Below are 55,797 nucleotides of genomic sequence, written 5' to 3'. Positions count from 1 at the left end.
TTGACGCCGAGCTCGACTTCGAGGGCGCGGACCTGCTGACTGACCGCGGCCTGCGTCACGCCTAGCTCGGTGGCTGACTTAGTGAAGCTGAGATGCCGCGCAGCAGATTCGAACATGCGCAGGCGCGACATTCGCGGCAGCCTGCCCACATAACTGTCGGAATTCATATCGTGTCCCCAAAGGATGTGGAGGCGTGCCCCGGTGGCAACAACCGTTCCAAAGGCTGGCGGACCAAGCTGCGATTTGGCAAATGGCCCTTGGAAATCTTTCGTTGAATCGCCGCTCTCCTCGATTATGATTCAGTTCCGGAGAAATTCTTGCGGAACCGAAATAAAATGATCGTCCTGAGCGCGTATTATGCGGGAACCATCAAGCCAGAGGATCAGTCAGTATTTGATGACTACGTCTGCCATGTTCATCTCCCTTTGGTTGCCGGCTGGCCCGGACTCCGGAAATTGAGACTACTCAAGAACAATGGCCAGCCTTATCTCGGCGAAGCCCCGCAATATTATCAGTCTTTCGAACTGACCTATGATAGCGCCGAGGCGCTCGCTCTCTCCCTACAGTCCGAGCAGCGTAACGAAACGAAGACTCGTTCAATAGAGGATCGCCCAAAATTTCGAGGGCTTTTCGAAGGAGTGGTCCGGCACGTCGTCTATGAGCAGACCGAATATACGCCGCCGCTGCCGGCCGGGCCGTCGCCAGCGCTGCTGCGCTGCGCCTACTACAATGGCACTGTCGCACCCGAGAACCGAAACCGCTTTGACACCTACATTCACGACGTGCATCTGCCGGACGTCGCGAACTGGCCGCATCTGCGGCATCTGCGTCGCCTGAAGAACGACGGCAGCTCGTTTCTCGAAGAGAAGCCGCAATATTATCAGGCTTTCGAGCTCGCCTTCGACACTCAGGCCCAGATGGACGAGTGCATGGCCTCGGAGGAGCGCAAGGAAACCCGCCGCATCTCGGCACAGGACCGAGACAGCTTCAAAGGCCTCTTTCTGGGCGAGGTCCATCACGTGAACTACGCGTGCCACGACATTCCCGTGACCGGCGCCTAGTCCGCAGCCTCGCGCCAGGAGATCAGAAGCGTGCTCAAACTCGGATACAAGGCGTCCGCCGAGCAGTTCGGCCCGCGCGAGCTGGTGGATTTCACCGTCGAGGCCGACCGGCTCGGCTTCGATTCCGCCTTCATCAGCGATCATTTCCAGCCCTGGCGCCACACAGGCGGGCACGCCCCCTCGGCGCTCGCCTGGATGGGTGCAGCCGGAGCGGCGACGCAGCGCATCCTGCTCGGTACCAGCGTGCTGACGCCGACCTTCCGCTATCACCCGTCGATCGTCGCGCAGGTCTTCGCGACCTTGGGCGTGCTGTTCCAAGGCCGTATCGCGCTCGGCATCGGCACCGGCGAGGGGTTGAACGAGACGCCCGCGATCGGCGTCGAGTGGCCCGAGGTCAAGGAGCGCTTCGCCCGCTTGCGAGAGGCTGTGACACTGATGCGCAAGCTCTGGACGGAGGATCGGGTCTCATTCACGGGCGAGTTCTATAGGACTGAGAACGCAACGCTCTATGACCGCCCGACAGAACCTGTGCCGATCTACGTCGCCGGCGCCGGTCCGATGATCGCCAAATATGCGGGACGCGCGGCGGACGGCTTCATCTGCACTAGCGGCAAGCCGCGCGAACTCTATCTCGAAACGTTGCTGCCCAACGTCGAGGCCGGACTGGCCGCGCGAACCAAACCTGCGGCCGGCTTTGATCGTATGATCGAGATGAAGGTCTCGTTCGATACCGACAAGGAACGGGCCCTTTCGGATATTCGCTTCTGGTCGGCGCTGGCCCTGTCGGCCGAGGAGAAGATGACGGTCGAGGACCCGCTCGAGATGGAGCGGCTCGCGGATGCCTTACCGATCGAGCGTGTCGCCAAGCGCTGGATCGTCTCGACCGATCCGGACGAACATGTCGAGATGATCAAGCCCTATCTCGCCATGGGCTTCAACCATCTCGTCTTCCACGCGCCTGGCTCTGATCAGGTTCGCTTCCTGCGGCTCTATGCCGAGCAGGTCATGCCCCGCTTGCGGGCTCTGGCCTAAGATCGGATCGCGCGGAGCGCGTGTCTTCCGTATTGCCTGCGCGAAGGACGCCCGATGAGACAAGCCACGCTGACAGCCTTGCCGGATTTCCCGCTCGTCGCGGCCGGAACCGACCTGGCGGAGCTGCTGGCGAATGAGCTGACGCTGAAAGGGCTCGTTCCTCAGGATTGCGACATCCTCGTCCTCGCCCAGAAGATCGTGTCGAAGGCCGAGGGGCGCTTCGTCGATCTCGCCACGGTGACGCCGTCGCCGGAGGCCGTCAAAGTTGCTGGCGAGGCTGGCAAGGATCCACGGCTGGTCGAGGCGATCCTCAGCGAATCCCACCGTGTCGTGCGGGTGCGAAAGGACCTGATCATTGTCGAGCACAAACTCGGCTTCGTGATGGCCAATGCCGGCGTCGACCAGTCGAATGTCGGAACTCGACACGACATCGCCCTGCTCCTGCCGGAAGATCCCGATGCGAGCGCCGATGCCCTGCGCCGAGCGCTCGGCAAGCGATTTGACGTTCAGCTCGGAGTGATCATCAACGACAGTTTCGGTCGGGCGTGGCGGAAAGGCGTCTGCGGTGTCGCGATCGGCGCGGCCGGCCTGCCCTGCCTCATCGACAAGCGTGGCGATTTCGACCTGTTCGGGCGCGAACTGAAGGTCACCATGATCGGCTTTGCCGACGAGGTCGCCGCCGCCGCCTCGCTGGTCATGGGCCAGGCGGATGAGGGCTGCCCGGTCGTGCTGGTGCGCGGCCTGTCTTGGCAACCGCAAGAGGGGCGCGCGACCGACCTTGTGCGCGCGGCGGGGGAGGATCTTTTCCGATGACGGGCAAGGTGGTGGCGCTGTCCGGTGGCGTCGGCGGCGCCAAGCTGGCGCTGGGGCTGGCACGCCTGGTCGCACCGGGCGACCTCCTGATCGTCGCCAACACCGGTGACGATTTCGAGCATCTGGGCCTCAGCATCTCGCCCGATATCGATACGCTGACCTATGTCCTGTCCGCCCTCGACGACACTGGACGCGGCTGGGGCCGCCGGGACGAGAGCTGGAACTTCATGGCCAGCCTAAAGGAGGTCGGGGGCGAGACCTGGTTCCTGCTCGGGGACCGGGACCTCGCTCTGCATGTCGAGCGCACGCGGCGGCTGCGGCGAGGCGAGAGGCTCTCGGCGGTCACCAATGCGATCACGCGCCAGCTCGGCATCGGCCCGACCGTAATCCCAATGAGTGACGACCCCGTGCGGACCAAGCTCAGGACTGACCAGGGCTGGCTCGACTTCCAGCATTATTTCGTGCGCCTGCAGTGCGAGCCCAAGATCGAGAAGATCGTCTTCGAAGGAGCGGCCGACGCGGCTCCTCACCCTGCGCTGATGGCCGCCCTCGCCGAGCCGGACCTGCGGGCGATCGTGATCTGCCCGTCGAACCCGCTCATCAGCATAGAGCCCATTCTCGCCGTTCCCGGCGTCCGCGCTGCCATCGCGCGCTCCGCCGCACCTGTAATCGCCGTCTCACCGATTGTTGCGGGTCAGGCGCTTAAAGGGCCGACAGCCAAGATGCTGGCTGAACTCGGCACACCGCCGAGCGCCGAAGCGATCTTCCAGCGCTACGCCGATCTTCTCGACGCCTTCCTCGTCGAGGACGGCGAGGAGCTATTGTCCGCGGAAAGCCGCGCGCGGGCGCTGCCTGCTGCCACCATCATGCGTAGTCTGGACGACCGCATCGCTCTCGCACGGCGCGTGCTTGAAGCAGCCGCTTCGTTGGAGGCTCGGGATTTCGCCGCAATGCGCCGCGCGCGCTCGGCCTGACAGCAGGCGCCAAGTCACGCGATCAGCGCATCGGACACCGGTCAGCCCCTGGATTTCGCCATCGGGTCGAGGATTTGTCGCAATCCCTCACCTAGCATGATGAAGCCGAGCACGGCGAGGAAGATCGCTGTCGCCGGCGCCAACGCAAAGCCCGGCTGCAGCTCAAGATACTGGAAACCGACCTGCACCATCGAGCCCCAGGTCGACTGCGGCGGCTGTGCGCCAAGACCTATGAAGCTCAGGCTCGACTCGGTGATGACCGAGAAGCCTATCGCGAGCGAGGCCTGCACGATCACAGGGTTGATGGCGTTGGGCAGAATGTGCCGAAATAGGATCACCCGGACCGGAGCCCCCATCGAATAGGCCGCCATAACGTAGTCATGGTGCTTCAGCGACAATACCTGGCCGCGCACGAGACGCGCGAAGGCTGGCGCCGAGACCAACGCGATCGCGATCGTGGTATTCACCAGCCCCGTCCCGAGTACGGCCGCGATCGTCAGCGCCAGAACAAGCGGCGGCAGCGCGATGATGCTGTCGAGGATCCGCATGAAGACTTCGTCGAGGACACCGCCGGTATAGCCGGCGACGAGCCCGAGCGGCACGCCGACCATTGCAGCCAAGGCGACCGAGGCCACACCAACAGATAGCGAGAGCTGGGCGCCCGCTACGAGGCGGCTCAGGATGTCACGCCCGAGCTCGTCCGTTCCGAATGGGTGCTTGAAACTCGGCCCGGCAAGCACGGACGTGTAGTCCATGTCGTTCGGACCGTGCGGCAGCAGCATCGGCGCCACAAGCGCAATCAGGATCTGCGTGACGACGAGTATAGTTCCCACCGCCGCCAGCGGATTGCGAAACAGCTCGCGCAGGCCATGCATGACACGGTCGAAACGAAGCCTGCGGTCCTCGGCTCGCATATTGCTGACTTCGTTCATCTAGCTCTGCCTGGTTCTTGGGTCGAGCAGCCCGTAGGCGACATCGACTAGCAGGTTCGCGAAGACCACCGCCATGGTGATGAACAGGACCACGGCCTGGACGACCGCATAGTCGCGGCTGAGAATAGCGTTGACTAGAAGGCGGCCCATGCCCGGGATGGCGAAGACGGTTTCGGTGACGACAGCGCCACTGAACATCGTGCCGAGTTGCAGGCCGAGGATGGTCGCGATTGGCAGCATGGCATTGCGGAAAGCATGTTTGACGACCACACCGCGTTCGCTAAGCCCCTTCGCTCTTGCGGTGCGGATATAGGGATAGTTCAAAACCTCAGCGAAACTCGACCTCGACTGGCGCGTCAGTACCGCTGTCAGGGCGAAGGTCAGCGTGAGGGCCGGCAAGATGGTGGTGCGCAGGCTCTCGACGGGATCGACGAAGGGCGAGACGTAGCCCGAGGCCGGCAATAGGCCCCAGCGCAGGGCGACTAGGTAGATCAGTAGGCCTCCGGCAAGGAAGTAGGGCGTCGCCGCGCCGATCATCGAGAAGACCGTGCCGACCCAGTCGGTCCAGGAATTCAGCCGCACGGCCGAGTAGGCACCAAGCGGCACCGAGATCACCACCGCCAGGACCCAGGCCATCAGCCCAATCTGCAGCGTGGGCAGGATGCGCGGTAGCACGACGTCGAGGACTGGCTGCCGATTATAGACCGAATAGCCGAAATCGCCGGACAGCGCTCGTTCGACCCAGGCGACGTACTGGATATAGAGCGGGCGATCGAGCCCGTATTGCTGGCGCAGCTGCTCGATGATCTCGGGCGAGGTGTCGCTCTGCGCCTCACCGGCGATCATCATGATTGGGTCGCCGGGCAGGAGCCGCATCAGCAGGAAGATGATCACCGAGGTCATGGTAATGACCGGGACCGCCGCCAGGACGCGCTTCAGGATGAACAGCACCGCTCGGCCTCCCTGTCACGGAGCCGGGCAGGGCGAGCCCGCATCACGACTCCATGGCACATGATCACTTCGCCTCGCCAGCCTCCTCGAAGATGAGGGATAGCGCACGCGGGACGACCTCGTTGGCGAACGCCTCGATGACGTCTCCGATCTTCTGTCCCGGCGCCGCATGCGGCCTCAGCGTAATCTGGGTGACGCGCGGCGTCAGGGCACGCGCCAGCTGCTCGGCGACGCGGTCGGGGCTGCCGACCAGCACCATGGCCTCGACCGCCTCGCGCGGCAGAAGCGCGGCGGCCTTCGCCGCGGCTTCGGAGCTGCGCTCCTGAGCCAATGCCGCGAACTCGTCCGGCAGGGTCACGTTCAGCTCGGCGAGATACTCCCAACGCGGATACTGGGACAGGATGCGGCTCGCCACGCGCTTGCGCATCACCGTGAAGGCGGCATCGTCATCGTCGTTGATGCATGCCTCGACGCGCAGCCCGACATCGACGGTGGCGGCGTGGCGTCCGGCCTTGGCGATGCCCTCGTCGAGCTTGCCCGTGTAGAAATCGAAGGCGCTCGGCTGCAGCACGTTGGCGATCAGCACGCCATCAGCGATCTGACCGGCCAGACGCGTCATCTGTTCGCCATGGGTCGCGAAATAGACCGGGATCTTGCTTCTCACGGGCTGGAAGGAGAGCTTCCCGCCATCGACCGCGAAGACCTTGCCCTGCGCTGTGATCTTCTCGCCGGCGATCAGGCCGTTGATCATCTCGACGGCCTCGCGCATCGCGGCGATCGGCAGGGTCTTCTCAATGCCGAGCTCCTTGAAGCCGGCGCCGCCGATGCCGATGCCAAGAACCGCCCGGCCGCCGCTGAGCTCGTCGAGTGTCGCGATGGCGGCGGCAGTGATCGCCGGATGGCGCGAATAGGGATCGGTGACGCCGGTGCCGATCCTGATCGTCTTGGTGCCGAGCACCACGGCGGCGAGCGCGATATAGCACTCGCGCGCGAAGCGCACATCGGTATACCAGAAGTACTGGTAGCCGAGTTCCTCGCTCAGCTGCGCCAGGCTGACGAGTTCGGCAACGTCATAGTCGGAGAACAGCAGCAGGCCGAGCGACGGGGACATGGGTTTACCCGAGACGTCCACCGGTTATTCCTTCTGTTCCGCAGGCGGATTCGAATATTCGGGCGCACCGCCGATGATGAAGTCCTCGCGCGCCACATTGTCGAAGATCACGTTGACCGCATGTCGCTTCGAGCCGCCAATACGCACCAGCGCTTCGGTGATCGCCTCGGCGATTTCCCGCTTCTTCTCGGGGGAGCGGCCTTCATGAAAGAAAACGCGAACGACAGGCATGGTTTTTCCCTGGCTTGATGGACGTCTTTGCGAGGTGGTCAGCCGAGATGGATCGTCTCGAACGCCGTGATGCCGCTGGCGGTGTGGGCGAAGCCCTTCACGCTCGGGTGCAGGCCCTTGAAGTCGGAGCTGTAGTGCCAGGGCACGTAGACCGCGTCCTCGTTCATCAGCTCGGAGATCTTGCGGAAGATCGCCTTGCGCTCGGCTTCCGACTGCGCCTCACGCTGCGCGCTGATGAGCTTGTCCATCTCGGGATTGGCGTAGCCGTGGAACTTGGCGTAGGAGCCGCCCGAATGCAGCAGGATCGCCAAATACTGGTCGGGATCGGGCCGGTAGCCCCACCAGCCCTGAAGGTCCATCGGCATTTGGCCGGATTGCAGCAAGGTTCGGTAGCCGGCTGAATCGACCTGCTCGATCTCGACCTTGACGCCGATCTCGGCGGCATTGGCCTGGAAGATCTGGGCGGCGCGCTGCTTCACCGGGTCGGGCTGCAGCGGTCCCTTGATCACGATCGGGGTCGAGATGCCGGATTCGCCGATCAGCCGCTTCGCCCTCTCAACGTCCCGCTTGAACGGCTTATAGTTGGCATCGAAGAACGGCGAGCCGGGCAGGATGCCGTCGAAGCCAATCGAGCCCGTGCCGAAATAGGCGATCTTGTGCAGGGCCTCGCGGTCGATGCCCCATTGGAAGGCCTGGCGGAACGCCTTGGACCGGCCGGGATGCTCCTCGCGCAGGTTGAAGCCGAAATACTCCCAGCGGAAGCCGGGCTGCTCTGAGACGACCAGATTCTGGGTCTGCCGCAAGCGCGCGATGTCCTGCAAGGGCAGCGATTCCGCCATCTGCACGCCGCCCGAACGCAGCTCGGCGAGGCGCGTGCTGTCAGTCGGGATCGGTCGCAAGATGACCCGGTCAAGATAGGGGCGGCCGGACTGCCAGTAATCCGGGTTCTTCTCGAGGACGGTACGCGTGTCCTTCTGGTACTCGGCCAGCTTGAATGGGCCAGTGCCGACGGGATGCAGCCCGTAGTCCTTGCCCCATTTCTCTATCGCGGTCGGCGAGCCGATTGCTCCCGCGACATCGGTCAGCGGAAAGGCGAAGGCGGCGAAGGGGTATTTCAGGACGAAACGGAGAGTTGTCGTGTCGACGACCTCGAGCTGGTCCATGGCCCTGAGCTCACCCTCGCGGATCGAGCCCGTCTTGGGATCGCGGATGCGGTCGATATTGTATTTGACCGCAGCTGCGTCGAAAGTCGTGCCGTCATGGAACTTGATGCCGGAGCGCAGCTTGACGGTGAGAACCTTGCCGCCGTCCGAGAATTCCCAGGACTCGGCCAAGTGTGGCGCGAGGCGGCCCTTGTCATCGACGGTGAAAAGCGTGTCGTGAATGGCCTGCGAGGCGGTGCGGCCTTGGACGTTGCCGGTCAGGTGCGGATCGAAGGTGATCGGATCGGCGAAGATCGCGACCGTCAGCGTACCGCCGCGCTTGATAGTTGCGGGAGCTTGGGCCCGCAGCGGCGAAGCGGCCAACCCGATGACCGGGCCCGCAGCCATGAAGCGAAGCAAGTTGCGCCTGTCTATCATGTCGCCGAACACCCCTCGTCGTCTCGTTGAATGAGATCAATTCAGGTCAGGTTATCGGCGCTCGAAAGGTGGTCAACGAAAGAGTTTGTCTTGGAGCTTGCCCTAGTTTCGCTTCTATGGCTGCCGCAGATGATCTCGGCTTCCACCTCTGTGGTGGCCGGCGGCGAAAGCTGGACTTGGGCAAATTCACCCGAAAAGTCTATGGTTGCGCGCCTTCGCGCGGCGAATACCTTCCGACGGCGAGAGCCGGCCTGTGCCAATCCCTTTGCGCTCGCCTCTCGCTGGAGCGGGACCATGACTTTGACGCGCGACATCTGGGCCGTATTGCCCATCAAAGACCTGACGCAGGCCAAGCAGCGGCTGTCCTCTGCCGTGTCGCCCACCCTCCGGCGCGGCCTCGCCGCAGCGATGGCGGAGGATGTCCTCGCCGCCCTGGCCGCGACGCCCGAGCTGGCCGGCATCCTCGTCATGACTGACGACCCCCGGGCGACGCTCCTCGCGCGGAGATACGGCTGCGCGATCTCGACCGAGAATGCGCGCTCCGGCCACACCGCCGTCGTTGCCGCCGCGGCGCGCAGGCTGCAGCAGGAGGGTCGCGGCGGCATGCTGGTCGTGCCGGGCGACATCCCGCGGGTCACCCCGGCGGAAATTTCCGCGCTGATCGCCGCCCATGCCGGAAGCGGCGGTTTCAGCATCTCGCCCGCCCACGACGAATGCGGTTCCAACGCGATCATCTGCTCGCCGCCGACGCTCATGCCGTTGACCTACGGGAACGACAGCTATTGGCCGCATCTCGCGACAGCCCGGGCTCTGGGGCTCGAGCCGGTTATCTGCCCGCAGCCCGGCATCGGCCTGGACATCGACCATCCCGAAGATCTCGCGCTGTTCCTGGAGAACCCCTCGCCGACGCGGGCCTGGGCGTTCCTCAACGCGCAGGGGCAGACCGACACCCACTCCCCGACGCTGCCGGCGCGCGCCTTCCCACAAGGTGCCGGACCGGCGCTCGCAGCCCCTCCCCAGGGCGCCGAACGGTGGTGATGGATCGAGGCCGGCCTCGCCGCTCCGGCGAAGTGCACGAAGCATTCCAAGGCTCGAACGACGACGCCGCGGCGCGCCGGCTGGAGACGGTGCCGCTCGCTGCGCTCCTCGCCGCCGCCGCCCGCGTTCGCAACGACGGCCATGGCGATCTCGTCAGCTATTCGCGCAAGGTCTTCATTCCGCTGACTCAGCTCTGTCGCGACGTCTGCCACTACTGCACCTTCGCCCACCCTCCCCGGCACGGGCAGCGCTCGTTCATGACGCCGGAGGAGGTCCTCGCAGTCGCGCACGCAGGCGCGAGGGCCGGCTGCAAGGAGGCGCTGTTCACGCTCGGCGACAAGCCGGAGCGGCGCTACCGCGCCGCGCGCGAGGAGCTCGCCGCCCTCGGATACGAGACGACGCTGTCCTACCTCCTCGCGATGGCCGGTCTCGTGCGCGAGGAGACCGGGCTGCTGCCGCACATCAACGCCGGACTGATGGATCGGGCCGAGATCGAGCGGTTCAAGGCCGTCAGCGTCTCGCAGGGCATCATGCTGGAGACGATCTCCGACCGGTTGTCGCAGCGCGGCGGGCCGCATTTCGGCTCGCCCGACAAGATTCCGGCTCGCCGGCTGGCCATGATAGAGGCGGCCGGGCAGGCGCAGGTGCCGTTCACCACCGGCCTGCTGATCGGCATCGGCGAGACGCGCGCCGAGCGGATCGAGGCGCTGCTGGCGGTGCGCGCGCTGCACGAACGCCATGGTCACGTCCAGGAAATCATCGTCCAGAACTTCCGCGCCAAGCCCGGCACCCGCATGGCGCAGGCGCCGGAGCCGTCGCTCGACGAGCAGCTCTGGACCGTCGCGGTGGCGCGATTGATCTTCGGCCCGGCGATGAATATCCAGTCGCCGCCGAATCTCAGGCCCGAGGCGCTCGCCGCCATCATCGGCGCGGGCGCCAACGACTGGGGCGGCATTTCCCCGGTGACGCCCGACCACGTCAATCCCGAGGCGCCGTGGCCCGAGGTCGAGCGCCTTGCCGTGCAGACCGAGGCCGCCGGCAAGCTGTTGGTCGAGCGGCTCGCGATCTATCCCTCGCATCTTCTGCATGGCAGCAACTGGCTTGCGCAGCCGATGCTGAAGGCCGCGCTGATCCATACCGATTCCGAGGGTTTCGCCCGCGCCGATTCCTGGGTGGCGGGCGCCGATATCGCCCCGCCGCGGCTCGCAGCCCCTGCCATCCAGCGCCCCGCCTCGCGGGAGCTGGCGGCTGTCCTCGGGAAGAGCGCGAGCGGCGAGGAATTGACCGAGGCGGAGATCGTCAGCCTGTTCGCGGCACGCGGAACCGCCTTCGACGCTGTTTGCCGGGCAGCGGACGAGATCCGAGCCGAGGCCTGCGGAGACGCCGTCTCCTATGTCGTGACGCGCAACATCAACTACACCAACATCTGCTACTTCAAATGCAAGTTCTGCGCGTTCTCGAAGGGCAAGATGAGCGAGAACCTGCGCGGGCGGCCCTATGATCTCGAACTGTCCGAGATCGGCCGCAGGGCGGCAGAGGCGTGGGAGCGCGGCGGCACCGAAGTGTGCCTACAGGGCGGCATTCATCCCGACTATACGGGCCGGACCTATCTCGACATCTGCCGTACAATCAGGGCCGTCGCGCCCGACATCCATATCCATGCCTTTTCGCCGCTGGAGATCAAGCAGGGTGCTGCGACGCTCAAGCTCTCGGTCCGGGAATTCCTGTTGGCGCTCAAGGAGGCGGGATTGTCTTCCCTGCCCGGCACCGCGGCCGAGATCCTCGACGACGAGGTCCGCGCGGTGATCTGCCCGGACAAGATCAGGACCGATGAATGGCTGTCCGTGGTCGAGACCGCCCATGAGGTCGGCTTGCGCAGCACGGCGACAATCATGTTCGGTCATGTCGAGCGGTACGAGCACTGGGCCCGCCATCTCCTGCGGATCAGGCGGCTGCAGGCCCGCGCCGGCGGCTTCACCGAGTTCGTCCCGCTGCCCTTCGTGCCGATGGAGACGCCGATCTTCCTGCGCGCCGCCTCGCGCAAAGGGCCGACCTATCGCGAAGCGGTGCTGATGCATGCCGTCAGCCGGATCACGCTCAACCCGCTCATCGGCAATATCCAGGTCTCCTGGGTGAAGATGGGAGCGGCCGGCATGCGCGACTGCCTGCGCGCCGGCGTCAACGATCTCGGCGGCACGCTGATGGAGGAGACGATCACGCGCTCGGCCGGCGCCCTCCACGGGCAGGAAATGGCGCCGTCCAAGTTCCTGGCGCTGATCGCCGAGAGCGGCCGGCGCGCCCGACCCCGCACGACGCTTTACGGCGATGTCGCTCCGACCCGCGTCACCGCCGCTCTCGCTGCCAAACCGCTCCTACCCTCACATAGTACGGCACCCCGGCCGCGCGAGCATTCGGCGACAGTAAGACATCACAAGCCCCTGTTATCGCACCGAACCGCCTGGCGACCGCTCTAACTCCAGTTTTGGCTGAAGGTCTTGCCCTTGTGAGCGCCGCGTTTGCCTCTAGAAGGATGGCGGGGTGATCACCCACATGACGACGGCGGGCAGATTACCGAGAACCTTCATTCTGTGAGGGTGGTGGCTGTCGAAATAGATCGAGTCACCGGCCTGCAGCTGGTGCACCTCGTTGCCGACAGTCACCTCATATTGGCCGGAGAGGACATATCCGAATTCCTCGCCGTCGTGCTGATACGGCTCGTATTGCAATTCATCCCCTGGCCAGTCGCTCAACGAATGGGTCAAAGATGGAGTTGCCTCTCCTTTGTGGAGAGCGTTTTTCGTTTTACGCGGCTTGGCCTTCGAACTGAAGCGGGCTGATGAAGTCGAGCGCCGAATGGCGCCGGACGGGATTGCAGAAGCCGTCGATGTATCGCGCGATCGCGGTGGTCGCCTCGGCCCGGCCGTGGAAGACGGTGCGCCAGACGAGTTCGGTCTTCGGCGTCTTGAAGAATGTCTCGACCATGGCGTTATCAAAGCAGTTTCCCTTGCCCGACACAGCCAGCCCTCTCGCGTCCAGACGCAGGAGATGTCGGCGCCCCACTTCTGGTTCGGCCCGCCCGCCGTGAAGTCCTGGTCGAGCAGGTTCGGCGCGACCGGGAAGGCGTGGAGGCTGTCGGTCGCGCGCCTGAACCGCCGCTTCTGCCGAGCCTTCATCCCGTTCTCGCGCATCAGACGGGCAATACGCCGGCGGCCGATCGACAGGCCGTTGTCACGCAACTCGTGCACCATGCGTGGGCTCCCAAGGGCGCGGCCGATATTGTCGTCGGTCGGGATTGCCCCGATTTCGGCGAGGACGCGCCCCACCGAGAAGCGCATATGCTCGGCTTGGCTCGGCGAGGTGTACCACTTCAGGAGTTCGCCGATCGATTCGATTGTGGCCTCGGAGAGACCCGCGTCATGCATGGCGACCCGATCCTCAGGACGCAAGGCGGCGATCAAGCCCTACTTCTCGATCAGGCGATAGGCCCAGCCCTCGGCCTGACCGTTCAAGCCATGTTCGTCATACTGGCCGTGATGCGCCTCGCGATAGCCGGCATGGGCGCGCCGGATCAGCTCCTGGTGAATCCGGAACGACTGGCGGAAGAAGGCCTGGAGCTGATCGCGCGAGACCCAGTGGTCGGAACCGGTCAACGTCATTCGTTCAAGGATCGCATCGAGTTGCGCTCCCATATATCGCGCACAGATAGGTTCGCGGGTCCTTAAGCTGATGACGAGAACCGCAGTCCCAGCCGCTGAGCGATCGCGTGCGGGAGACGGCGTCGCCAATAATAGAAGGCGCCGCGACGTTCGAAGTGGGATGCAACCGACACGTGCCAGCCCCTGTGCCAGACAGATGTGTCACACCTACGTGTCAGACTGGGCGAAATAGACTCCCAGCCAGATACCCAGATTCAGCAATTTCAGGGATTTAGATACCAAAGCCACGTGAGTGGCTGGGGGACTAGGATTCGAACCTAGACAACCAGAGTCAGAGTCTGGGGTCCTACCGTTAGACGATCCCCCAATGGCGCGAGATGCGCTCGCATTGGTGAGCCGGGGGTCTAATCAATGCCGGCGCGTATGGCAAGCGCAGAATGAAGCCCGGCATGGCGGCAATGTCCGTCGTTCACGCCCCGCTCAGCGTGCGCCTGACGCTGTCGCGCCAGCCCGCGACCTTGCGGTCGCGTTCGCCGGCGGCCATGCCCGGCATGAAGCGGCGCTCCAGCCGCCAGAGATCGGCGAAGCGTTCCGGCTCGGGCAGGAGGCCGGCGTCCAGGCCGGCGAGATAGGCCGCGCCCAGCGCGGTCGTCTCCGGCACGGTCGGGCGGTCGACCGGCAGATCGAGGATGTCGGCGAGGCGCTGCATCGTCCAGTCGGATGCGACCATGCCGCCATCGACGCGCAGCACGGCCTCGCCCTGACCCGCGCCCGGCCAGTCGGCCCGCATCGCCTCGATCAGGTCATGCGTCTGGTAGCAGACGCTCTCCAGCGCGGCGCGGGCGAATTCGCGCGGCCCCGAGCCCCGCGTCAGGCCGAAGATCGCGCCGCGCGCGGCCGCGTCCCAATGCGGCGCGCCGAGGCCGACGAAGGCCGGCACCAGATAGACGTCCTGCGCCGGATCGGCGGCCTCGGCCAGCGGGCCGGTCTCGGCCGCGCTCTCGATGATGCCGAGGCCGTCGCGCAGCCATTGCACGGCCGCGCCGGCGATGAAGATCGAGCCTTCCAGCGCATAGGTCCTTTCTCCCCCGAACTGATAGGCGATGGTCGAGAGCAGGCGGTGTTTCGAGGCGACCGGCTCGGCGCCGGTGATGAGCAGCGCGAAGCAGCCGGTGCCATAGGTCGACTTGACCATGCCGGGCGAAAAGCAGGCCTGCCCGATCGTCGCAGCCTGCTGGTCGCCGGCGATGCCGCGCACGGAGATGGCGGCGCCGAAATGCTCGGGCAGGCTCCGCCCGAAATCGGCGGCGCAATCGCGCACCTCCGGCAGCAGCGCGGCCGGCACCCGAAACAGCGTCAGCAGCTCCTCGTCCCAGACGCCGCGGCGGATGTCGAACAGCAGGGTGCGCGCCGCGTTGGTGGCGTCGGTCGCATGCGTCCTGCCGCCCGTCAGCCGCCAGAGCAGGAAGGAATCGACCGTCCCGAAGGCGAGTTCGCCGGCCTCGGCCCGGCGGCGCGCGCCCGGCACGTTGTCGAGCATCCAGCCGATCTTGGTGGCGGAGAAATAGGGATCGAGCCTGAGGCCCGTGCGCCCGGCGACCAGCGCCTCATGGCCGGCCGCCGCGAGCTCCTGGCAGGTCCGCGCGGTGCGCCGGTCCTGCCAAACGATGGCGCGGTGGATGGCGCGGCCGGTCTTGCGATCCCAGACCAGAGTCGTCTCGCGCTGGTTGGTGATGCCGATCGCGGCTATGTCGCCGGCCTCGAGCCGCGCCTTGGCGAGCGCCGCGCGGCAGGTCGCCAGCACCGTGTCCCAGAGGTCCTCCGCCTCGTGCTCGACCCAGCCAGAGGCCGGGAAGTGCTGGGCGAACTCCTGCTGCGCGCTGGCGACGACATGGAGGTTCGCATCGAAAACGATGGCGCGCGAGGAAGTCGTGCCCTGGTCGATGGCGAGGATGTGGCGTGCGGCGGCCATGGCGTTTCCCGACGTGGTCGGCCGGCTTGAGCTGCGGCCCTGCCGGCAGATGTGCCGGAAGCCGCGGCCTCGGGCAAGACGGCCGTGCGCGAGCGAAGGTTCCGCTTGGCACCGGCGCATCGCTGGCGCTACGCTCGGCCCCGAAGCAAGCAGCCTGGCCTCTCGCCTGGCTCCCGCCGCGAAGCCTTGGCGTTCAAGCCCTGGCGCTTTCGGCCGGTCAAGGGATGGAAACGTGGCGGTCGAAGACCGGCAGGAGCAGGACGTCGCGGTCGCGGCGTCGGCGCGGGTCAACGGCGTCGACGCGCTTGGCGTCGGCTTGCTCTTCCACGCCCCGCGCCCGCATCCCGTCACCTATGCCGCGCTCGATCTCGGCACCAACAACTGCCGGCTCCTGATCGCCCGGCCGGCGCAGCACGGCTTTCGCGTCGTCGACGCGTTTTCGCGGATCGTGCGCCTCGGCGAGGGGCTGGCCGCCAGCGGCCGGCTCGCGGACGCCGCCATGGACCGCGCCGTCGAGGCGCTGAAGATCTGCCGCTCCAAGATGGCCAATCGCGGCGTAAGCCGGGCCCGGCTGATCACCACGGAGGCCTGCCGGGCCGCGACCAACGGACTCGATTTCGTGCGCCGCGTCACCGAGGAGGCCGAGCTCACCCTCGAGATCGTCGACCAGCGCACCGAGGCCTCGCTCGCGGTCTCGGGCTGCGCGGCGCTCGCCGATCCCGCCGCCGAGGGCGTGATCATCTTCGACATCGGCGGCGGCTCGACCGAGATCATCTGGATGGGCGGCCGCACCGAAGCGCGCGACCCCGCCGCCCGCATCCGCGAATGGGCCTCGCTGCCGATCGGCGTCGTCACCGTCGCCGAGCGCTATGGCGGCATCGATGTCGGGCGCGCGCTGTTCGAGCGCATGGTGGAAGACTGCACGGCCGCGCTCGCGCCCTTCGCGATCAAGGCCGCCAGGGCGCGCGACGCCAGGAACTTCCATCTGCTCGGCACCTCCGGCACGGTCACCACCGTCGCCGGCATCCATCTCGGACTGCCGCGCTACGACCGCCGCGCCGTCGACGGGTTGTGGATGCGGCAAGACGACATCCTCGGCGTCATCGAGCGGCTCGTCGCGATGGACTATGCCGAGCGGGCGGCGAACGCCTGCATCGGCCGCGAGCGCGCCGATCTCGTTCTCGCCGGCTGCGCCATCTTCGAGGCGATCCGGCGGACCTTTCCGAGCGAGCGGGTGCGCATCGCCGATCGCGGCCTGCGCGAGGGCATTCTCCTTCGCATGATGCATGAGGACCGCGCCTGGCAGCGGCGGAAACACGTATGAGCACCGGCAAGTCTGGAGGCAAGGTTTTGGCGGGCGGCAAATCCGGCGTCGCCGGAGCGCGCGACCTGCGCGTCAAGGTCAAGAAGGCCGGCAAGCTGAAGCATTCCTCGCAGCTCTGGCTCGAGCGCCAGCTCAACGACCCCTATGTGAAGCGGGCGCGCGAGCTCGGCCATCGCTCGCGCGCCGCCTTCAAGATCGAGGAGATGGACGAGCGCTACAAATTCCTGAAGCCGGGCCAGAAGCTGATCGACCTCGGCTGCGCGCCTGGCGGCTGGTGCCAGATCGCGGCGAAGAAGATCGGGCTGGAGCAGGGCAAGGGCCGCATCGTCGGCATCGACCTGCTGCATGTCGATCCGATCCCCGGCGTCGATCTGATCCAGATGGACTTCATGGCCGACGAGGCCCCTGCCCTGTTGACCGAGCGCCTCGGCGGCCGGGTTGACGGCGTGATGTCCGACATGGCGGCCAACACCACCGGCCACAAGAAGACCGACCATCTCAAGATCATCGCGCTGGCGGAAGCGGCGCTGGAGTTCGCCAACGGCATCCTCGCGCCGGGCGGCTTCTTCCTCGCAAAGCTGTTCCAGGGCGGCGAGAGCGCCGAGCTTCTGGCCCGGCTCAAGCGCGACTTCACCACGGTCCGCAACGTCAAGCCGGCCGCGAGCCGGCCGGATTCCTCGGAACTCTATGTGCTGGCGACGGGGTTTCGGCGGAAGGAAGGGGCTGAAGCGCAGGCCTGACCAGGTTTCGGTATTTCGCCCAGAAACACCGCTCATCCCGGACAAGCGGCGCAGCCGCGCAGATCCGGGATGACGGCGCTGTGAATGGACGGAAATCGCCCGTCACTTCTCCAGAAAGGCCCGGATCGCGCCTTCGGCCTGCTTCATCGAGATGACGCCGTCGAGATGGCCGCGCGTGCCCTGCAGCAGGACGTGGGTGACGTCGACGCCGCCCTTCTTCAGCGTCTCGGCCGTGCGCTCGACGCCGTCGGCGGTGAAGACGAGATCCTTGGGCTGGGTGATCAGCAGCAGCGGCGCCTTGATCTTCGTCGCCGCGTCCGCGAGCGAGACGCCGCCGGCGGCGAAGAGCTGGTTGGCCTTCACCAGATAGAGGAAATGATTGGCGTCCGAGACTTTCGCGCGGGCCTCGCCGGCATTGTCGAGAATGCTCTGGACCTGGAACTTGTTGTCCAAAGCCTTGGCCGGAGCCTCCCCCTCCTTGGCCGCCCTGCGGCCGAAGGCGCCGTTGGTCCAGTCGCCATGATTGGCCTGCAGCGTCACCACGGCGAGCGCCTTGGCGAGGCCGGCATTGGGCGGCGTCCTGCCGTAGTAGTCGCCCTTGTTCCAGTTCGGATCGACCAGGATCGGGGCGGCCCAGACGTCGAGCCAGGCTATGAGCTGAGCTTCGGCCTCGGCCGTGCCGATCACCGGCATCGCCTTCGCCACCATGCCGGGATGGCTCGCCGCCCATTCATAGGTCTGGAGCGCGCCCATCGAGGGGCCGGCGACCAGAGCCAGCCTGGTGATGCCGAGACTTTCGACCAATGCCTTCTGGACGTTGACGAAATCGCCGATGGTCACGACAGGGAAATCGAGGGCGTAGGGCTTGCCCGTGTCGGGATCGGTCGAGGCCGGGCCGGTGGTCGTCGTCTTCGGGTCGCCGGTGTTGAGGTTGACCAGCGTATCGGAGGACAGAACGAAATACTTGTTGGTGTCGATCGCCTTGCCCGGCCCGATGATCGCGTCCCAGTAGCCTGGCGCCGCGTCAGCCGCCGCGTATTTGCCGGCCGCATGCGAATTGCCCGAGAAGAAATGGCAGATCAGGATCGCGTTCGACTTGTCGGCGTTGAGCGTGCCGTAGCTTTCCCAGCCGACCCTGACGTTCTTCAGCGTGCGCCCGCCTTGCGTGGTGAAGCTCGGCAGCTCGAAGATCTTCTTCTCGACGATCAGTTCCTGCGCGCCCGCGCTTCCCGTCATCGTCATGCCAGCCGTCACCATGCAGGCGGCGCCCATGGCTGCCGCGATCAAAGCCTTCATGCCTCGCATCCTTCCCGGCGCGCCGTCGCGCGGCCTTGAGGCGGATCAGAGCGGATTTTCACGACGACCGGAAGAGAGGCCGGAGGGGTTCGCTCACAGCGTCTCCAGCAACCCCTTCATCAGGGCCCGGCGCGGCGCGATCGAGGAGATCAGCGCGTATTCCTGCAAGGTATGGGCGCCCTCGCCGTCGATGCCGAGCCCGTCCAGAGTCGGCACGCCGAGCGCGGCGGTGAAATTGCCGTCGGAGCCGCCGCCCGTCATGGCGCAGTCCCGCAGATCGAAGCCGATGCCGGCGGCGAGCGTCCGCGCGTGCTCGAACAGTTCGGCCACGGCGGGCGATTTCTCGTAGGGCGGCCGGTTCATGCCCCCGGAAACCCGAACCGCGACGTCGCGGTCATGCGCTGCGAGCGCGAGGATGCGGCGCTCCATCTCGACGCCGTCCGCTACCGTCGCGACGCGCATGTCGACGCTGAACCAGGCGTGCTGCGGAATGACGTTGGCCGCCGTGCCGCCGCCGACCAGCGCGACCGCGGTGGTGATGCCGCGCGCATAATCCGTCATCGCCTCGACATCGAGGATCTGGCGCGCGGCCTCGCGGATGGCGCTGCGGCCGTCGGCATGGCGAGAGCCGGAATGGGCCGGCCGGCCCTCCAGCCTGACATCGAAACGGCCGACTCCTTTCCGCGACGTGACGATCCTGCCGCCCTCGCGCGCCGGCTCGGTCACCAGCACGGCGGCGCAGCCGCGGCTGATCTCCTCGATCACGCCGCGCGTCGTCGGCGAGCCGATCTCCTCGTCCGGCGTGAACAGGAAGAGCAGCGGCCGCCTGGCCGTGCCGGCGGCCGCGACCTCCTTGAAGGCCTGCAAGGCGAGCCAGGCGCCGCCCTTCATGTCGTAGACGCCGGGCCCATAGAGCCGGTCGTCCTCGACGCGCACCGGCAGATCGGTCGCGGCCGTTCCGAGCGGGTGGACGGTGTCGAGATGCGACATCACAGCGAGCGCCGGCTGGCCGCTGTGCGGCCCCGCGCGCAGGATCAGGCTGTCGCCGAGGCCGTCGCGGCCCGGCAGGCGCTCGAGCGAGATCGGCAGCCCGGCGACATCGGCCGCGACGAGGTCCATCATCACGTTGACGCCGGGCGCATGCGTGGTCGGGCTCTCGCAGGCGAGCCAAGCGGAGAGGACGGAGATGTCTGTGTCGGAATGAATCATGATGGCGTGAGTCTTGGCGGCAAAGGTGGCGCGAGCAAGGACCTTCCCGTCTCGGCGAGCAACCAGCTTCCGTCATTCGGGGCTTCGCGCCAGCGAAGAACCCGGAACCCACGACCGAGTAGACCTTTCCGTCATTGCGAGCGGAGCGAAGCAATCCAGAGCCGCGTGTTCCACGCCCGCTTGATAGCTTCGTCGCCGACGCTCCCCGCAATGACGACGAGCAGCGGTTCACCCGGTCGTGGGTTCCGGGTTCGGCGCCGTGCGCCGCCCCGGAATGACAGGGCGGCCGACTAGAAGGGAATATCGTCGTCGAGATGGGTCGAGGTCGAGCGCCCGCCGCCGCCCGCCATCGCCGGCTGGCGCGCCCCGCCGCCGCCCATCGGCGAGGAGCGCCCGAAGGAGCCGCCGCCCGAGGAGCGATCCTCCATCGCACCGCCGCCCTCGCCATATTCGTCCGAGCCGCCCTGGCCGCGCGAGTCGAGCAGGGTGAGCTCGCCGCGATAGCGCTGCAGCACGATCTCGGTCGTATATTTCTCGACGCCCGACTGGTCCTGCCATTTGCGGGTCTGGAGCTGGCCCTCGATGTACACTTTCGAGCCCTTCCTGAGGTACTGCTCGGCGACCTTGGCGAGGTTCTCGTTGAAGATCACCACCTGGTGCCACTCGGTCTTCTCCTTGCGCTCGCCCGACTGCTTGTCGCGCCAGTTCTCGGAGGTCGCGATGCGCAGCGAGACGACCGGCTCGCCGGAATTCAGACGCCGCACCTCCGGGTCCTTGCCCAGATTGCCGACCAGAATGACCTTGTTGACGCTACCAGCCATGAGAGGCTCCATTTCCTGCGCACATCCGAAAACCGGCCGACGACCGGAGCCGGACCCTACCCGCCCGTGCCCGCACTATCAACGATGTTCCTGTTTTGTTCAAGGGGAAAGCCCGGGTTGTCCCCGGTTTTCGGCGAGGCGGCAATCCCTCCGGCGCATGCGGCCCGGAGTCATCTCCGACGCTCACATTCTCGTGTTCGACAGCGCGCGGATTTGATCCGCGGCCCTTTCCGGCGGATGCTGCGCCTTGACCGCCTCACTGAATGCGCAGCCGTTTCGGGGGAAAACGCCATGCCGCAACCTCAGACCATCCTGATGCTGTCTGCCCTCTGCCTCCTTCTCGCAGGCTGCAATGCCGATTTCCGCTCGACCGCGCAGAGCGACAGGGGGCCGCCGCAGCCGTCAGGCCGCCAGGGCACGCACGGCAACCCGGGCGCTCCGAGCGATTTCCGCGGCACGGCGCAGGCCGGACAAGGCGCTCCCGCCAATTTCCGCCAGACCAGCTCGCGACAGGGCCCGCGCTACAGCGGCAATCCAAGCGCCCCCTCCGACTTCCGGGGCACCGGCCAGGCGCAGCGCCAGAGGCAGGCGCAGCAGCAGAACCAGCAACGGCAGATCGACACCGATCGCGCCGGCGGCGGCGGTGGCCGCTGAAGCAGCGCCTGTCGCTCGCCGGGCCGACCGCCACGGCGCTCAGCGCTCGCGCCAGATCGCGGCCTCGCTGAAGCCGAGCGCCGCGAATTCGCCGGCCCGCAGCGGCGCCTCGTCTTCCGAGAAGAACTCGTCGAGTTGCGGCGGCGCGACAGAGGCGCCGCTCAGCATCGCATGGGCCTGGCCGCGGTGATGGGTCTGGTGCTGGAAGAGATGCAGCAGGAGTCGGTCCATCCGCTCGCGCTGTATCCGCACCCTGCGATGGACCTCGACGATGCGGCCGAGGCCATCGGCGTCGAGACCTTCGACCACGGCGATCAACCGCCGGTCGACCTCCTCCTGCGCCTTCCGCAGGGCCGCGACATCGGCGCATGGCTCGGGATCGTCCCAGGCGTTCGGGCCGAGCGCGCCGCCCTCCATCGCGTCGACATAGAAGCGGTCGATCACCAGGATATGGTTGAGCGTCGCCCTGAGGCTCGGGAAGAATCCGGTGCGCGGCGCGGCAAACTCCTCCGGCGAGAGCCGGGCACAGGCATTCAGCAGGCGGTGGTTCGCCCAGGCATTGTTGTGGGCCATCGCGCGATAGGCCCGTCCGGCGTCCATGAGCGCCCTCCCCGTGCGGCCACCGAAGCGCAATTCCATCACCGGGACAAGAGGATGTGACCACAAAGAGAGGTTTCACCTTTCCTGTTTCCTGTTCTAAGCCGGCGTCGTATCGGCGCGGCTCGCGGCCATCAGAGATCGAGGACTTCCACAGATGAGCGTCGCCAACGGCCGGGCCTTCCTGGCGACTCCGGGACCGACCAACATTCCCGACCGCGTGCTGCAGGCGATGATGCGTCCAGCCGAGGAGCTGAGCTCGACGTCGATCGTCGAACTGACCGAATCCGTGCTGGCCGACCTGAAGACGATCTTCCGCACCGCCGGCGAAACCTTCGTCTACAGCGCCAACGGCCATGGCGGCTGGGAGGCGGCGCTGACCAACGTGCTCTCGCGCGGCGACAAGGTGCTGGTGCTGGCGAGCGGGCGGTTCGCCGTCGGCTGGGGCGAGATGGCGAAATTCATGGGCGCCGATGTCGAGGTGCTGCCGGGGACGTGGCGCGCCGCGATCGATCCCGACGCCGTCGCCGAGCGCCTGCGCGCCGACCGGGAGCACGCCATCAAGGCCGTGCTGATGGTGCAGATCGACACCGCGTCCGGCGTCGTCAACGACGTGCCGGCGGTGCGCGCCGCGATCGACGCCGCCGGCCATCCGGCCTTGTTCATGGTCGACGGCGTCGCCTCGGTCGGCTGCATGCGCTTCGAGATGGACGAATGGGGCGTCGACGTCGCGATGTCGGCCTCGCAGAAGGGACTGATGACCTCGCCCGGCCTCGCCTTCGTCGCCGCCAACGAGAAGGCGCTCGCGGCCCACAACAGCGCGACGATGAAGACGCTCTACTGGGACTGGTCCTCCCGGATGAACACGCTGGCCTATATGAAGCATTGCGGCACCGCGCCGGAGCATCTGCTCTTCGGGCTGCGCGCCGCGCTCGACATGATCCTCGAGGAGGGGCTCGAGGCGGTCTGGAAACGGCACGCCCTGCTCGCGGGCGCGACCCATGCGGCGGTTCAGAAATGGTCGGAGGGCCAGGCGCTCTCCTTCAACATCCCGGAGCCCTCTCAGCGCGCGCCCTCGGTCACGCCGATCCTGGTGCAGGGCGTCGCGACGACCGCGATCACCGACTTCGCGCGCGACGTCTGCGGCGTGACGCTCGGCCTCGGCATCGGCGAACTGACCGGCCAGGCCTTCCGCATCGCCCATATGGGCCATGTCAACGCGCCGATGGCGCTCGGCGCGCTCGGGGCGGTCGAGATGGCGCTGCAGGCCAGGGCGATCCCGCATGGCACTGGGGGCGTCTCGGCGGCGGTCGACCATCTCGGCGCGGCTTGCGGGTCCTGAGGCTCGGCCCCGCCGGCGCGCCTACCGCTGACGGGAGGGCAGTTCCGTCGCGTCAGATCGCCGGCGTCTCCCGTTCGGCCTCGATGCGCATCAGCGCGTGTCCGGCGGCCTCGTCGGGCGAGAGGCCTTTCGCACGGTTCTCGACCATGTAACGCAGCAGCCGGCGGTCCTCCTCCGGCAGCGCCTGCATGAAGCGTTGCAGGCAGGCGAATTCGCGGCTGTCCCGACAGCCGCGGCCGCGGCGGCAGGCGGCGTTGCCGCAAAAGCGCCAGACGCCGAGCCCGTCTGCGAAATTGCGCAGCGCGACGGGGCGCAGCGCCTGGATGCGGTTGAACTGGGCGATGTGCTCTGGGGAGAAGGACGATGTCTCGCGCCTGGGCATGGCGGGCTCCGTGGGTTTGGGGTGAGGCAGGCACCACCGCCTCTTTCCTTCTCCCGGATGGGAGAAGGTGGCCCGGAGGGCCGGATGAGGGCCTGCCGGTGGTGGTTTGAGGCGCAACGGCTCCGTTTCGTTTCAACGACCAGCGGCGGTCCCTCACCCCTGCCCCTCTCCCATCCGGGAGAGGGGTTCTTCCAGCGCCTCATCCTGATTAGGCGAGCGCCATCCGCCGCCCGCCTTTCGGCGTCGGTGATGCAGGGCTGGCGGAGCGCCGCGAGGCGCTGGGTGTATAATCCGCATCCGTTGAGCCAGGACGCGGCGCGGCGGGATCGAGCTACCCGTCGCACGCCCCGTGGCGCTCCGCCTCCGGCGATTTTTCACTCCGGGCCGCGCTTATCGGGCCTGTGGCCAGCCTTCGCCGCGAGCCCTTTCGACGCCAGTGCCCCTCATCGGGTTGTCGCGTCTAGTCGGGCATGGGACGAAGGCGTGATGCCATCGGCCGTTCCAGCGAGCTCCTCGCACAGGGGTCGTAATGCCCCCAGGGCGGTGCCCCGAAGCCTCCCGGGACTGGCTCGTGAGACCAGCCGCAGGCGCCGACCCGTCACCCGACCAATGGCACACCTCCGGATGGCCGCCCCGCTTGGGTGATGGGCGCGGAGAGTATGGCACGGGTTCGTGGGGGTGGGGATTGAGGCTGCTGACGGCGGGTGACAGGAGCCCCTTCCTTCTCCCCTCGGGGGAGAAGGTGGCCCGGCGCAGCCGGGTCGGATGAGGGCCGCCGACGCTCTTCCGTCGGCGGATCGCCGAACGTGTCCTGTCCGACCCGGCTGCGCCGGGTCGGCCCTCATCCGTCAGCGCTTCGCGCTGCCACCTTCTCCCCCGAGGGGAGAAGGACGCGCGCCTCGCGGGGAACATCTCCGCCCGTGCCCCGTCATTCAGGGCAGCGCCCGGCTCGCCGGGCCGCAGGCCACTCTGGGATGGAGGCAAGGATGAAGCTGCGAAAGCTCGCGCTCGCCGACGCGACGATGGAACGCTCGCCGGGGCAGGACGACGAGATTTTTACCGGCAATCTGGTCGATGAGCGCGATAGTGGGCCGGTCACCATCGGCTATGGCCGCTGGGGCGCGGGCTCGCGTCTGGATCAGACCATGGCCGTCGACGACGTCATGATCGTCCTGACGGGACGGCTTTCGGTCGACACCGAGGCCGGGACGGTGACCGCCGGCCCCGGCGAGATCGTCTACATGCCCAAGGGCGAGAGAGTGACCATCCGCGCGCATGAGCAGGAGGCCGTGACGGCCTATGTCACTTATCCGCATTGGCGCGAGGCGGAGGGGTGAGGAAAGCGCGATGCCACTTCCCTTCTCCCTCGGGGGAAAATGGGGCTCGAAGGGCAGTACGACGCAACCTCAGCAACAGAGGAAGCTGTTGAGATTTTCACCGCCGCCTTGCCTCTTCGCATCCCATAGGATCAGATAGAGAAAATTGCAGGGGAGCAATCATGGCACTTGAAGTTGAAACGCTTAGCATGCGTTCGCGAATGCCGTGGAACGTCGGACAAAAGATACTAGCCTTCTTGGAACTGCCGCGTGGAAAAGGCTGGGATAAAACACTAGAAAAATTATCTGCCGATCATGGCCTAGCGCTTGAAGAGTTTGAAGAACCTCTACAGAATTATTTGGTACAGCATTATCGATGCGGTGAAAAACAAGTTCGTTTCTATCAAGTCGAGCAGGCGGTCGGGTCGAGGATAGCGGAAGCGCTTCTCGAAGCAAAAATTCCAGAGTCGATCTTCCGTGAGAGCTACCCCGCTCTGGTTCCTGATGAATTTCTGGGCGGGCTCACGGCATCTCCAGTGATGGTTGATGTTTCGTCAGACGACAGTGGCACGATAGCGACGTTTGGGTCGGTGCGAGTGCTGTCGGTTCGCGAAGAGTTAGGTCGCGAAGATTTGCCTGACGAGGCTGCGGATGCTCTTGCCGGCTTCGACGAATTCATAGGCATCCGCCATGTGCGCTGGCAAGCTATGGATGTCATTCGGGTCTCTCCCGATAGGACTATGGTTGATATTCGCGTCGACTACCCAGTAGGCATGCCTGCGACCGTTGGCGACTTTGCGCACGGCAGGCTGCGTGATGAGTTAAGAGATATCGTTGGCGAAGATGAACTTCCACAGCCATTAAATTTATTTCCATTGATTAATCGGATTTATGGCTCTGAAAATGAGGGAATAGTAGTCGAGCTAGCGTTCGGTACTACAACTGCATCATTAAAACATGAAAAAATGCGGAGACAAAGAACGTGCCTACGACAAGAGGCTTATCATCGAGGAGGAAAGCAGGCCTTAGCGTCACCAATTGACATTCATCGAATTAGCATCGTTTGGCCATTGGCCCTAGGAAGCGGATTTTCTAGGCCAGAACTTACACTCAGCACGTCATCTCGATCATCTGGAGCACTAGTGCCTACACTTTTTAACGCAATAATTCGTAACTGCACGGATGAGCGCGACTTCGACCACGTTTACGACCGCATGATGAGCTTTCTCAACACTTGATAAAGGTTGAACAAAGTGAGAACATAGCGCATGATGGCGGAGGACATCAAGCAGCGATTGCGGCGGTGGGGCGACAAAAGCCCCGTAGCACAATTGTGCCTTCATCTCATAGACTTCGTTTCCAATCTACCCCACGATCAGCGCAAGATGCTAACTTACCGGACTTTTATACATGCATGCCACAAAATAGAAATGGATAACGATCTGCTAGCTGCGATAAATATACTTTCAACTACGGAATTGAAAGTGCTTAATATTCATGCATTGTTTGTTGATGATAACGAAAACGAATTTGAAATACCTATAAAAGAGGTAGCAGAAGCCAAGGATAGTGGTGAATTTATCCATCCGCTTACCGGAAGAGCGGTTCCAAATTTTGAATCTAAGATAATTCCATTTTTCTCTCCTACTGCGGAATTCGGTTCTTTAAAATGAGCGGCGATGTAACGCTTCACGACCTACAGCTGTTGGCAAGAAATAACACGCCTCACACGGTTATGATTGGGATGCTGTTAAACCCAAACTTCGAAAAGAGGCTTGAGCTTGTCGAAACGGCAGTAGATTTCTCTGTTCGTGAAATGATCAAAACGCCCCAGCACTACCAAGATTTTTCCGAGGACGAATTAACGAATAGCCTAATGAATATCTTACTAGGTATGGGACTTCATCCTACCCACGACCAGCAGATCGGCGGGCATTGTGACATAGTTATTCAGTCTGACGATGGCTTTCTTTGGATAGGCGAGGCAAAGAAGCACAGCAGTTATGATTGGCTCGTCAAGGGTTTTAGCCAGCTTGACACACGTTATTCGACAGGAATGCCCGGACAAGACAGTGGAGATCTAATAATATTCATTTATCAAGAGCGTATCGATCAAGTAATGACTCGCTGGATTGAATCTTTGACTGCCGAGCGTCCAGATGTTTCGGTACACGTTTGTGAGAAAAATGATACATATCGTATAAGCACTCATACACATAAAAAAACGGGTCGCCCTTTCAAGACTCGCCATATTCCGGTGCCATTAATGTTTTCACCGCAGGATACAGCTTCTCAGCGATCAAAGTAATCACTCCGCCGCCTGCCGCGCGCCCACCCCCTTCGCCCCCTTGATCGGCCTTCTCGCCAGCACCTCGCGCAGGAACCGCGCCGTGTGCCCTTTGCCGACCCGCACGATCTCCTCCGGCGTGCCCTCCGCCACGACCTCGCCGCCGCCGTCGCCGCCTTCCGGGCCCATGTCGATCACCCAGTCGGCGGTCTTCACCACTTCGAGGTTGTGCTCGATCACCACGACCGAATTGCCCTGGTCGACCAGCTCGTGCAGCACCTCCATCAGCTTGGCGACGTCGTGGAAATGCAGGCCGGTGGTCGGCTCGTCGAGGATGTAGAGGGTGCGGCCGGTGGCGCGCTTGCTGAGCTCCTTGGAGAGTTTCACGCGCTGGGCCTCGCCGCCCGAGAGCGTCGTCGCCTGCTGGCCGACCTTGACGTAGTCGAGGCCGACGCGGGCCAGCGTCTCCATCTTCTCGCGGATCGAGGGCACGGCCTTGAACAGCGCCTTGCCCTCCTCGACCGACATGTCGAGCACGTCGGCGATCGACTTGTCGCGGTATTTCACCTCCAGCGTCTCGCGGTCGTAGCGCTTGCCCTTGCAGACGTCGCAGGTGACGTAGACGTCGGGCAGGAAGTGCATCTCGATCTTGATGACGCCGTCGCCCTGGCAGGCCTCGCAGCGGCCGCCCTTGACGTTGAAGGAGAAGCGGCCGGGCTGGTAGCCGCGCGCCTTGGCCTCGGGCAGGCCCGCGAACCATTCGCGGATCGGCGTGAAGGCGCCGGTATAGGTCGCCGGGTTGGAGCGCGGCGTGCGGCCGATCGGCGACTGGTCGATGTCGATGACCTTGTCGAGATGCTCGATGCCCTCGATGCGCCCGTGCGGCGCCGGATGGTCGATCGCGCCGTTGAGCTTGCGCGCCACCGCCTTGTAGAGCGTGTCGATCACCAGCGTCGACTTGCCGCCGCCGGAGACGCCGGTGATGCAGGTGAACAGGCCGAGCGGGATCTCGACGCTGACGTCCTTGAGGTTGTTGCCGCGCGCGCCGACGATCTTCAGGCTGCGGCCCTTCTGGGCCTTGCGGCGCTTGTGGGGGACGGCGACGGAGAGCTCGCCGGTGAGGTATTTGCCGGTCAGCGAGTTCGGATCGTCGAGGATGTCCTGCGGCGTGCCCCTGGCGACGATCCGGCCGCCATGGATGCCGGCGCCGGGGCCGACATCGACCACGTAGTCGGCGGTCAGGATCGCGTCCTCGTCGTGCTCGACGACGATGACGGTGTTGCCGAGGTCGCGCAGCCGCCGCAAGGTGCCGAGCAGGCGCTCGTTGTCGCGCTGGTGCAGGCCGATCGAGGGCTCGTCCAGCACATAGAGCACGCCGGTGAGGCCGGAGCCGATCTGTGACGCAAGCCGGATACGCTGGCTCTCGCCGCCGGACAGCGTGCCGGAGGCGCGGGCCAGCGTCAGGTATTCAAGTCCGACATCGAGCAGGAAGGTCAGCCGGTCGCGGATCTCCTTGAGGATGCGCGGGGCGATCTCGTTCTGCTTCTGGCTGAGCCGCGAGGGCAGCGCGGCGACCCAGGCGAGCGCGTCCTTGACCGAGAGCCTGGAGACCTCGCCGATATGGCGGTGGTCGATCTTGACCGCCAGCGCCTCGGGCTTGAGGCGAAAGCCGTCGCAGGCCTTGCACGGCGTCTCCGACATGAAGCGGCCGATCTCCTCGCGGGCCCAGTCGCTGTCGGTCTCCTTCCAGCGCCGCTCCATGTTCGTGATCACGCCCTCGAAGGGCTTTCTCACCTCATAGGCGCGCAGGCCGTCGTTGTAGGCGAGGCGCACGGCCTCCGAGCCGGTGCCGAACAGGATCGCGTTTTTCGCGTTGTCCGGCAGCTCGGACCAGGGCCTGGTCATCGAGAAGCCGAAATGCCGGGCGAGCCCCTCCAGCGTCTGGCCGTAATAGGGCGAGGTCGACTTGGCCCAGGGCGCGATCGCGCCCTTCTTCAGCGAGAGCGCGGAATCCGGCACGATCATGTCCGGATCGATCCGCATCTCGTGGCCGAGGCCGTCGCAGGCCGGGCAGGCGCCGAACGGGTTGTTGAACGAGAACAGCCGCGGCTCGATCTCGGCGATGGTGAAGCCCGAGACCGGGCAGGCGAACTTGGACGAGAACACGACGCGGCGGGCCGAGCCGTCCTCCTCGGTCTCGTCGGCGTATTCGAAGACGGCGATGCCGTCCGCCAGCTCCAGCGCCTGCTCCAGCGAATCGGCGAGCCTCGCGCCGAGATCGGGCCGGATCACGATCCGGTCGACCACCACGTCGATGTCGTGCTTGAACTTCTTGTCGAGCGCCGGCGCGTCGGGGATCTCGACGAACGCGCCATTGACCTTGACGCGCTGGAAGCCGCGCTTGAGCCACTCCGCCATCTCCTTGCGGAACTCGCCCTTGCGGCCGCGCACCACGGGCGCGAGCAGATAGCCGCGCGTCTTCTCCGGCAGCTCGGTCAGCCGGTCGACCATCTGGCTGACGGTCTGGCTCTCGATCGGCAGGCCGGTCGCGGGCGAATAGGGAATGCCGGCCCGGGCCCAGAGCAGGCGCATGTAGTCGTGGATCTCGGTGACGGTGCCGACCGTCGAGCGCGGGTTCTTCGAGGTCGTCTTCTGCTCGATCGAGATCGCCGGCGAGAGCCCGTCGATCTGGTCGACGTCGGGCTTCTGCATCATCTCGAGAAACTGGCGGGCATAGGCCGAGAGCGATTCGACATAGCGGCGCTGGCCCTCGGCGTAGATCGTGTCGAAGGCGAGCGAGGACTTGCCCGAGCCCGACAGCCCGGTGAAGACGACGAGCTTGTCGCGCGGGATGGCGAGGTCGACGTTCTTGAGGTTGTGCTCGCGGGCGCCGCGCACCGAGATGACGCGGGAATCGGTCCCGCGGGCCTCGTCGAACAGGCGTTCCAGCGACGCGGCCTGGCCGTCGAGGCTGTTCTTGCCGGCGAAAGAGGTCTTGCCGGCGGAAGAGGTCTTGCCGGCGGAGGAAGGCTTGCCGACGGAAGACGGTTTGCGGGCCATGGTCGCGTCCGTTTGGGCTGAAGCGGTAGAGATAGGGCAAAAGCCGGGCCATGCCAGCCCGGCTCGCGGGCGGCCGGACTGCTTATCACGCGGGGCAAGGAGCCGCGCGGCGGGCGGCAGCGGTTGCTGACAGGAAATGGCAGGAGCGCTCCGCCCGGCCGCGCCGCGTCAGCCGGCCACCCTGGCCGCGCGCCAGATCGCCCATTGCCGGCGCCAGGGCGGCAGGGTGACGATGGTGCGGTAGGGATCGTATCCCGGCTGCTCCATCCGGCGCAGATAGGGTTCGACCAGCGCGACGGGCAGGAAGGCGGGCGCTACGGCCGCCGGTATCGTCTCGCGCAGGGAGCGCAGCTTCTTGAGATGGGCGCGGGCGATCTCGCGCAGTTCCTTCAGCGAATAATGCAGGCCGGGCCCGCCGCGCCCGCGCACGATGTCGTCGCGGGTGACGCCGTTGCGGCCGAGGATGTCGGCCGGGATGTAGACCTGGCCCGCCGCCGAGTGCCAGGGGAAGGCGCGCATCAGCCCGGCCAGCGCATAGGCGACGCCGGCATGGCCGCAGGCCGCCGCGCCGCCCGGATCGCGGCCATTGGCGAGGATCAGGCAGGCGAGCCGGATCGGCGCGCTCGCGGTTTCGCCGGCATAGCCTTCGAGGTCCGACAGGCGCGGCATCGGGTCGTCGTAGAGATCGAAGACGCGGGCCTCGATCAGCGCGGTCAGCGGCGCGATCGGCAGGCGATAGCGCGCGATCGCGTCGAGCAGGGCGGCGGCGACGGGATGGGCCTGCGCCCGCCCCCTCTCCTGCTCCTGCTTATCCTGCCCCTCCAGCAGGTCGCGCCACCACTGCATCCGGACCTCGCCCGGCAGCGGCTCGCTGACCAGCGCGCGGATGCGGGCGATCTCGTGGCTGAAGGCATAGAGCGCGAACAGCGCCGGTCGCTTCGATTCGGGCGCATAGAGCGTCGCGACGTAGCGGTCGTGGTCGTGCTCGCGGATCAGCGTCGCGCAATGGCCATAGGCCTCGGGCAGCGCGAGCGGCTCGGCTACATGGCGGTCATCGGTCTCGGTCGTCTGCGGCATCGTCGCGCCTTCGGCGATAACAGCGGTTCTGCCCCGTCCCGACGCTCAGTCTAGGCCAGACCGGGCGGCGCTGGCTATGCCCGATCGCGATGGCGGGCGTGCTTTCAGTCGACCGCGACCAGCGCCGCGGCGACGCGCCGGTCCTCGCCGACGAGAACGTTGTAGGTCCGCGCCGCGGCGCCCGTCGCCATGCCCTCGATGGCGATGCCGGCCTCGCGGAAGCGCTCGCGCAGCGGGGCCGGGATGAAGGCGATGTCGGTCCCGGTCCCGATCAGCAGGAAGTCGATGGCGTCGGCCTCGTCGAGAACCGGCTGGAGGCTGGCGGCGGTGATGCCGGCGAGCGCCGTCACCGGCCAGATCCGGATGCCGGCCGGCGTCGCCAGGATCGAGCCGCGATGGCTCATTCCCGCGAAGCGGAAGCCCCCCGCCCCGAATGCGTCGAGCTGGTGGCGGCCGGGGACGTAGCCGTCGAAGAGGGGCATGGCGCGCCTGGCCGTGTCGGGCGCGCGTCAGACCCGCGCCTTGGCCGCCGGGGCGAGCTTGTCCTCGGCCTGGTCGAGACGGCCGGCGCGCACGTCGAGATAGAGCAGGACCGGGGTCGAGATGAACATGGCGGAATAGGTGCAGACCACGACGCCGAACAGCATCACCAGCGCGAAACCCTCGATCGCCGAGCCGCCGAAGATGACCAGCGCGATCAGCGCCAGAACGGTCGTGGTCGAGGTGATCGCGGTGCGCGACAGGGTCGAGTTGACCGAGAGGTCGAGCAGGTCCGGGATCGGCATGGTCTTGTAGCGGCGCAGCAATTCGCGCGTGCGGTCGAAGACGACGACGGTCTCGTTCAGCGAATAGCCGACGATGGTCAGGATCGCCGCGATCGAGGTCAGGTTGAACTCGAGCTGCGTGATCAGGAAGAAGCCGATCGTCAGCACGATGTCGTGCAGCGTGCCGAGGATCGCGCCGATAGCGAGCTGCATCTCGAAGCGGAACCAGAGATAGACCAGCACGCCGATGATCGCGAGCACGACGCCGAGCGTGCCGGCCTGGACGAGCTCGCCCGACACGCGCGGCCCGACCGTCTCGACGCGGCGGAAATCATAGGCCTGGGCGAAGGCCTCGCGCGCCTTGACCACGACCTGCTGCTGCGCCGGCTCGCCGCCGGGCTGCAGCGCGAAGCGCATCGAGACCTCGCCGGCCGAGCCGAACTCCTGCACCTCGGCCTCGCCGAAGCCGAGCCCGTTGGCGTCGGCGCGGATCTGGGCGATCTCGGGCTTGCCGGACTTGGCCTGCATCTCGATCAGCGTGCCGCCGCGGAAGTCGATGCCGAAATTCAGCCCGACCGTGAGGAAGAGCGCGATGACGAGGATCGAATAGGCGGCCGAGAACGGATAGCTGAAGCGCCGGAAACGGACGATCTTGAACTTGGTGTTGTCGGGAACGATGCGAAGCAGACGCATGCGCTTGTCTCCTGAAAGATGGCAGCGTCAGAAAGGGAGCGCCTTGGGCCTGGCCCAGCGATACCAGAGCGCGATCAGCATCCGCGTCAGCGTGACCGCCGTGATGACCGTGGTCAGGATCCCGAGGATGAAGACGACCGCGAAGCCGCGCACCGGGCCGGAGCCGAGCGTGAACAGCGCCACCGCCGCGATCAGCATCGTGACGTTGGAGTCGATGATGGTGGCGAAGGCGCGCTGGAAGCCGGCCTCCAGCGCCGAGACCAGGCTGCGGCCCTGATGCGATTCCTCGCGCATGCGCTCGTAGATCAGCACGTTGGAGTCCACCGCCGTGCCGATGGTGAGCACGATGCCGGCGATGCCGGGCAGCGTCATGGTCGCGCCCAGCAGCGACATCAGCCCGAAGATCAGGCAGACATGGACCAGAAGCGCGATCGAGGCGATCAGGCCGAAGGAACCATAGGTCCCGATCATGTAGAGGATCACCAGCACGGTCGCGATGACGGTCGCCATCTTGCCGGCCTGGATCGAGTCGGCGCCGAGGCCGGGGCCGACGGTGCGCTCCTCGACGATCGTCATCTTGGCCGGCAGCGCGCCGGCGCGCAGCAGGATGGCGAGGTTGTTGACCGATTCGACGGTGAAATTACCCGATATCTGGCCGGAGCCGCCGGTGATCGGCGACTGGATCACGGGCGAGGAGATCACCTTGTTGTCGAGCACGATGGCGAGCGGGCGACCGAGATTTTCCGTCGTCGCCTGGCCGAAGCGCTGCGCGCCGCGGATGTTGAAGCGGAAATTGACGATCGGCTGCGAGGTGCGGGAATCGAAGGCGGGCTGGGCGTCGGTCAGGTCCGCGCCCTCGACGATGACGCGGCGCTCGACCGGCACGGGCTGGCCGCCGGCATCCTGCGAGGGCAGCATGTCGACATCGCCGCCCTGGTTGTCGGCGACCATGCGGAACTGCAGCTTCGCGGTCTGGCCGAGAATGTCCTTCAGGCGCTGGGGATCCTGCAGGCCCGGCACCTGGACGAGGATGCGGTCGAGACCCTGTCGCTGGATGTTGGGCTCGGTGGTGCCGAGCGCGTCGACGCGGCGGCGCAGCACCTCCATCGCCTGCTCGACGGCGCGGCGGACGCGCTCGTTGGCGCCGGCCTCGGTGAGGTTCATCTGGATCAGCCCGTCGGGCTGCTCCAAAACCTCGATCGTCATGTTGCCGGACGGGCCGAAGGCGCCGAGCGTGCCGACCGGCTGGGCGAGCTCGCGCAGCTTCGGCAGCAACCTCGCCCGGTCGGCGGCGTCGGGCACGCGCACCTGCACGCCGCGCGCGGTGACGCCGATGCCGCCCTGGAAGTTGATGCGCTCGTCGCGCAGCCTCGCGCGCAGATCGTCGCGAAGCTGGATCACCTGGCTGCGCACGAGATCGGCGCGGTCGATCTCGAGCAGCACATGCGAGCCCCCCTGCAGATCGAGGCCGAGGACCACGGCCCTGGTCGGCAGCAGGAATCTCGGAATCCAGGACGGCGCGCCCTGCTCGATCGCGCTGCGCGTCTCGGGCGAGAACAGGTTCGGCAGAGCGAGCCCGCAGCCGAAGAGCAGCACGAGCAGGACGAGGATGACCTTGCGGGCCTGGAAACGAAGCATTGGCGAAAACAGCCCTGTTGTAGCGCCGGCCCGTCTCCGGGCCGGGACGGCCTTCAGCTCTTGACGGGCTCGCCCTTGGCGCGGACGTCCGTGATCATGCCCTTGACGAGCTTGACCCTGACGCCCTCGGCGATCTCGGCCTCGAGCTCGGCGTCGTCGGTCACCTTGGTCACCTTGGCGACGATGCCGCCGGCCGTGACCACCGTGTCGCCGCGCCGGACGTTCTTGATCATCTCCTGATGCACCTTCACGCGCTTCTGCTGCGGGCGGATGATCAGGAACCACATGATCACGAAGATCAGGACGAAGGGCACCAGCGACATCAGCACGTCGGTGGAGCCCCCGCCGGCTCCTTGGGCAAAAGCAGGGGTGATCACGCAAAAGGCTCCTTGGTGTCGATGGCGCAGAGGGCCAACGGCCGCGATGGCGGCAAATGTGTCGTCAAGCCTTGCGTTTCGGCAGGCCTCGAAAAGCGCGCGGACTATAGCCAGCGACGCCGGTAAATCAATCTCGGCAAGCCCTCGGTCAACCGATGGACCGCCGCCGCCGCATCACCTATGAGCTTGGCGGCATTCGCGCAATGGCATTCACGATGACGACCGCACCGACCGACGATTTGACCCTGCAAACGCTGCTGCGGATCGCCTCGGCGCTGGAGCGGCTCGCGCCGCCGGCGCGGAAGGCCGCCGACCTCACCGTCGCCGACGCCTTCGTCTGGCATCCTACGGGTGCGGAGCTCGCGCCCGTCGCGAAGGTCAACCGCGTCGCGCTCTCGCTGCTGCGCGGCGTCGACCGGGTCCGCGACACGCTGGCCGAGAACACCGAGCGCTTCGCACGCGGGCTGCCAGCCAACAACGTGCTGCTATGGGGCGCGCGCGGCATGGGCAAGTCCTCGCTGGTCAAGGCGGTCCATGCCGACACGAACACGCGGCTCGCCGGTCGGAACTCGGGTTCAGGGATTCGGCCGCTGAAGCTGATCGAGATCCACCGCGAGGACATCGAGGGGCTGCCTGCCCTGATGGGGCTGCTGCGACCCGACCCGCACCGCGCCATCGTGTTCTGCGACGACCTCTCCTTCGACGGGCAGGACACCTCCTACAAGTCGCTGAAGGCGGCTCTCGACGGCGGCGTCGAGGGCCGGCCCGACAATGTCGTGTTCTACGCGACCTCGAACCGCCGCCATCTCCTGCCGCGCGAGATGATGGAGAACGAGCGCTCGACCGCGATCAATCCGGGCGAGGCGGTCGAGGAAAAAGTCTCGCTATCGGACCGTTTCGGACTCTGGCTCGGCTTCCACAAATGCAGCCAGGACGAATATCTCGCGATGATCGACGGCTATGTCGGCCATTTCGGGTTAGGCGTCGCGCCGGACGAATTGCGGCGCGAGGCGCTGGAATGGGCGACGACGCGCGGCTCGCGCTCGGGCCGCACGGCGTGGCAGTACATCCAGGATCTGGCCGGGCGACTGGGCGCGCGACTGGAGGGGTGAATCCGGCCGTTCCTTCCAGCGCCGTCCCTGGCGCGGCGAAGCGAAGAGCCAGGACCCATTCCGGACCGGTTCAGGAATGGATACCGGATCGGCGCGGCTTCGCCGCCTGTCCGGGACGACACAGAGGGTTGCAGGCAGACGGGCGCTCACGCCGCCGCCAGCGCCTGCTCCGCCAGTATGCAGCGCACCACCCTGCCCTCGCCGCGTTCGACGACCGGCGGAAGCGCGGCGCGGCAGCGCTCCCGGACATGCTTGCAGCGCGGCGCGAAGGAGCAGGAATCGGGGACGGAGTCGAGCGCCGGCGGCGCGCCTGGGATCGCCTCCAGCCGCTCGCCCTTCTTCGCCCCATGCAGGTTCGCGGCGAGCAGACCGCGCGTATAGGGGTGCCGCGGGTCGCGCAGCAGTTCGCGCACCGTGCCGGTCTCGACGATCTGGCCGGCATACATCACCGCGAGCCGGTCCGAGACCTCGACGGCGACGCCGATGTCGTGGGTGACGAAGAGCATGCCCATGCCCATGTCGCGCTGGAGCTGGCGCAGCAGCAGCAGGATCTGGATCTGCACGGTGGCGTCGAGCGCCGTCGTCGGCTCGTCGGCGAGCAGGAGCTTCGGCCCGGCGGCGAGCGCGAGCGCGATCATGGCGCGCTGGCGCATGCCGCCCGACATCTCGTGCGGATAGGCCTTCAGCCGCCGCTCCGGAGAGGGGATGCGCACGAGTTCGAGCAGCTCGAGCGCGCGCGCCATCGCCGCCTTGCGCCCGACCTTGGCGTGGCGGGTGATCGCCTCGGCGATCTGCTCGCCGACCGTATAGACCGGGTCGAGCGCCAGCGCCGGGTCCTGGAAGATCATCGAGGTCACGCCGCCGCGATAATCGGCGAGCTCGCGCGGGCTCAGCGCCAGCACGTCGCGGCCGTCGACCCGGACGCTGCCGCCGATATCGGTGCGGCTTTCCGGCAGCAGCCGCAGCAGCGTCTTCAGCGTCACGCTCTTGCCGGAACCGGATTCGCCGAGGATGCCGAGCACCTTGCCGGCCTCCAGCGTCAGCGAGACGCCGTTGACCGCATGGACAGTCTGGGCGCCGCGAAAGCGCACGGTGACGTTCTCCATCCTGACGAGCGGGGCGGTCACGCGGCTTCCTCCAGCTTGGGCGCGCGGCTGTGGCCGGAGCCGGCGACCTGCATGTGGCAGGCGGCCAGCCGCATGCCCGTCCCCGTCGACACCAGCGCCGGTTTGACCCTGGCGCAGACGGTCTGGGCGTGGGAGCAGCGCGGATGGAAGCGGCAGCCGTCCGGCGGGTTGATCGGGTTGGGCGGATCGCCGGCGAGCGGGGCCTCCATCGTCCGGTTGTCGGGGTCCATCGACGGCATCGCCGAGAGCAGCGCGCAGGTGTAGGGGTGGCGCGGGTCGTCGTAGAGCTCGTCGACCGGGCCGATCTCGACCACCTCGCCGAGATACATCACCATGACGCGGTCGCTGATGAAGCGGACGACATTGAGGTCGTGCGAGATGAAGATGTAGGTCAGACCGAACTCCTCGCGCAGATCGGCGAGGAGGTTCAGCACCTGCGCCTCGACCGACTTGTCGAGCGCCGAGACCGCCTCGTCGAGGATGACGAGGCGGGGCCCGAGCGCGAGCGCGCGCGCGATGTTGACGCGCTGGCGCTGGCCGCCGGAGAGCTCGTGCGGATAGCGCGCGGCGAAGCGGGCCGGATCGAGCCCGACCTTGGTCAGGAGCTCGCGCGCCTTCAGGATCGCGGCCCGCTTCGAGACGCCGTGCACGGTCGGCCCGAACGCGATCGAATCCTCGATCGTCAGGCGCGGGTTGAGCGAGGCGTAGGAGTCCTGGAAGACCATCTGCGCCTGGCGACGATACTGCTTCAGGGTCAGCGCCGAGCCGCCGACGATCTCGCCGTCGAACAGCAACTCGCCCTTGTCCTGCGGGATCAGCTGCATGACGACGCGGGCCGTGGTCGACTTGCCGCAGCCGGATTCGCCGACGACGCCGAGCGTCTCGCCTTTCAGAACGGCGAAATCGACGCCGTCGACCGCGCGCACCACGGCGCCGCCGCCGAGCGGGAAATGCTTCGTCAAGGTCCGGGCTTCGAGCAGGGGCGTGCCCGCGCCGCCGCGATCGGGGTTCAAGTCGAGCGCCATCGTCAGCCCTTCACATCCATCGCCGAGCGCAGGCCGTCGGAAAGCAGGTTGAACGAGATCGAGGTGATGAAGATCGCCGCGCCCGGCAGCGCCGCGACCCAGGGCTGGACATAGATCGCCGTGCGCAGCGTGTTCAGCATCAGGCCCCATTCCGGCGTCGGCGGCTTGGTGCCGAGGCCGAGGAACGACAGGCCCGAGGCCAGGATCATCGAGACCGAGATCAGGCTCGTCGCATAGACGAAGATCGGGCCGAGCACGTTGCCCAGCACATGGACCCGGATGATGGTCAGCGCATTCGCCCCGCTGGCGCGGGCCGCCTCGACATAGTCCATGTTGCGGACCTGCGTGGTGACGCTCTCGGCGATGCGCGCGATCGGCGGGATGAAGACGATCGTCAGCGAGAGCAGCGAGTTGGTGATGCCGGCTCCCAGCGCGCCCGAAAGCGCGATCGCCAGCAGCACCGAGGGAAAGGCGTAGAACACGTCGACCGTGCGCATGGCGATGGTGTTGAAGGCGCCGCCGAAGAAGCCGGCGGAGACGCCGATCAGCGAGCCGAGGGCGAAGGCGACGAAGACCGGCGCCACGCCCATGAAGAGCGAGAGCCGCGCCCCGTGGATCAGCCGCGAGAGCATGTCGCGGCCGAGCTCGTCGGCGCCGAGCGGATAGCCCGGCGTACCGATGGGCCTGAGCCGCCGCAACATGGAGGAGCGGGTCGGGTCGGCCGGGGCGATGTAGTCGGCGAAGACCGCCATCAGGATGATCGCCAGCACGACGAGGCCGGCAGCGACCGCGACCTTGTCGTATTTGAAGCGCCGCCAGACGCCGGCCCAGTAGCCGGGCGACTTCGCCAGCGGCGGAACGGCGGCGGTGATGGCGGCGTTGCCGGAGATCGCGCTCATCTCAGCGCCTCCTGACGCGCGGGTCGAGCAGGCCCTGGACGATGTCGACCAGCACGTTCAGCGTAACGAAGAACAGCGCCAGCACCAGGATCGTGCCCTGCAGCAGGGGCAGGTCGCGCTGGAAGATGGCGTTGCCGAGCAGGAAGCCGGTGCCCGGCCAGGAGAACACCGTCTCGATCAGGATCGAGCCGCCGAGCAGATAGCCGAGCTGCAGGCCCATCACGGCGAGCGCGGTCGGGGCCGCGTTCTTGACGACATGCCTGAACACGCCGAAATCCATCAGGCCCTTGGCCCTGAGCGCCGGGACGAATTCCTGGTTGAGGATGTCGGCGACGAGCGCGCGCACGGTGCGCGCGACGATGCCCATCGGGATCACCGACATCGTGATGGCGGGCAGGATCATGTAGCTGACATGCTCCCAGTCCCATTTCCAGGCGGCCGAGCCGCCCGGCCCCGCCCCGCCCGGCGGCAGCCAGCCGAGCTGCACCGAGAAGACGATGACCATCACCATGCCGAGCCAGTAATGCGGCACCGAGACGCCGAGCACCGCCAGCATCGAGGCGAACTTGTCGAGGAAGGAGCCGCGGAAATAGCCGGCGACGAAGCCGAAGAAGGAGCCGAGCAGGAAGCCGATGACGGTGGCGAGCGTGGCGATCAGCAGCGTGTTGCCGACCGCGCGCCAGACCTCGGCCGCGACCGGGCGGCCGGTGGCGATCGAGACGCCGAGGTCGCCCTGCAGCGCCTTCATCAGCCAGAGGCCGAACTGCACCGGCAGCGGCCGGTCGAAGCCGTAGATCCGGCGCAGCTCGTCCTGCATCGCCTGCGAGGCGTCGGGCGGCAGCACCGAGGTCAGCGGATCGCCCGGCGCGATGTGGACCAGCAGGAAGCAGAACAGGCTGACGCCGAGCGCCACCGGCAGGACGTAGAGGATGCGCTTGGCGAGATAGGTCAGCATGGGTTCGCTGCTCCGGTCTGCCGGGCAGCGACCTGTTCCCTTCCCCACCGCAAGCGGGGGGAAGGAGTTCGGACGGCGTCTCGCGGCACGGTTCGGGCCAGCATTCCGATCATTCTCTCACTTCGCCATCGTGATCGGCGAGAAGTCCTGGAACCAGTTCTGCGCCTGGACGAAGCCCTTCACCTTGGCGCTCATCGCGCGCGGGTTGACGTCATGGGTGACCATCAGGAACAGCGCCTCGTCGACATATTTCTCATGGACCTTCTGCAGCACCTTGGTCTGCTCGGCCGAATCGAAGGTCGTCCGAATCTGGTCGAACAGCTTGTCCATCTCCGGGTCGCAATACAGCCCCCAATTCGTCCCCGCCGGCGGCTTCAGATCGCATTGCAGATGCCGGATGAAGCCGGTGAAGGGGTCCTGGATGAAGTAGGTGTAGTTCATCCCCGTCGCCTTGCGCGATGATTCATGGTTCGCGCCGGCGCGCCAGATGTTGATCAGCGTGTTCCACTCGACGACCTCGAAATCGATCTTGATCCCGACCTCGGCGAGGTTCTGCTGGACGAACTCGTTCATCGGCAAGGGCTGCATCTGGCCGGAGCCCGACGGCGCGATCAGGATTTTGGCCGTGACGGGCCTGGCGGGCGAATAGCCGGCCTCGGCGAGGAGCCTCCTGGCCTCGGCCCGGTCGAGCCCGAGCTTGAACTTCGGGTTGCCGAACCACTGGTGGCCGGGGGGATAGAACCCCTGCGCGGGAATCATCAGGCCGCCGAGCAGCTCCTTCAGCCCCTCGCGGTCGACGGCGAGATTGGCGGCCTTGCGCACCCTGATGTCGTTCCAGGGCGAGCCCTCGGCGCGCGAGAGATGCCAGGTCCAGTTATGCGGATAGGCGTTGGTGACGACCTGGAAGCCGGCGCTCTTCAGCGAAGGGATGAGGTCGGGCGACGGCGCCTCGATCCAGTCGACCTGACCGGCGCGCAGCGCGGCGGCGCGCGCGTTCGGCTCGGGCAGCGGCAGCAGCACGAGCTTGTCGAGCTTGGGCACGCGGGCCTTGTCCCAGTAGTCGGCGTTGGGCGAAAGCTCGGCGCGCTCGCGCGGCTGGAAGGCGGTGAGCTTCCACGGGCCGGTGCCCGACGGCGTCCTGGCGACGGCCTCCCAGCTCCTGCCGAGCTTCTCCCAGTTCGCCGGCGAGGACATCAGGATCCAGGCGAGCTGATAGGGCAGCGTCGCGTCGGGCGTCTTCGTCGTGATCTCGACCTTGTACCTGTCGATGACCTTGTAGGAGCCGACCGCCGGGATGCGCGAGCGCCCCTGCGCCGCCTGGCGCTGGTCGAACTGGGGGCTGTCGGTTTTCAGGAGCTTGTCGAGGTTCCAGACGACGGCCTCGGCGGTGAATTCCGAGCCGTCATGGAATTTCACGCCCTCGCGCAGGGTGAACGTCCATTTCGTCTTGTCCGCGGCGTCGACCGCCCAGGCGGCGGCGAGGCCTGGAACCAGTTCCGACGGCTTGTCCGCCTTCGACAAGTCCCAATTGATCAGCGCGTCGTAGACCGTGTAGCCCATGAAGCGCTGGCCCTCGCCGCCCTGGTCGGTCTGGCCGGTGGTCAGCGGGATATCGCTCGCGGTCATCCCGATGCGCAGCGTGCCCTGGGCCTGCGCCGGCGCGGCGAGAAGCGACACGCCGGCCGCGAGAGTAATGGCAAGGACGCTGCGGATCATCGGCGGTCTCCGGGCTGGACGGGTTCCAGCCTGCGCAGCAAGGGACGTGCCAGTCGGGCCGCCGCCAACCGCACCTCCTCCGTCATGGTCGGCCTCGTGCCGGCCGTCCACGTCTTCGCGCTTCGAGCCCTACGCCAAAGACGTGGATTCCCGCCACAAGGGCGAGCATGACGGTCGTGGTTCAGGCGTTAACGCCTCGGGCGTCTCATTCCATCGACATCGGCGCGAGGTCGATGAACCAGCTCTTCGGCTGGACCACGCCCTTGACCCGGGCGCTCATCGCGCGCGGGCCGACGTCATGGGCGACCCAGACGAACGGCGCCTCCTCGACGATGCGGGCATGGAGCTTGGCCAGCGCCGCGTCGCGGGCCGGGCCCTCGAAGGAGGTGCGCGCGTCGGCGATCAGCCTGTCGAACTCCTCATTGCCGAAATAGCCCCAGTTGTTCGACACCGGGGGGAACGTCTTGGTCGAGGCGAACCGCACCATGGCGAAGAACGGGTCCATCGCCGCGAAGGTGACGTTGGTGGCGTTGGCGCCCCGCGCGTTCGGGCTCTTGGCGCCCTCGCGCCAGTTGGTGAAGACGGCGTTCCATTCGCCGACCTCGAGCGCGACGTCGAAGAAGCACTCCTTCAGCGCCTGCTGCATGAACTCGTTCATCGGCAAAGGCTGCATCTGGCCCGAGCCCGAGGCCGAGGTCAGCACCTTGACCTTCGCCGGCCTGGAGGCCGAGAAGCCGGCCTCCGTCATCAGCTTCCTGGCGGCGGCGAGGTCGTATCTGATGTCGAAGGACGGGTTTCCCCACCAGGGATGGCCCGGAGGCACGGTGCCCTTCGGGATCTCCATCAGCCCGCCGAGCAGGGTCTTCAGCTCCTCGCGATTGACGCAGAGATTGGCGGCATGCCGGACCTTCCTGTCGAGCCAGACCGAGCCCTCGGCGAAGGAGAGCTGCCAGGGCCAGACATGTGGCTGGGCGTTGGTGTAGACGGTGAAGCCGCGCTGCCTGATCTGCGGCACGGCGTCCGGCGAGGGCGACTCGATCCAGTCGACCTGGCCCGAGAGCAGCGCCGCTGTGCGGGCGTTGGCCTCGGGAAGCGGCAGCAGCACGACGCGGTCGATTTTCGGCACGCGCGCCGGGTCCCAATAGGCCTTGTTGGCGACCATCTCGAAGCGCTCGCGCGGCACGAGGCGCACGCCTTTGAACGGGCCGGTGCCGGAGGGATCGCCCGAGAAGGCGGTCCAGGCCTGCCTGGCGCGCTCGGCCGGATCGGTCACCGAGGCCGGCACGGCCGCGAGCTTGGCCGCCCAATGCGCCGGCGAGGCCATGAACAGATTGGTCAGGTTGATCGGCAGAAAGGCGTCGGGCTCCGAGGTCGTGAGCTCGACCGTCAGCGGATCGACCGCCCTGGCCGATTTCAGCGTCGGCATGCGCGAGACGGTGACGCCGATCTGGTCGGGGGCGAACTGCGCCGCCTCCTTGTTCAGCACCTTGTCGACGTTCCAGACCACGGCCGCCGCATCGAAGGCCGAACCGTCCTGGAATTTCACGCCCGGACGCAGTTTGAAGGTCCATTTCGTCTTGTCGGTCGCGTCGACCGCCCATTCGGTGGCGAGGCCGGGAATGACGACGCTCGCCTTTTCGGCCGAGGACAGGTCCCAGTGGGTGAGCGCGTCATACATCGGGATTCCGGTGAAGCGGTTGCCCTCGAAGCCCTGGTCGGGCTGGCCGTGGGTGCGCGGGATGTCGGCGGCCGTCATGCCGATGCGCAGCACCTTTTCCTGGGCGGCGGCGCCTGTCGCCAACGCGGTCGAGAGGCCGAGCGCCAGGATGGCTGAGCGCAGAATGGTCGATGATGGCACGGTCGTTCTCCCCTGGGTTGACCCGGCGCGGGCGTATCGGGCTTAGCAACCCGTATGCCAGCGGATCCGACCACGCCGGACGCGGCGGCACGGCCGCCGAGCGGCGTCTGCGCCGGACGGGAGTTGACGGCAGGTGATCGCCGTTGCCGAAGAAACAGGCAATTGCGGCGAACTCGCCCAATCCGGCGTCGCGGATGTGGCTGCCTCGGCTCGCGGGAGCGCGGCTGGGCGAGCTCGCGACGGCGGCCGGAGGCTACCGCGACGCGCTGGCGAAATTCTCGTCGAAGGAATAGCCCGCGCCGCGCACGGTGCGCAGCGGGTCCCTGGCGTTGTCGGGCGTGATCGCCTTGCGCAGGCGCCCGACATGGACGTCGACGGTGCGCTCGTCGATATAGACGTCGCGGCCCCAGACGGCGTCGAGAAGCTGCGCGCGCGAATAGACCCGGCCCGGCGCCTGCATCAGGAATTCGAGCAGGCGGAATTCGGTGGGACCGAGATGCAGCTCCGCCCCGGAGCGGCGCACGCGCCGCGTCGTGCGGTCGAGCTCGAGGTCGCCGGCCGCGAGCAGGCCCGCGACATGGCCGGGCTTGGCGCGGCGCAGCAGCGCCTGGATGCGGGCGATCAGCTCCGGCAGCGAGAACGGCTTGACGACGTAGTCGTCGGCCCCTGTGGCGAGCCCCCTCACCCGCTCGGTCTCCTCGCCGCGCGCGGTCAGCATGATGATCGGCACGCGCTCGGTGTCGCGCCGGGCGCGCAGGCGGCGGCAGAGCTCGATGCCAGACAGGCCGGGCAGCATCCAGTCGAGCAGGACGAGATCGGGCGTGTTGTCGCGCAGATGGAGCTCGGCGTCGTCGCCGCGCGCGACGCTGTCGACCTCGAAGCCCTCGGCCTCGAGGTTGTAGCGCAGGAGCAGCGTCAGCGGCTCCTCGTCCTCGACGATCAGGATGCGTGCGGGCATGTCTCGTTCGTTCCCTGCGAAGCCGGCGCGTTCAGGAGCGCGCCACCGCCTCGACGCTGATGTCGGTCGTGTCGAGCTTGGGCCGGTTGATGTCGAGCGTGCCGCCGGTGACGAGGTAGTGGATCGTCTCGGCGATGTTGGTGGTGTGGTCGCCGATGCGCTCGACGTTCTTGGCGCAGAACAGCAGATGCGTGCAGAAGGTGATGTTGCGCGGATCTTCCATCATGTAAGTCAGCAATTCGCGGAAGAGCGAGGTGTATAGCGCGTCGATCTCGCCGTCGCGGCGCCAGACCTCCATCGCCTTGTTCTCGTTGCCGGACGCGTAGGCGTCGAGCACGTCCTTGAGCTGGGCCTGGACGAGCCGGCTCATATGTTCGAGCCCGACCACGGCGCGGTGCGGCGGCTGGAACTGGCCCGAGATCGCGACCGCGCGCTTGGCGATGTTCTTGGCGAGGTCGCCGACGCGCTCGATGTCGGACGCGATGCGGATCGCCGAGATCAGCTCGCGCAGGTCGTTGGCGAGCGGCTGCCGGCGCGCGATCGTCAGCACGGCGCGCTCCTCGACGTCGCGCTGCAGATTGTCGAGGCGCTGGTCGGCCGAGATCACCTTCTGGGCGAGCGCGGTGTCGCGGCGCACCAGGGCCACGGTCGAGTCGCCGAGCATGCGCTCGGACATGCCGCCCATCTCGGCGAGGCTGCGGCGCAGCGCCTCAAGTTCGGCGTCGTAGGAGCGGACGATGTGGTCGGTCATCGCGGCGGTGTCCTTTGGAGCGGATGCGGCGTCACGGCGTTTGAGCAGGGCTGGGAATTTCAGCCGAAGCGGCCGGTGACGTAGTCCTGCGTCTGCTTCTTGTGCGGGTTCATGAAGATCGTGTTGGTCGGGGCGAACTCGATCACCTCGCCGAGATACATGAAGGCGGTGTACTGCGAGATGCGCGCCGCCTGCTGCATGTTGTGCGTCACGATGACGATGGTGAAGTCGGTCTTGAGCTGTTCCAGCAGGTCTTCGATCTTGCCGGTCGAGATCGGGTCCAGCGCCGAGGTCGGCTCGTCGAACAGGATGACCTCGGGCTTCTGCGCGATGGTGCGCGCGATGCACAGCCGCTGCTGCTGACCGCCCGACAGGCCCATGCCGGAGGATTTCAGCTTGTCCCCGACCTCGTCCCACAGCGCGGCGCGGCGCAGCGCGCCCTCGACGCGGTCGTCGAGCTCGGATTTCGGCGGCTTCTCGTAGAGGCGGATGCCGAAGGCGACGTTGTCGTAGATCGACATCGGGAACGGCGTCGGCTTCTGGAAGACCATGCCGATGCGCGAGCGCAGTTCGTTGACGTCGATGTCGTCGGAGATGACGTTGCGGCCGTCGAGCATTACCTCGCCGGTGGCGCGCTGCTCGGGATAGAGCGAATAGATCCGGTTGAAGATGCGCAGCAGGGTCGACTTGCCGCAGCCCGACGGGCCAATCAGCGCCGTGACGTGGCGGTCGCGGAAGTCGAGATCCACCGCCTTGAGCGCGCGGTGCTCGCCATAATAGAAGTCGAGGTTCTTGACCGCGATCCGGACGGGGGCGTCCGCATCGAGCGAGCGAGGGCTGAGTTCCAGGGTCGAAAGCATCGACGGGTTCCTTCGGGAAACGGACGCGACGGTTATGGCCTGCGGACGGTCGCTTGTCCGTCACTTGCCGCCGCGCACGATGCGGCGGGCGATCAGCGACAGGATCAGGATCGACATGGTGATGATCAGCGAACCGGCCCAGGCGAGTTGCTGCCAGTTCTCGTAAGGGGCGGAGGCGAACTGGTAGATCGTCACCGGCAGGTTGGAGACGCCGCCCCTGAGCGTCGGCGAGAACCAGAAATTGTTGTTCAGCGCGGTGAAGATCAGCGGCGCGGTCTCGCCGGCGATGCGGGCCAGCGCCAGCAGGATGCCGGTGACCATGCCGGACTTGGCCGCCCGCCAGGTGATGGAAGTAATGACGACCGAGGGCGGCGCGCCGAGCGCGGAGCCGGCCTCGCGCAGCGGGCCCGGCACCAGGCGCAGCATGTCCTCGGTGGTGCGCACGATCACCGGGATCGCGATGATGCCGAGCGCGACGCCGCCGGCCCAGCCGGAATAGCCGCCGAGCGGCTCGACCATGATGACGTAGACGAACAGGCCGATCAGGATCGACGGGGCCGAGAGCAGGATGTCGTTGATGAAGCGGATCAGGTCGGCGAGCTTCGAGCCCTTGCCGTATTCGGCGAGCCAGGTGCCGGCGAGCACGCCGATCGGCGTCGCCACGACGATTCCGAGGAAGGTCAGCACGATCGAGCCGACGATTGCGTTGGCGAGGCCGCCGCCCTCCGAGCCTGGGCCCGGCGTGATCTGGGTGAAGGTGGCAGTGGAGAGCCCGCCGATCCCTTTCACGACCAGCATGCCGAGTATCCAGAACAGCACGAAGACCGCGATCACCGTGAAGGCGGTCGCGGTCACCCGCATCGCCTTGTCGGCGGTGCGGCGCGACTGGCGCACGCGGCCCCACTCCGCGTGAGGGAGCGTGCGGACGGTGGGGGGCGTCGTCGTGCTCATGGCGGGCTCGCTCAGTAGGCCTTGACGCGCGACACCAGCATGCGCGCGACGACGAGGACGACGAAGGTGACGAAGAACAGGATGCAGCCCAGCGCGATCAACGCGTTGAGCTGCAGCCCCAGAGCCTCGTTGAACTCGTTGGCGATGCGCGAGGCGATGGTCGAGCCCGGGTCCATGACCGAGGCCGACAGCCGGTTGGCGTTGCCGACGACGAAGGTCACCGCCATGGTCTCGCCGAGCGCGCGGCCGAGCCCCAGCATGATCGCGCCGATGATCGAGACGCCGGCCTGCGGCACCAGCACGTGGCGCACCACCTCCCAGGTCGTCGCCCCGATGCCATAGGCGCTCTCGCGCAGCACGGAGGGGATCTGGTCGAGCATGTCGCGCGTGATCGAGGCGATGAAGGGGATGATCATGAAGGCGAGGATGATGCCGGCCGTCAGGATGCCGAGCCCCGAGGGCGAGCGCGAGTAGAGCACCGTGCCGACGATCGGCATGCCCTCGACGATGGTGGAAAGCGGAATCTGCACATAGGCCGCAAAGAGCGGCACGAAGACGAACAGGCCCCACATGCCGTAGATGATCGAGGGCACGGCCGCCAGAAGCTCGATCGCGGTCGAGACAGGCTGCTTCAGCCAGGCCGGCGCGAGCTGCGTCAGGTAGACCGCGATGCCGAGCGAGAGCGGCATGCCGATCAGCAGCGCGATCAGCGCGGTCGAGAGCGTGCCGACGATGGCGGGCCACGCGCCGTACTGGTCGTTCTGGGTGTCCCAGACGCTCGAGGTCAGGAAGCCGACGCCCATCTCGCGGAAGGCCGGCCAGCCGCCGACCACCATCGACAGCATGATGCCGGCGAGCAGGACGAGCACGAACAGGGCCGAAAGGAAGCTGGCGTTGCGGAAGACCAGGTCGAAGCCGCCCTTGGGCGTCCGCCGACGGGGCGCCGCGCCGGGGATGGTCATCTGGTCGGTCACGGCGGTCATCCGCGGAGCTCCGGCAGGCTCCTCTCCCCTTGAGGGTGAGGGTTGGGGTGATGTTCTGCGCCGAGCCAATCACGTCATGCTCGGGCTTGTCCCGAGCATGACGCCTTGACCACGACGATCGACCAGCGAAGACGTGGATGGTCGGCACAAGGCCGACCATGACGGCGGGAGGCGAAACCGCGCCCCACGAACCTCCGATCAGAAGATCGGCTTGCCGGCCGGGTCGGTGACGCCCTTCCAGGCGTTGCGGACCTGATCCTTGACGCCCGCCGGAAGCGGCACGTAGTCGAGCTCGAGCGCCAGCTTGTCGCCGTTCCTGAAGGCCCAGTCGACGAACTTCAGCGCGGCCTGCACCTCTTCCGGCTTCTCCGGCTTGGCGTGGATCAGCAGGAAGGTCGCGGCCGTGATCGGCCAAGCCTGCGCCCCCTTCTGGTTGTTCAGCGAGATGCCGAAGCCGGGCGCCTCGTTCCAGTTGGCGTTGGCGGCGGCGGCCTGGAAGGACTTGTCGTCCGGGGCCGGGTAGTTGCCGTCGGCGTTCTGGATCAGGGCGAAGTTGAGCTTGTTCTGCTTGGCATAGGCGTATTCGACATAGCCGATCGAGTTGGCGACCTGCTTGACCGAGGCCGAGACGCCCTCATTGCCCTTGCCGCCGATGCCGACCGCCCACTGGACCGAGGTGTTGGCGCCGACCTTGGACTTCCAGTCGGCCGAGACCTTCGAGAGATAGTCGGTGAAGACAAAGGTCGTGCCCGATCCGTCCGAGCGATAGACCGGGTTGATGTTGGCGTCGGGCAGGGTCACGCCGGCGTTGAGCGCGGCGATCTTGGGATCGTTCCACTTCTTGACCGTGCCGAGATAGATCTCGGCGATGACCGGGCCGGTGAGCTTGAGCTTGCCGGCCTCGACGCCAGCGACGTTGATCGCGGGCACGACGCCGCCCATCACGGTCGGGAACTGGATCAGGCCGTCCTTGGTCAGGTCCTCGCCCTTGAGCGGGGCATCCGTCGCCCCGAAGGCGACGGTCTTGGCCTTGATCTGGCGGATGCCGCCGCCCGAGCCGATCGACTGGTAGTTGAGACCGACATTGGTCTCCTTCTTGTAGGCCTCGGCCCATTTCGAGTAGATCGGGAAGGGGAAGGTCGCGCCGGCGCCGGTGATGTCGGCGGCCTGGGCCACGCCCGAAAGACCGATGGACGCGGCCGCGAGAATGAGAAGTTTGCGCATGAGGTGTCCTCTCTGGGTCGCAGGTGCTTCAGCGCGTCCTCCAAATACCCTCTGTGTGACAGCGACATGACATATTCGGCGAATTCGAGCGCATGACAAGGCCGTCGCTTGCAGGATCATGGGATAAGCCAGTGAAACCAACGTCTTGATCAGGCGGTCGCGCAAGCGTGCGAGGACGGCTCACCGACCGATATGTCACATTCGGCCAGCCGGGCCCCCTCATGCGCTCTCAGCCGGACGGCATGGACGCGACAGGATCGTCACAAAGCCTCGCGAAGGCGCCGGCTTGACGAGTTGACGGGTTGCCGGTCCCTGACATAGCCACATCCGCATGTCTATATCGGTATCCTGCGGTCTCCGCCCTCTTCTCCGCGACGATTCGCATAACCTCGCCCGGCCGGTCGCGACGCCGGGCGGGCCCTGCTCGATCTGGACCTAGCCGAAAGACGCCGCATGATACGCCCGACCGCCGCCGCCCTGCTGCTGGCAGCCCTCCTGCTGGCAGCCCTGGCCGCCGACCCGACGCAAGCCCAGGACATCGCCGCGGGCGAGCGCTCCTGGAACAAGTGCCGCGCCTGCCACCAGCTCGGCGAATCGGCCAGGAACACGGTCGGCCCGCAGCTCAACGGGCTGTTCGGCCGCGTCTCCGGCACAGTCGGGGGCTACAGCTACTCGACCGCCAACAAGACCGCCGCCATCACCTGGGACGAGGCCGTCTTCGCCGACTACATCAAGGATCCCAAGGCCATTATCCCCGGAACCAAGATGATCTTCGCCGGCATCAGGAACGAGCAGGAGATCAGGGATCTGACCGCCTGGCTCAAGCAGTTCGACAAGGACGGCAAGAAGCAGTGAGGCCGAGGCGCGCCGCCGCCGGCCGTTCCGGCACGACGCGCGAGCGGCGACCCGACCGGGGCCGCCGCCAATCTTAGAATCCGTCTAAAATACTGTGATTGCGCGGCTATTTGCTCTGGGCTATGTCCATGGCGCCGCTGCCGGGCGTCGCGATCGGCCGGATTTTCATCCTGCCGGGCCGGCCTTCACCGCAATGTGAGGGCCCCGTCGCGTCGCGCGGGGCATCGAAAGCGGGATGTCGCCTTGCCGTATGCCCTGACAGCGGATGTCGTCGCGACGAACGCGCCAGCCCCTAGCCGCCCGGGCGCGGCCGACCGCGGGCCCGCGCCGTGATGGCGCCTTCGCCGAACCGGCGCTGGCCCGGCCTGCTGCGCTGGAGCACGGCGGCGCTTGTGGTCGCCGCGGCCCATGGCGGCGCAGTCTGGATCGCCCTGAACTGGCAGCCGGCCCATGCCGAGGCCGCCGCCGGCGCGCCCGAGCCCGCGATCATGATCGAGCTCGCCGCCGTCTCGGTCGCACCGGAAGCACCCGCCGAGACGCTGCCGCCCGCGCCCGAGCCAGTCGCGCCCGAATTGCCCAAAGAGCCGCCGCCCGAGCCCGTGGTCGAGAAGCCGGTCGAGCCGGCGCCGGAGCCCGAGCCGACGCCGGTCCGGATGCCGGAGCCCGAGATCAAGATTCCGGAGCTGCCGGCTATCCCCAACGCGCTGGCCGTGCTCGCGCCGCCGCCCGAAAGACCGAAGCAGGTCGAGAAGCCGGTCGAGCGCAAGCCGCCGCCGAAGCCGCGCGTGGTCGAGCGAAAGCCGGTCGAGAAGCCGCGCCAGAAGGAGGCCGCGGCCCCGCCGCCCGCGCCGGCGCGCGCCGCCGCGCCGAGCCCGGCCGCGAACGGAGCGGCAGCGGAGCCGAGCGTCTCGACCGCGAGCTGGCGCGGCACGCTGATCGCGCATCTCAACCGCTACAAGCGTTTCCCCGGCGGGGCGAACCCCGGCACCGTCCAGGTCGCCTTCGCGATCGACCGGGGCGGCAACGTGCTCTCGGCGCGGCTTGCCGGCTCGTCGGGCGACACCGCGCTCGACCAGGAGGCCGTCGCCATGATCCGGCGCGCCAGCCCGGTGCCGGCCCCGCCGAGCGGGCTCGGCGGCGGCACGATCAGCCTCGCGGTCCCGGTCCGGTTCTCGCGCTGAGGGCGAGGCCGCGCCGGCCGGCGGTCAGCCGGCCTTGCTCGCCTCCTGCGCCATCAGCCCGGTGATCCAGTCGACGAAGGCGATGATCTCCGGATTGGCGCGGTCCTCGCGGCGGTAGAGCAGGCGGTGCGCGATGATCGTGATCCCGAGCGGCCCGAACGGCATCGTCAGCGCGCCGCGGCGCAGATGGCCGCCGGCCTGCAGCGTCGATTCGAGCGCGAGGCCGAGCCCGTCCGCCGCGACCGCCAGCGCGAGATGGGCGCGGTCGAACTGCAGCCCGCGCGGATTCAGCGGCACCAGCGGCGCGTGCTTGGCCGACCACTGGTCCCAGGGCACGACGCAGCGCAGCGAATGGATCAACGGCACACGGGCGATGTCGGACGGCTCGCTCAAGCGATGCTCGGCGACGAAGGCCGGGCTCGCCAGCGGCACGATCAGTTCCTCTACCAGCGGCGCCGCCTCGCAGGATTCCGGCACCGGCCGGGCATACTGGATGTCGACGAGGATGCCGTCCTGACCGAGCCGCGCCGGCTCATGGCTGGCGTAGAGCGCGATGTCGATCGACGGGTGCTCGCGCAGGAACTGCCCCAGACGCGGCACCAGCCAGAGCGTCGCGAAGCTCGGCGAGGCGTGGATCGGCAGCCGGCGCACGCCGACGCCCGAGGCGACGCGGCTCGTGGCGGTGACGAGGCGGGCGAAACTCTCGCCGATCGATGCGCTGTAGGTCAGCGCCTCCTCGGTCGGGACGACGCTGCGCTTGACGCGCAGGAAGAGGGGACGCTGCAGCATGCCCTCCAGCGCGCGCATCTGGTGGCTGATCGCCGACGGCGTCAGGTTGAGCAGTTTGGCCGCCCCGGCAAAGCTGCCGGCCTCCATGACCGCGCGAAAGGTCAGCAGCCATTGCAAGGGCGGAAGCCCGCCGATCATTGACAAATCCTTCTCATCGATAGCGGCATCCTTATTCGCTTTCGCGCATCTATTTCGTCATGTTAGCACTGATCAATGAGGAATGCAGCTCACCGAAAGAAGCTGTTCGCTCGGGAGGAGACGTCACCGGCACGAGCGGGAGGCGGAGACCGGCGGGGAGATGCGCTCTCGCCCGCCGGCGCGTGACGGGCCGTAACGCATGCGGCGCGGAGATCGCTCTTCCCGACCGTTTCCTCACTGGACGAGGCTGGCCTGAGCGGCCGAGACGGAAGGCAAGACGACATGAATCTGCATCGCATGCTCCTCGAACGGAAGGCGGCCGGACGGCCCGTCACGGTCGCCATCATCGGCGCCGGCAAGTTCGGGACGATGTTCCTTTCGCAGGCCCGCAGCACCGACGGCATGCACATCGTCGGCGTCGCCGACCTCAACACCGACAGGGCGCGCTCGCAGCTCAGGCTCGGCTGCTGGCCGGCGGAGCAATACGCCGCCGCCTCGATCGATGACGCGCTCAAGCACGGCTCGACCGTGATCACCGACAATGCCGACGACCTCGTCACCCATCCCGGCGTCGAGGTGATCATCGAGGCGACCGGCGATCCCGGCGCCGGCATCGCCTTCGCGCTCAAGGCGATCGAACACGGCAAGCACGTCGTCATGGTCAATGTCGAGGCCGACGCCGTCGCCGGGCCGGTCCTGGCGCGCAAGGCCAAGGCCGCCGGCGTGGTCTATTCGCTGGCCTGGGGCGACCAGCCGGCGCTGATCGCCGACCATGTCGACTGGGCCCGCGCGGCCGGGTTCAAGGTGGTCGCGGCCGGCAAGGGCACGCGCTACCACCCGACCTACCACCGGTCGACGCCCGACACCGTCTGGGACATCCTCGACAGGTACATGAAGATCAAGGACCGCAATTCGATCAATCCGAAGATGTTCAACTCCTTCGTCGACGGCACGAAGTCGGGCATCGAGATGACGGCGGTGTGCAACGCGACCGGGCTGGAGTCGCAGGCCGAGGGCCTGTCCTTCCCACCGGCGACACGCTTCGAGCATGCCGAGATCTGCAAGCCGAAGGCCGACGGCGGCGTGCTCGAACGGGCCGGCGTCACCGAGGTCACGTCCTCGGTCTATCGCGACGGGACCGACGTGCCGCATTCGCTGGTGATGGGCACCTATGTCGTGTTCGAGACCGACAGCGCCTATAGCGAGGAGTGCTTCCGCGAGTATTCGATGCTGCCGGACAGGAGCGGCAAATACGCGTGCCTCTACCGGCCGATCCACATGATCGGACTCGAACTCGGCATCTCGGTCGCCTCGGCGGCGCTGCGCAAGGAGCCGACCGGGGCGCCGATCATGTTCAACTCCGACGTGGTCGCCACCGCCAAGCGCGCGCTCAAGGCGGGCGAGATGCTCGACGGCGAAGGCGGCTTCTGCGTCTGGGGCAAGCAGACCCCGGCCTCGGCCTCGCTCGACCAGGGCTATCTGCCGCTCGGGCTCGCCCACAACGTCAAGCTCAAGACCGATATCGCCGAGGGCCAGCGCCTGAAATGGAGCGACGTCGCCTACGATCCGGCCAGCACCGCCGTGAAGGTGCGGCGCGAGATGGAGGCAGCCTTCGCGCGCCCCAACACCAAGGCTGCGTGAGGAATTCCACGACGGGGCGCGGCCGCGCCCCGTCGCGATACCCCAGAGCCCGAAAACGGGCCGAACCACGACGGAGGAGGACAAGACCATGACGATTACGGGACGGAACCTGCCCACCCGCCGCGCGGCGCTCCGTGGCCTTGCCACCGGGGCGGCGCTGATCGCGATGCCCGGCGTGCTCAGGGCGCAGAAGGTCAGCTGGATCGGCGCCAACGCCGCCTCGCAGCAGGACTTCATCGGCATCAGCCTCGACTTCTTCGGCAAGCGCCTGGCCGAGCTCAGCAAGGGCCAGATCACGATCCAGGCGCATCATGGCGGCGCGCTCGGCGGCGAGCGCGAGCATGTCGAGGCCGTGCTGCAGGGCGCGGTCCAGATCGCGACGCCGGGCCAGGGCGTGGTCGCCGGCTGGTACCGCCCGGCCGAGGTCTGGACCCATCCCTATCTGTTCAAGGACGTCGCGCACAAGGACCGCGTCTGGGACACGATGCGGGCGGAATACCAGGACGACATCGCCAAGACCGCCAAGCTCAGGCCGCTCGGCGCGATCCCGCGCATGCCGCGCATGCTCTCCTGCAACCGGGTGGTCAAGGTGCCGGCCGACATGAAGGGACTGAAGATCCGGGTGCCGGAGACGGCGCTTTGGCGGCGCACCTTCGAGCTGTTCGGCGCCTCGCCGACGCCCCTGCCCTTCCCCGAGGTGTTCCAGGCCCTGAAATCGAGCGTGATCGACGGCCAGGAGAACCCGATGGGCCTGACCTACAATTCCGGCATCTTCGACGCCAACACGCATCTCTCGCTGACCGAGCACATGATGCAGGACAACTGCATCCTGACGGGCGATCAGGCCTACCAGAAGCTGACGCCGGAACTGCGCCAGGCGGTCGACCAGGCGGCGCGCGACATGGAGGCCGAGATGCGCCCCAAGGTGATCGCCGACGATGTCCGCATCCTCGAGCTGATCAAGGCCAAGAAGATCGTGATCTCGGAGGTCGACAAGGCCGCCTTCACCGCGACGGTGAAGACCCTGACCACCGAGTTCCCGGCCGGCAAGAAATGGGCCGACCGCATCGGCCAGATCGCCTGAGGCGGGCTATAGCAGCACTACGGCGATTTCACTCGGAAACTCTCGTCATCCGGGGCGACCGAAGATCGTCCCGGGATCCATCGCGAGGCGCAGCAATGCTTGATGATGGACCCGGAGCCGCGCCGCCGCGCGGCTCGTCCGGGACGACGGCGGAGGGGTTCCGCGCGAAGCGGTCGACCTCCAGACGTTAGCGGAGAATCGCATGAAGGCGGTCATAGGCCAGCTATCGGAGATCGTCACCGAGGCGGCCAAATTCGCGCTCGGCCTCTGCGTCGCCGCGATCGTGCTGATAACGCTGGCGGCGGTGTGGTGGCGCTATGTCGTCAATTCGCCGATCGCCTGGATCGAGCAGGTCTCCAACATCCTGTTCATCTGGATCACCTTCATCGGCGCGGCGGTTCTCTACCGGCAGAAGCTCCATATCGGCGTCGACATGTTCATCGGCATGCTGAAGGGCCGCGCCCAACAGATCGTGTTCTGGGCGATCGAGATCGCCAACCTGATCTTCATCACGGTGCTCTTCGTCTACAGCGTGAAGCTCTCGATCGACGTGCTGCCAAACACCTATGGCGCGCTCGATATCACGCCCGCCTGGTTCTATCTCTCCGCGCCGGTCTCCTGCGCGATGATGATGCTCTATTTCGTCGAGAAGATCGTCGATCCCTCGAAACGGCAGCCGGAAGGCTTCGCGGGGGATTTCTGAGATGATGAGCACGGTCCTGATCGGCGGCTTCTTCCTGCTGCTGGCGCTCTCGGTCCCGA

Annotated in this window: 53 protein-coding genes, 1 tRNA gene and 2 pseudogenes (2 of these 56 cut by a window edge); 21 read left to right on the top strand and 35 right to left on the bottom strand. The window is 66.7% G+C overall.

Annotated elements, in window-relative coordinates; all coding sequences use genetic code 11:
- Positions 1-167, bottom strand: partial view of a LysR substrate-binding domain-containing protein gene (locus AC1RRW_RS10125; RefSeq protein ID WP_492900603.1) — the 5' end (the start) only. Its footprint begins 739 nt before the window's first position; 167 of the gene's 906 nt are visible here — the first part of the coding sequence; its start codon is at positions 165-167; its stop codon lies off the left edge, out of view.
- A 168-nt stretch (positions 168-335) separates the two neighbouring features.
- Between AC1RRW_RS10125 and AC1RRW_RS10120 the strand changes: the two genes are divergently transcribed.
- Genes AC1RRW_RS10120 through cofD form a run of 4 tightly spaced genes read left to right on the top strand, consistent with a single transcriptional unit; the run spans position 336 to position 3,880 of the window.
- Positions 336-1,061, top strand: a complete 726-nt coding sequence (locus tag AC1RRW_RS10120; RefSeq protein ID WP_492900602.1) for an EthD family reductase — start codon at positions 336-338, stop codon at positions 1,059-1,061.
- A 30-nt stretch (positions 1,062-1,091) separates the two neighbouring features.
- Positions 1,092-2,093 (top strand): glucose-6-phosphate dehydrogenase (coenzyme-F420), encoded by a 1,002-nt coding sequence (fgd, locus tag AC1RRW_RS10115; protein ID WP_492900601.1) that lies wholly within the window; start codon positions 1,092-1,094, stop codon positions 2,091-2,093.
- Between the two features lie 54 nt (positions 2,094-2,147).
- Entirely contained in the window at positions 2,148-2,906 is a 759-nt protein-coding gene (gene cofE / locus AC1RRW_RS10110) for a coenzyme F420-0:L-glutamate ligase (RefSeq protein WP_492900600.1), read from the top strand.
- Positions 2,903-3,880, top strand: coding sequence for a 2-phospho-L-lactate transferase (cofD, locus tag AC1RRW_RS10105; RefSeq protein ID WP_492900599.1), 978 nt, complete (start codon positions 2,903-2,905; stop codon positions 3,878-3,880). Before cofE ends, cofD begins: the two co-directional genes overlap by 4 nt.
- A 41-nt stretch (positions 3,881-3,921) precedes the next feature.
- Here cofD and AC1RRW_RS10100 read toward each other — a convergent pair whose 3' ends face one another.
- The 5 genes from AC1RRW_RS10100 to AC1RRW_RS10080 all read right to left on the bottom strand — a co-directional run bounded on the left by AC1RRW_RS10100 (position 3,922) and on the right by AC1RRW_RS10080 (position 8,655).
- Entirely contained in the window at positions 3,922-4,812 is an 891-nt protein-coding gene (locus tag AC1RRW_RS10100) for an ABC transporter permease (protein ID WP_492900598.1), read from the bottom strand.
- Positions 4,813-5,763 carry an ABC transporter permease gene (locus AC1RRW_RS10095; RefSeq protein WP_492900596.1) on the bottom strand — a complete coding sequence of 317 codons (951 nt, stop codon included), beginning with the start codon at positions 5,761-5,763 and terminating at the stop codon, positions 4,813-4,815.
- Between the two features lie 64 nt (positions 5,764-5,827).
- Positions 5,828-6,874: an LLM class flavin-dependent oxidoreductase gene (locus AC1RRW_RS10090; RefSeq protein WP_492900595.1), complete on the bottom strand. Its 1,047-nt coding sequence runs from the start codon at positions 6,872-6,874 to the stop codon at positions 5,828-5,830.
- A 24-nt stretch (positions 6,875-6,898) separates the two neighbouring features.
- Positions 6,899-7,105 carry a tautomerase family protein gene (locus tag AC1RRW_RS10085; RefSeq protein WP_492900594.1) on the bottom strand — a complete coding sequence of 69 codons (207 nt, stop codon included), beginning with the start codon at positions 7,103-7,105 and terminating at the stop codon, positions 6,899-6,901.
- A 38-nt stretch (positions 7,106-7,143) separates the two neighbouring features.
- Entirely contained in the window at positions 7,144-8,655 is a 1,512-nt protein-coding gene (locus AC1RRW_RS10080; RefSeq protein WP_492900593.1) for an ABC transporter substrate-binding protein, read from the bottom strand.
- Between the two features lie 324 nt (positions 8,656-8,979).
- Here AC1RRW_RS10080 and cofC point away from each other — a divergent pair, with 324 nt between their 5' ends.
- The gene (gene cofC, locus AC1RRW_RS10075; RefSeq protein ID WP_492900592.1) at positions 8,980-9,723 is read left to right on the top strand and encodes a 2-phospho-L-lactate guanylyltransferase; all 744 of its coding nucleotides are present in this window, start codon (positions 8,980-8,982) and stop codon (positions 9,721-9,723) included.
- The gene (cofH, locus tag AC1RRW_RS10070; RefSeq protein WP_492900636.1) at positions 9,723-12,197 is read left to right on the top strand and encodes a 5-amino-6-(D-ribitylamino)uracil--L-tyrosine 4-hydroxyphenyl transferase CofH; all 2,475 of its coding nucleotides are present in this window, start codon (positions 9,723-9,725) and stop codon (positions 12,195-12,197) included. The genes cofC and cofH overlap by 1 nt, the downstream gene beginning before the upstream one ends.
- Before the next feature lie 48 nt (positions 12,198-12,245).
- Here cofH and AC1RRW_RS10065 read toward each other — a convergent pair.
- The 5 genes and pseudogenes from AC1RRW_RS10065 to glpK all read right to left on the bottom strand — a co-directional run.
- Positions 12,246-12,452, bottom strand: a pseudogene (locus AC1RRW_RS10065) (cupin domain-containing protein); the annotation flags it as partial.
- 73 nt (positions 12,453-12,525) lie between these two features.
- Positions 12,526-12,983: pseudogene (locus tag AC1RRW_RS10060) on the bottom strand (IS3 family transposase); the annotation flags it as partial.
- 201 nt (positions 12,984-13,184) lie between these two features.
- Complete coding sequence (locus AC1RRW_RS10055; protein WP_492900590.1) at positions 13,185-13,373, bottom strand: hypothetical protein; 189 nt, start codon at positions 13,371-13,373, stop codon at positions 13,185-13,187.
- 299 nt (positions 13,374-13,672) lie between these two features.
- Positions 13,673-13,746 (bottom strand) — tRNA-Gln (locus tag AC1RRW_RS10050).
- A 102-nt stretch (positions 13,747-13,848) separates the two neighbouring features.
- Positions 13,849-15,351, bottom strand: a complete 1,503-nt coding sequence (gene glpK, locus AC1RRW_RS10045) for a glycerol kinase GlpK (RefSeq protein WP_492900589.1) — start codon at positions 15,349-15,351, stop codon at positions 13,849-13,851.
- A 316-nt stretch (positions 15,352-15,667) separates the two neighbouring features.
- On the opposite strand from glpK, the gene AC1RRW_RS10040 reads away from it, so the two are divergent.
- Positions 15,668-16,675, top strand: a complete 1,008-nt coding sequence (locus tag AC1RRW_RS10040) for a Ppx/GppA phosphatase family protein (RefSeq protein ID WP_492900635.1) — start codon at positions 15,668-15,670, stop codon at positions 16,673-16,675.
- Positions 16,672-17,415: an RlmE family RNA methyltransferase gene (locus AC1RRW_RS10035; protein ID WP_492900588.1), complete on the top strand. Its 744-nt coding sequence runs from the start codon at positions 16,672-16,674 to the stop codon at positions 17,413-17,415. Before AC1RRW_RS10040 ends, AC1RRW_RS10035 begins: the two co-directional genes overlap by 4 nt.
- A 102-nt stretch (positions 17,416-17,517) precedes the next feature.
- Here AC1RRW_RS10035 and AC1RRW_RS10030 read toward each other — a convergent pair whose 3' ends face one another.
- From AC1RRW_RS10030 to ssb, 3 genes are all read right to left on the bottom strand, one after another.
- Positions 17,518-18,711 carry an E22 family MetX-like putative esterase gene (locus AC1RRW_RS10030; RefSeq protein WP_492900586.1) on the bottom strand — a complete coding sequence of 398 codons (1,194 nt, stop codon included), beginning with the start codon at positions 18,709-18,711 and terminating at the stop codon, positions 17,518-17,520.
- Between the two features lie 93 nt (positions 18,712-18,804).
- On the bottom strand, positions 18,805-19,920 hold the full coding sequence (locus tag AC1RRW_RS10025) for a M20 family metallopeptidase (RefSeq protein WP_492900585.1): 1,116 nt from the start codon (positions 19,918-19,920) through the stop codon (positions 18,805-18,807).
- A gap of 290 nt (positions 19,921-20,210) precedes the next feature.
- Complete coding sequence (gene ssb / locus AC1RRW_RS10020) at positions 20,211-20,741, bottom strand: single-stranded DNA-binding protein (protein ID WP_492900584.1); 531 nt, start codon at positions 20,739-20,741, stop codon at positions 20,211-20,213.
- 291 nt (positions 20,742-21,032) lie between these two features.
- Between ssb and AC1RRW_RS10015 the strand changes: the two genes are divergently transcribed.
- Positions 21,033-21,395 (top strand): hypothetical protein, encoded by a 363-nt coding sequence (locus AC1RRW_RS10015; RefSeq protein ID WP_492900583.1) that lies wholly within the window; start codon positions 21,033-21,035, stop codon positions 21,393-21,395.
- A gap of 39 nt (positions 21,396-21,434) precedes the next feature.
- Here AC1RRW_RS10015 and AC1RRW_RS10010 read toward each other — a convergent pair whose 3' ends face one another.
- Positions 21,435-21,995, bottom strand: a complete 561-nt coding sequence (locus tag AC1RRW_RS10010; RefSeq protein ID WP_492900582.1) for a DinB family protein — start codon at positions 21,993-21,995, stop codon at positions 21,435-21,437.
- A gap of 154 nt (positions 21,996-22,149) precedes the next feature.
- On the opposite strand from AC1RRW_RS10010, the gene AC1RRW_RS10005 reads away from it, so the two are divergent.
- Positions 22,150-23,334, top strand: coding sequence for a pyridoxal-phosphate-dependent aminotransferase family protein (locus AC1RRW_RS10005; RefSeq protein ID WP_492900580.1), 1,185 nt, complete (start codon positions 22,150-22,152; stop codon positions 23,332-23,334).
- A 52-nt stretch (positions 23,335-23,386) separates the two neighbouring features.
- Here AC1RRW_RS10005 and AC1RRW_RS10000 read toward each other — a convergent pair whose 3' ends face one another.
- The gene (locus AC1RRW_RS10000; RefSeq protein WP_492900579.1) at positions 23,387-23,716 is read right to left on the bottom strand and encodes a hypothetical protein; all 330 of its coding nucleotides are present in this window, start codon (positions 23,714-23,716) and stop codon (positions 23,387-23,389) included.
- A gap of 986 nt (positions 23,717-24,702) precedes the next feature.
- On the opposite strand from AC1RRW_RS10000, the gene AC1RRW_RS09995 reads away from it, so the two are divergent.
- From AC1RRW_RS09995 to AC1RRW_RS09980, 4 genes are all read left to right on the top strand, one after another.
- Positions 24,703-25,053 (top strand): ethanolamine utilization protein, encoded by a 351-nt coding sequence (locus AC1RRW_RS09995; RefSeq protein WP_492900578.1) that lies wholly within the window; start codon positions 24,703-24,705, stop codon positions 25,051-25,053.
- A gap of 161 nt (positions 25,054-25,214) precedes the next feature.
- The gene (locus AC1RRW_RS09990; RefSeq protein ID WP_492900577.1) at positions 25,215-26,270 is read left to right on the top strand and encodes a hypothetical protein; all 1,056 of its coding nucleotides are present in this window, start codon (positions 25,215-25,217) and stop codon (positions 26,268-26,270) included.
- A gap of 192 nt (positions 26,271-26,462) precedes the next feature.
- Positions 26,463-26,705 carry a hypothetical protein gene (locus AC1RRW_RS09985; protein WP_492900576.1) on the top strand — a complete coding sequence of 81 codons (243 nt, stop codon included), beginning with the start codon at positions 26,463-26,465 and terminating at the stop codon, positions 26,703-26,705.
- Positions 26,702-27,340 carry a hypothetical protein gene (locus AC1RRW_RS09980; protein ID WP_492900575.1) on the top strand — a complete coding sequence of 213 codons (639 nt, stop codon included), beginning with the start codon at positions 26,702-26,704 and terminating at the stop codon, positions 27,338-27,340. The genes AC1RRW_RS09985 and AC1RRW_RS09980 overlap by 4 nt, the downstream gene beginning before the upstream one ends.
- Here AC1RRW_RS09980 and uvrA read toward each other — a convergent pair whose 3' ends face one another.
- From uvrA to yajC, 6 genes are all read right to left on the bottom strand, one after another.
- The gene (gene uvrA, locus AC1RRW_RS09975; RefSeq protein WP_492900574.1) at positions 27,341-30,379 is read right to left on the bottom strand and encodes an excinuclease ABC subunit UvrA; all 3,039 of its coding nucleotides are present in this window, start codon (positions 30,377-30,379) and stop codon (positions 27,341-27,343) included.
- A gap of 168 nt (positions 30,380-30,547) precedes the next feature.
- On the bottom strand, positions 30,548-31,456 hold the full coding sequence (locus tag AC1RRW_RS09970) for a phytoene/squalene synthase family protein (protein WP_492900573.1): 909 nt from the start codon (positions 31,454-31,456) through the stop codon (positions 30,548-30,550).
- Positions 31,457-31,560: 104 nt separating this feature from the next.
- Positions 31,561-31,938 (bottom strand): Mth938-like domain-containing protein, encoded by a 378-nt coding sequence (locus AC1RRW_RS09965; RefSeq protein WP_492900572.1) that lies wholly within the window; start codon positions 31,936-31,938, stop codon positions 31,561-31,563.
- Positions 31,939-31,965: 27 nt separating this feature from the next.
- Positions 31,966-32,913 (bottom strand): protein translocase subunit SecF, encoded by a 948-nt coding sequence (secF, locus tag AC1RRW_RS09960; protein WP_492900571.1) that lies wholly within the window; start codon positions 32,911-32,913, stop codon positions 31,966-31,968.
- A 27-nt stretch (positions 32,914-32,940) separates the two neighbouring features.
- Positions 32,941-34,551 carry a protein translocase subunit SecD gene (gene secD, locus AC1RRW_RS09955; RefSeq protein ID WP_492900570.1) on the bottom strand — a complete coding sequence of 537 codons (1,611 nt, stop codon included), beginning with the start codon at positions 34,549-34,551 and terminating at the stop codon, positions 32,941-32,943.
- Positions 34,552-34,604: 53 nt separating this feature from the next.
- Positions 34,605-34,928, bottom strand: a complete 324-nt coding sequence (yajC, locus tag AC1RRW_RS09950; protein ID WP_492900569.1) for a preprotein translocase subunit YajC — start codon at positions 34,926-34,928, stop codon at positions 34,605-34,607.
- A 215-nt stretch (positions 34,929-35,143) separates the two neighbouring features.
- Between yajC and AC1RRW_RS09945 the strand changes: the two genes are divergently transcribed.
- Positions 35,144-36,040: an ATP-binding protein gene (locus AC1RRW_RS09945; protein WP_492900568.1), complete on the top strand. Its 897-nt coding sequence runs from the start codon at positions 35,144-35,146 to the stop codon at positions 36,038-36,040.
- Positions 36,041-36,186: 146 nt separating this feature from the next.
- Here the strand turns inward: AC1RRW_RS09945 and AC1RRW_RS09940 are convergent, their stop codons facing one another.
- The 12 genes from AC1RRW_RS09940 to pstS all read right to left on the bottom strand — a co-directional run bounded on the left by AC1RRW_RS09940 (position 36,187) and on the right by pstS (position 49,347).
- The gene (locus AC1RRW_RS09940) at positions 36,187-37,146 is read right to left on the bottom strand and encodes an ABC transporter ATP-binding protein (protein ID WP_492900634.1); all 960 of its coding nucleotides are present in this window, start codon (positions 37,144-37,146) and stop codon (positions 36,187-36,189) included.
- Positions 37,147-37,163: 17 nt separating this feature from the next.
- Complete coding sequence (locus AC1RRW_RS09935) at positions 37,164-38,192, bottom strand: ABC transporter ATP-binding protein (protein WP_492900567.1); 1,029 nt, start codon at positions 38,190-38,192, stop codon at positions 37,164-37,166.
- A gap of 2 nt (positions 38,193-38,194) precedes the next feature.
- Positions 38,195-39,091, bottom strand: coding sequence for an ABC transporter permease (locus AC1RRW_RS09930; protein ID WP_492900566.1), 897 nt, complete (start codon positions 39,089-39,091; stop codon positions 38,195-38,197).
- Position 39,092: 1 nt separating this feature from the next.
- A complete protein-coding gene (locus tag AC1RRW_RS09925) occupies positions 39,093-40,046 on the bottom strand; it encodes an ABC transporter permease (RefSeq protein WP_492900565.1) in 954 nt (317 codons plus the stop codon).
- Positions 40,047-40,163: 117 nt separating this feature from the next.
- Entirely contained in the window at positions 40,164-41,762 is a 1,599-nt protein-coding gene (locus AC1RRW_RS09920; RefSeq protein WP_492900564.1) for an ABC transporter substrate-binding protein, read from the bottom strand.
- A gap of 205 nt (positions 41,763-41,967) precedes the next feature.
- Positions 41,968-43,620 carry an ABC transporter substrate-binding protein gene (locus AC1RRW_RS09915; RefSeq protein WP_492900563.1) on the bottom strand — a complete coding sequence of 551 codons (1,653 nt, stop codon included), beginning with the start codon at positions 43,618-43,620 and terminating at the stop codon, positions 41,968-41,970.
- 253 nt (positions 43,621-43,873) lie between these two features.
- Complete coding sequence (gene phoB, locus AC1RRW_RS09910; protein WP_492900562.1) at positions 43,874-44,578, bottom strand: phosphate regulon transcriptional regulator PhoB; 705 nt, start codon at positions 44,576-44,578, stop codon at positions 43,874-43,876.
- 31 nt (positions 44,579-44,609) lie between these two features.
- On the bottom strand, positions 44,610-45,329 hold the full coding sequence (phoU, locus tag AC1RRW_RS09905; RefSeq protein ID WP_492900561.1) for a phosphate signaling complex protein PhoU: 720 nt from the start codon (positions 45,327-45,329) through the stop codon (positions 44,610-44,612).
- A 59-nt stretch (positions 45,330-45,388) separates the two neighbouring features.
- Positions 45,389-46,189, bottom strand: a complete 801-nt coding sequence (gene pstB / locus AC1RRW_RS09900; protein WP_492900560.1) for a phosphate ABC transporter ATP-binding protein PstB — start codon at positions 46,187-46,189, stop codon at positions 45,389-45,391.
- 60 nt (positions 46,190-46,249) lie between these two features.
- On the bottom strand, positions 46,250-47,140 hold the full coding sequence (gene pstA, locus AC1RRW_RS09895) for a phosphate ABC transporter permease PstA (protein WP_492900559.1): 891 nt from the start codon (positions 47,138-47,140) through the stop codon (positions 46,250-46,252).
- An 11-nt stretch (positions 47,141-47,151) separates the two neighbouring features.
- Positions 47,152-48,123, bottom strand: coding sequence for a phosphate ABC transporter permease subunit PstC (pstC, locus tag AC1RRW_RS09890; RefSeq protein ID WP_492900558.1), 972 nt, complete (start codon positions 48,121-48,123; stop codon positions 47,152-47,154).
- A 198-nt stretch (positions 48,124-48,321) separates the two neighbouring features.
- Positions 48,322-49,347 (bottom strand): phosphate ABC transporter substrate-binding protein PstS, encoded by a 1,026-nt coding sequence (pstS, locus tag AC1RRW_RS09885; RefSeq protein WP_492900557.1) that lies wholly within the window; start codon positions 49,345-49,347, stop codon positions 48,322-48,324.
- Positions 49,348-49,800: 453 nt separating this feature from the next.
- Between pstS and AC1RRW_RS09880 the strand changes: the two genes are divergently transcribed.
- A complete protein-coding gene (locus AC1RRW_RS09880; protein WP_492900555.1) occupies positions 49,801-50,202 on the top strand; it encodes a c-type cytochrome in 402 nt (133 codons plus the stop codon).
- Between the two features lie 332 nt (positions 50,203-50,534).
- A complete protein-coding gene (locus AC1RRW_RS09875; protein WP_492900554.1) occupies positions 50,535-51,383 on the top strand; it encodes an energy transducer TonB family protein in 849 nt (282 codons plus the stop codon).
- Positions 51,384-51,407: 24 nt separating this feature from the next.
- On the opposite strand, the gene AC1RRW_RS09870 is transcribed toward AC1RRW_RS09875, so the two are convergent.
- Entirely contained in the window at positions 51,408-52,310 is a 903-nt protein-coding gene (locus AC1RRW_RS09870; protein ID WP_492900553.1) for a LysR substrate-binding domain-containing protein, read from the bottom strand.
- A gap of 282 nt (positions 52,311-52,592) precedes the next feature.
- Between AC1RRW_RS09870 and AC1RRW_RS09865 the strand changes: the two genes are divergently transcribed.
- The 4 genes from AC1RRW_RS09865 to AC1RRW_RS09850 form a co-directional block, all read left to right on the top strand.
- Positions 52,593-53,951, top strand: a complete 1,359-nt coding sequence (locus AC1RRW_RS09865; RefSeq protein WP_492900552.1) for an NAD(P)H-dependent oxidoreductase — start codon at positions 52,593-52,595, stop codon at positions 53,949-53,951.
- An 88-nt stretch (positions 53,952-54,039) separates the two neighbouring features.
- A complete protein-coding gene (locus AC1RRW_RS09860; RefSeq protein WP_492900551.1) occupies positions 54,040-55,035 on the top strand; it encodes a TRAP transporter substrate-binding protein in 996 nt (331 codons plus the stop codon).
- Positions 55,036-55,237: 202 nt separating this feature from the next.
- Positions 55,238-55,738, top strand: coding sequence for a TRAP transporter small permease (locus AC1RRW_RS09855; protein WP_492900550.1), 501 nt, complete (start codon positions 55,238-55,240; stop codon positions 55,736-55,738).
- A gap of 1 nt (position 55,739) precedes the next feature.
- A protein-coding gene (locus tag AC1RRW_RS09850; RefSeq protein ID WP_492900549.1) for a TRAP transporter large permease crosses the window boundary here: on the top strand, positions 55,740-55,797 show its start. 1,238 nt of this gene lie beyond the right edge of the window; the window shows 58 of its 1,296 coding nt (coding positions 1-58); it begins with the start codon at positions 55,740-55,742; its stop codon lies off the right edge, out of view.

This window comes from Allobosea sp. GW821-FHT12C12 (assembly GCF_058807355.1).
Note: the sequence above shows the minus strand (reverse complement) of the source record. Positions and strands in the feature narration are given on the sequence as shown.

Excerpts from the sequence above, each read along its gene's own strand:
- AC1RRW_RS10120 (WP_492900602.1), top strand. The coding sequence starts at position 336 with ATGATCGTCCTGAGCGCGTATTATGCGGGAACCATCAAGCCAGAGGAT.
- cofE (WP_492900600.1), top strand. The coding sequence starts at position 2,148 with ATGAGACAAGCCACGCTGACAGCCTTGCCGGATTTCCCGCTCGTCGCG.
- cofD (WP_492900599.1), top strand. The coding sequence starts at position 2,903 with ATGACGGGCAAGGTGGTGGCGCTGTCCGGTGGCGTCGGCGGCGCCAAG.
- AC1RRW_RS10100 (WP_492900598.1), bottom strand. The coding sequence starts at position 4,812 with ATGAACGAAGTCAGCAATATGCGAGCCGAGGACCGCAGGCTTCGTTTC.
- AC1RRW_RS10090 (WP_492900595.1), bottom strand. The coding sequence starts at position 6,874 with ATGTCCCCGTCGCTCGGCCTGCTGCTGTTCTCCGACTATGACGTTGCC.
- AC1RRW_RS10085 (WP_492900594.1), bottom strand. The coding sequence starts at position 7,105 with ATGCCTGTCGTTCGCGTTTTCTTTCATGAAGGCCGCTCCCCCGAGAAG.
- AC1RRW_RS10080 (WP_492900593.1), bottom strand. The coding sequence starts at position 8,655 with ATGGCTGCGGGCCCGGTCATCGGGTTGGCCGCTTCGCCGCTGCGGGCC.
- cofC (WP_492900592.1), top strand. The coding sequence starts at position 8,980 with ATGACTTTGACGCGCGACATCTGGGCCGTATTGCCCATCAAAGACCTG.
- cofH (WP_492900636.1), top strand. The coding sequence starts at position 9,723 with ATGGATCGAGGCCGGCCTCGCCGCTCCGGCGAAGTGCACGAAGCATTC.
- glpK (WP_492900589.1), bottom strand. The coding sequence starts at position 15,351 with ATGGCCGCCGCACGCCACATCCTCGCCATCGACCAGGGCACGACTTCC.
- AC1RRW_RS10035 (WP_492900588.1), top strand. The coding sequence starts at position 16,672 with ATGAGCACCGGCAAGTCTGGAGGCAAGGTTTTGGCGGGCGGCAAATCC.
- AC1RRW_RS10030 (WP_492900586.1), bottom strand. The coding sequence starts at position 18,711 with ATGAAGGCTTTGATCGCGGCAGCCATGGGCGCCGCCTGCATGGTGACG.
- AC1RRW_RS10025 (WP_492900585.1), bottom strand. The coding sequence starts at position 19,920 with ATGATTCATTCCGACACAGACATCTCCGTCCTCTCCGCTTGGCTCGCC.
- ssb (WP_492900584.1), bottom strand. The coding sequence starts at position 20,741 with ATGGCTGGTAGCGTCAACAAGGTCATTCTGGTCGGCAATCTGGGCAAG.
- AC1RRW_RS10015 (WP_492900583.1), top strand. The coding sequence starts at position 21,033 with ATGCCGCAACCTCAGACCATCCTGATGCTGTCTGCCCTCTGCCTCCTT.
- AC1RRW_RS10010 (WP_492900582.1), bottom strand. The coding sequence starts at position 21,995 with ATGGACGCCGGACGGGCCTATCGCGCGATGGCCCACAACAATGCCTGG.
- AC1RRW_RS10005 (WP_492900580.1), top strand. The coding sequence starts at position 22,150 with ATGAGCGTCGCCAACGGCCGGGCCTTCCTGGCGACTCCGGGACCGACC.
- AC1RRW_RS10000 (WP_492900579.1), bottom strand. The coding sequence starts at position 23,716 with ATGCCCAGGCGCGAGACATCGTCCTTCTCCCCAGAGCACATCGCCCAG.
- AC1RRW_RS09995 (WP_492900578.1), top strand. The coding sequence starts at position 24,703 with ATGAAGCTGCGAAAGCTCGCGCTCGCCGACGCGACGATGGAACGCTCG.
- AC1RRW_RS09990 (WP_492900577.1), top strand. The coding sequence starts at position 25,215 with ATGGCACTTGAAGTTGAAACGCTTAGCATGCGTTCGCGAATGCCGTGG.
- AC1RRW_RS09985 (WP_492900576.1), top strand. The coding sequence starts at position 26,463 with ATGGATAACGATCTGCTAGCTGCGATAAATATACTTTCAACTACGGAA.
- AC1RRW_RS09980 (WP_492900575.1), top strand. The coding sequence starts at position 26,702 with ATGAGCGGCGATGTAACGCTTCACGACCTACAGCTGTTGGCAAGAAAT.
- uvrA (WP_492900574.1), bottom strand. The coding sequence starts at position 30,379 with ATGGCCCGCAAACCGTCTTCCGTCGGCAAGCCTTCCTCCGCCGGCAAG.
- AC1RRW_RS09970 (WP_492900573.1), bottom strand. The coding sequence starts at position 31,456 with ATGCCGCAGACGACCGAGACCGATGACCGCCATGTAGCCGAGCCGCTC.
- AC1RRW_RS09965 (WP_492900572.1), bottom strand. The coding sequence starts at position 31,938 with ATGCCCCTCTTCGACGGCTACGTCCCCGGCCGCCACCAGCTCGACGCA.
- secF (WP_492900571.1), bottom strand. The coding sequence starts at position 32,913 with ATGCGTCTGCTTCGCATCGTTCCCGACAACACCAAGTTCAAGATCGTC.
- secD (WP_492900570.1), bottom strand. The coding sequence starts at position 34,551 with ATGCTTCGTTTCCAGGCCCGCAAGGTCATCCTCGTCCTGCTCGTGCTG.
- AC1RRW_RS09945 (WP_492900568.1), top strand. The coding sequence starts at position 35,144 with ATGACGACCGCACCGACCGACGATTTGACCCTGCAAACGCTGCTGCGG.
- AC1RRW_RS09940 (WP_492900634.1), bottom strand. The coding sequence starts at position 37,146 with ATGGAGAACGTCACCGTGCGCTTTCGCGGCGCCCAGACTGTCCATGCG.
- AC1RRW_RS09935 (WP_492900567.1), bottom strand. The coding sequence starts at position 38,192 with ATGGCGCTCGACTTGAACCCCGATCGCGGCGGCGCGGGCACGCCCCTG.
- AC1RRW_RS09930 (WP_492900566.1), bottom strand. The coding sequence starts at position 39,091 with ATGAGCGCGATCTCCGGCAACGCCGCCATCACCGCCGCCGTTCCGCCG.
- AC1RRW_RS09925 (WP_492900565.1), bottom strand. The coding sequence starts at position 40,046 with ATGCTGACCTATCTCGCCAAGCGCATCCTCTACGTCCTGCCGGTGGCG.
- AC1RRW_RS09920 (WP_492900564.1), bottom strand. The coding sequence starts at position 41,762 with ATGATCCGCAGCGTCCTTGCCATTACTCTCGCGGCCGGCGTGTCGCTT.
- phoB (WP_492900562.1), bottom strand. The coding sequence starts at position 44,578 with ATGCCCGCACGCATCCTGATCGTCGAGGACGAGGAGCCGCTGACGCTG.
- phoU (WP_492900561.1), bottom strand. The coding sequence starts at position 45,329 with ATGACCGACCACATCGTCCGCTCCTACGACGCCGAACTTGAGGCGCTG.
- pstB (WP_492900560.1), bottom strand. The coding sequence starts at position 46,189 with ATGCTTTCGACCCTGGAACTCAGCCCTCGCTCGCTCGATGCGGACGCC.
- pstA (WP_492900559.1), bottom strand. The coding sequence starts at position 47,140 with ATGAGCACGACGACGCCCCCCACCGTCCGCACGCTCCCTCACGCGGAG.
- pstC (WP_492900558.1), bottom strand. The coding sequence starts at position 48,123 with ATGACCGCCGTGACCGACCAGATGACCATCCCCGGCGCGGCGCCCCGT.
- pstS (WP_492900557.1), bottom strand. The coding sequence starts at position 49,347 with ATGCGCAAACTTCTCATTCTCGCGGCCGCGTCCATCGGTCTTTCGGGC.
- AC1RRW_RS09880 (WP_492900555.1), top strand. The coding sequence starts at position 49,801 with ATGATACGCCCGACCGCCGCCGCCCTGCTGCTGGCAGCCCTCCTGCTG.
- AC1RRW_RS09875 (WP_492900554.1), top strand. The coding sequence starts at position 50,535 with ATGGCGCCTTCGCCGAACCGGCGCTGGCCCGGCCTGCTGCGCTGGAGC.
- AC1RRW_RS09870 (WP_492900553.1), bottom strand. The coding sequence starts at position 52,310 with ATGATCGGCGGGCTTCCGCCCTTGCAATGGCTGCTGACCTTTCGCGCG.
- AC1RRW_RS09865 (WP_492900552.1), top strand. The coding sequence starts at position 52,593 with ATGAATCTGCATCGCATGCTCCTCGAACGGAAGGCGGCCGGACGGCCC.
- AC1RRW_RS09860 (WP_492900551.1), top strand. The coding sequence starts at position 54,040 with ATGACGATTACGGGACGGAACCTGCCCACCCGCCGCGCGGCGCTCCGT.
- AC1RRW_RS09855 (WP_492900550.1), top strand. The coding sequence starts at position 55,238 with ATGAAGGCGGTCATAGGCCAGCTATCGGAGATCGTCACCGAGGCGGCC.